The sequence below is a fragment of the Bacillus sp. SN1 genome (assembly GCF_002796895.1).
Lineage (GTDB): Bacteria > Bacillota > Bacilli > Bacillales > Bacillaceae > Bacillus > Bacillus inaquosorum.
This window is the reverse complement of the sequence record NZ_PHIE01000001.1, coordinates 511114-568784: the sequence shown is the minus strand read 5'-3', so window position 1 is coordinate 568784 and position 57671 is coordinate 511114. Positions and strand designations below refer to the sequence as shown.

The 57671-nt window shown below is 45.7% G+C and carries 24 protein-coding genes and 1 tRNA gene (1 of these 25 running past the window's edge); 2 read left to right on the top strand and 23 right to left on the bottom strand.

Going from position 1 to position 57671, the window contains the following annotated elements:
• Nucleotides 1–56: 56 nt before the first annotated feature.
• The 20 genes from CVV77_RS03025 to CVV77_RS02930 form a co-directional block, all read right to left on the bottom strand.
• Nucleotides 57–1592 carry an acyl-CoA carboxylase subunit beta gene (locus tag CVV77_RS03025; RefSeq protein ID WP_080010818.1) on the bottom strand — a complete coding sequence of 512 codons (1536 nt, stop codon included), beginning with the start codon at nt 1590–1592 and terminating at the stop codon, nt 57–59.
• A gap of 10 nt (nt 1593–1602) precedes the next feature.
• On the bottom strand, nt 1603–2385 hold the full coding sequence (locus CVV77_RS03020; protein ID WP_100274614.1) for an enoyl-CoA hydratase: 783 nt from the start codon (nt 2383–2385) through the stop codon (nt 1603–1605).
• 20 nt (nt 2386–2405) lie between these two features.
• The gene (gene ldeG, locus CVV77_RS03015) at nt 2406–3305 is read right to left on the bottom strand and encodes a hydroxymethylglutaryl-CoA lyase (RefSeq protein WP_100274613.1); all 900 of its coding nucleotides are present in this window, start codon (nt 3303–3305) and stop codon (nt 2406–2408) included.
• A 14-nt stretch (nt 3306–3319) separates the two neighbouring features.
• Nucleotides 3320–3541, bottom strand: a complete 222-nt coding sequence (locus CVV77_RS03010) for an acetyl-CoA carboxylase biotin carboxyl carrier protein subunit (RefSeq protein ID WP_100274612.1) — start codon at nt 3539–3541, stop codon at nt 3320–3322.
• Nucleotides 3542–3555: 14 nt separating this feature from the next.
• Complete coding sequence (locus tag CVV77_RS03005; RefSeq protein ID WP_100274611.1) at nt 3556–4890, bottom strand: acetyl-CoA carboxylase biotin carboxylase subunit; 1335 nt, start codon at nt 4888–4890, stop codon at nt 3556–3558.
• 9 nt (nt 4891–4899) lie between these two features.
• Nucleotides 4900–6549 (bottom strand): AMP-binding protein, encoded by a 1650-nt coding sequence (locus CVV77_RS03000; RefSeq protein ID WP_100274610.1) that lies wholly within the window; start codon nt 6547–6549, stop codon nt 4900–4902.
• A gap of 41 nt (nt 6550–6590) precedes the next feature.
• Complete coding sequence (locus CVV77_RS02995) at nt 6591–7733, bottom strand: acyl-CoA dehydrogenase family protein (RefSeq protein WP_100274609.1); 1143 nt, start codon at nt 7731–7733, stop codon at nt 6591–6593.
• 90 nt (nt 7734–7823) lie between these two features.
• Nucleotides 7824–8144 (bottom strand): DUF5367 family protein, encoded by a 321-nt coding sequence (locus tag CVV77_RS02990; protein WP_100275133.1) that lies wholly within the window; start codon nt 8142–8144, stop codon nt 7824–7826.
• 93 nt (nt 8145–8237) lie between these two features.
• Entirely contained in the window at nt 8238–8819 is a 582-nt protein-coding gene (locus CVV77_RS02985) for a TetR/AcrR family transcriptional regulator (RefSeq protein WP_100274608.1), read from the bottom strand.
• A gap of 121 nt (nt 8820–8940) precedes the next feature.
• A complete protein-coding gene (locus CVV77_RS02980; protein WP_100274607.1) occupies nt 8941–9507 on the bottom strand; it encodes a GNAT family N-acetyltransferase in 567 nt (188 codons plus the stop codon).
• 115 nt (nt 9508–9622) lie between these two features.
• Nucleotides 9623–11155 (bottom strand): glycoside hydrolase family 10-like protein, encoded by a 1533-nt coding sequence (locus CVV77_RS02975; RefSeq protein ID WP_100274606.1) that lies wholly within the window; start codon nt 11153–11155, stop codon nt 9623–9625.
• A gap of 153 nt (nt 11156–11308) precedes the next feature.
• A complete protein-coding gene (locus CVV77_RS02970) occupies nt 11309–11701 on the bottom strand; it encodes a DUF1360 domain-containing protein (protein WP_100274605.1) in 393 nt (130 codons plus the stop codon).
• A 109-nt stretch (nt 11702–11810) separates the two neighbouring features.
• Nucleotides 11811–15653: a non-ribosomal peptide synthetase gene (locus tag CVV77_RS02965; protein ID WP_100275132.1), complete on the bottom strand. Its 3843-nt coding sequence runs from the start codon at nt 15651–15653 to the stop codon at nt 11811–11813.
• A 7-nt stretch (nt 15654–15660) separates the two neighbouring features.
• Entirely contained in the window at nt 15661–26460 is a 10800-nt protein-coding gene (locus CVV77_RS02960) for a non-ribosomal peptide synthetase (RefSeq protein WP_100274604.1), read from the bottom strand.
• A gap of 24 nt (nt 26461–26484) precedes the next feature.
• Nucleotides 26485–34152 (bottom strand): non-ribosomal peptide synthetase, encoded by a 7668-nt coding sequence (locus CVV77_RS02955; RefSeq protein WP_100274603.1) that lies wholly within the window; start codon nt 34150–34152, stop codon nt 26485–26487.
• A 19-nt stretch (nt 34153–34171) separates the two neighbouring features.
• Nucleotides 34172–41851, bottom strand: coding sequence for a non-ribosomal peptide synthetase (locus CVV77_RS02950; protein WP_100274602.1), 7680 nt, complete (start codon nt 41849–41851; stop codon nt 34172–34174).
• A 24-nt stretch (nt 41852–41875) separates the two neighbouring features.
• Nucleotides 41876–49561, bottom strand: a complete 7686-nt coding sequence (locus CVV77_RS02945) for a non-ribosomal peptide synthetase (RefSeq protein WP_100274601.1) — start codon at nt 49559–49561, stop codon at nt 41876–41878.
• Nucleotides 49562–49934: 373 nt separating this feature from the next.
• On the bottom strand, nt 49935–51410 hold the full coding sequence (gene dacB / locus CVV77_RS02940) for a D-alanyl-D-alanine carboxypeptidase/D-alanyl-D-alanine endopeptidase (protein ID WP_100274600.1): 1476 nt from the start codon (nt 51408–51410) through the stop codon (nt 49935–49937).
• Nucleotides 51411–51444: 34 nt separating this feature from the next.
• The gene (gene galM / locus CVV77_RS02935; protein WP_100274599.1) at nt 51445–52422 is read right to left on the bottom strand and encodes an aldose 1-epimerase; all 978 of its coding nucleotides are present in this window, start codon (nt 52420–52422) and stop codon (nt 51445–51447) included.
• Between the two features lie 132 nt (nt 52423–52554).
• Nucleotides 52555–53946, bottom strand: coding sequence for an MATE family efflux transporter (locus CVV77_RS02930; protein WP_003241939.1), 1392 nt, complete (start codon nt 53944–53946; stop codon nt 52555–52557).
• Between the two features lie 286 nt (nt 53947–54232).
• Between CVV77_RS02930 and iseA the strand changes: the two genes are divergently transcribed.
• Complete coding sequence (gene iseA / locus CVV77_RS02925) at nt 54233–54778, top strand: DL-endopeptidase inhibitor IseA (protein ID WP_019258565.1); 546 nt, start codon at nt 54233–54235, stop codon at nt 54776–54778.
• An 88-nt stretch (nt 54779–54866) separates the two neighbouring features.
• Here the strand turns inward: iseA and CVV77_RS02920 are convergent.
• The 3 genes from CVV77_RS02920 to CVV77_RS02910 all read right to left on the bottom strand — a co-directional run bounded on the left by CVV77_RS02920 (nt 54867) and on the right by CVV77_RS02910 (nt 56082).
• Nucleotides 54867–54939: transfer RNA gene (locus CVV77_RS02920), tRNA-Arg, on the bottom strand.
• A 52-nt stretch (nt 54940–54991) separates the two neighbouring features.
• Nucleotides 54992–55537 carry a site-specific integrase gene (locus CVV77_RS02915; protein ID WP_060398741.1) on the bottom strand — a complete coding sequence of 182 codons (546 nt, stop codon included), beginning with the start codon at nt 55535–55537 and terminating at the stop codon, nt 54992–54994.
• A 314-nt stretch (nt 55538–55851) separates the two neighbouring features.
• Nucleotides 55852–56082, bottom strand: a complete 231-nt coding sequence (locus CVV77_RS02910) for an excisionase family DNA-binding protein (RefSeq protein WP_100274598.1) — start codon at nt 56080–56082, stop codon at nt 55852–55854.
• 184 nt (nt 56083–56266) lie between these two features.
• Between CVV77_RS02910 and ggt the strand changes: the two genes are divergently transcribed.
• Nucleotides 56267–57671 carry the 5' portion of a gamma-glutamyltransferase gene (gene ggt / locus CVV77_RS02905; RefSeq protein ID WP_100274597.1) on the top strand. It continues 359 nt past the right edge of the window, so 1405 of the gene's 1764 nt are visible here — the first part of the coding sequence; it begins with the start codon at nt 56267–56269; the stop codon falls past the right edge of the window.

The following is a 57671-nucleotide window of genomic DNA, read 5'->3' as shown; positions in this document are numbered from 1 at the left end:
GTAATTATTGTAAATATATAAAAGGAGCGCTTTTTTACGCTCCTGAGTCATTGCTTTTATACCGGATACACCGGATGCTTTCGATTTGTAAATGTCATTTCCTTTGTCATGTATGCCTTCAGCCGTTTGTCCAGCTCATCCCGCAGCGAATTGGCTGGGATCACGGCATCGATGATCATCTCTGAAGCCAGGCGGTATATATTAATGTCCTCTTTATATTCCTCCCGTTTGCTGCTGATAAATTGAGCCCTCTCTTCTATCGGCAGCTCGGCGATTTTTTTAGCATAGACGGCATTTACAGCTGCTTCAGGACCCATGACGGCGATTTGAGCGGTTGGGAGCGCTAAGCAGCAATCTGGTTCAAAGGCCGGCCCAGCCATTGCGTACAACCCCGCACCGTACGCTTTTCGGACAATGACAGAGAGCTTTGGTACAGTTGCCTCCGACATCGCTGAAATCATTTTTGCCCCGTGCCTGATAATACCCGCTTGTTCTACCTTTGTGCCGATCATAAAGCCGGGGATATCTGCTAAGAACAGCAATGGGATATGAAACGCGTCACATAAGGTAATAAACTTAGCCGCTTTGTCTGCGGAATCGTGGAATAAGACGCCTCCTTTTACCTTTGGCTGATTTGCAATAATACCGACAGGCTGTCCTTGGATTCGTGCGAGGCCCGTTATTAATTCTGGTGCAAATAAAGCTTTGATTTCAAAAAATGAGCCTTCATCAATGACCCGCTCAATCAGCTCATGCATATCAAAAGGTGCATTTTGGTTTTGCGGAATGACGTCGGCAAGCGGGATGTCGAAGTGTTTTGGCGGGCGTTTCTTTTGCATGGGCGCTTTTTCTTGATAATTTGCCGGAAAGTATGATAAATAAGCCCGTGCCAGACGTATGGCTTCTTCTTCAGTTTTTGCAAGAATATCTCCGCAGCCTGAGATTGAGCAATGCATACGGGCGCCTCCCATTTCTTCGAGGGACACTTTTTCGCCAATGACCATTTCTGCCATCCGCGGCGAGCCTAAATACATGGAGGCGTTACCATCTACCATGACGACAATGTCACAGAAGGCTGGAATATAAGCGCCTCCTGCCGCAGACGGGCCGAAAAGCAAGCAGATTTGCGGAATGCGTCCCGATAATTTGACTTGATTGTAAAAAATTCTTCCTGCACCGCGTCTACCTGGAAAGACATTGATTTGGTCGGTGATTCTGGCACCCGCTGAATCGACTAAATAGATGAGCGGACAGTTTAATTTTTCGGCTGTTTCTTGAATGCGAATGATTTTTTCAACGGTTTTCGCCCCCCATGACCCTGCTTTAACCGTTGAGTCATTTGCCATCACACAGACGGTTTGGCCGCTGATTTTGCCGATGGCGGTTACGACTCCGTCAGCGGGAAGCCCGTCTGACATGCATTCCGCAAAAAAAGCGTCTTCAAGCTCGATGTCATCGTCAAACAAAAGAGCAAGCCGCTCTCTGACAAAGAGCTTGCCTTTTTCTTGGTTGCTCTTATGATACTTTTCCGCCCCGCCTTTTTGTATCCGTTCGGCCCGTTCTGTTCGTTCCTTTTCATAATCCATGAGCATTGCCTCCCTTTTATATTCCCTTATATACGGCCCGTCTTTTTTCTTGAAACGCCTGAAGCCCTTCTCTCCTGTCTTTAGTCGGAATAGTATGTTTATATGCTTTTTGTTCAATCGCCAGACCAGTAGCAAGATCTGTTTCCAACCCTTTATTGATTGCGAATTTAGCCTGACGGACAGCGATCGGCCCGTTAGCAGAAATGGCTGCGGCCAGTTCTTCTGCTTTTGGCATGAGGTCACAAGAAGCCGTGACCTGCTCTACAAGACCTATCTCTTTTGCTTTGTGTGCAGTTACACGTGTGCCTGTATAAATTAATTCTTTTGCTTTTCCTCTGCCAATCAGACGCGGCAGCCTTTGGGTTCCTCCGGCGCCTGGGATAATGGCTAACCTTGTTTCTGGAAGGCCCAGCACAGCAGATTCAGCTGCGATTCGAAGGTCGCATGCTAATGCCAATTCAAGCCCGCCGCCTAATGCGCTTCCGTTTATCGCAGCTATGACCGGCTGCGGCAAGGATTCAAGTAAAGCCGCGGTTCTTTGAATGAGAGATACACTTTCCAGAACCTGATCTTCTTTCAGTTTTATCCGTTCTTTCAGATCTGCCCCCGCGCAAAACGCTTTTTCACCGGTGCCTGTGAGGATAACGCAGCGGATGTTTGAGTTGAATTCAATTTCCTGAAGAATTAATTGCAGGCTTCTAAGCATTTCCGCTGAAAGAGCATTTGCCGCCTGAGGCCTGTTTAAGGTGATCATGGCAATGTGATCATTTTGGACAGTAAAAAGAATAGATTCTCCCATTGTTTTTGTCCTCTCTTTAATTAAGATGATTTAAATACCTGTAAATTTCGGCTCGGCAGCTGTTTGCCCATTTTCTCTTCTATCCATTTGGCTGCGGATAGCAGTTTATCGAGCTTTACATTGGTTTTGATATCCATCTGTTCAAGCATGTACACGATATCCTCAGTCGCGGCGTTTCCTGACGAACCTGGAGCATATGGGCAGCCACCAAGCCCGCCTGCTGAGCCGTCGAACACCGTGATGCCCATTTGGAGTGCTGTGACCATGTTTGCCAGCGCCGTTCCTCTCGTATCATGAAAATGCAGGGCAATTTGATTTGCCGGAAATCGTGCCAAAAGAGCTTCAAGCACGGTTTCAACTTGAGCGGGATTTGCCGCTCCGATCGTATCTCCAAGCGACAGTTCAGAAATCCCGAATTCAAATAGGGCTTCAGAAAGGCGAATGACTTGTTCAATGGGGACATTTTTTTCGTACGGACAGCCGAAAACGGTTGAGAGGTAGGCTCTTGTTGTGAGGTTTGCTTTTTTTGCGTCATCGTTTACTTGTTTAAGAATTTGAAGAGTTTCAGAAGTGGATTTATTGATGTTATTTCTATTGTGCGTCTCGCTTGCAGACATAAAGACACAAGCTTCGTCAATGCCTCCTTCAAGCGCATTCTCCAGCCCCTTCTGATTCGGGACAAGTGCCGCGTACGTTACCCCTTTTACACGGTCGATGCCTTTTGCCACGTCAATAGCATCTCGAAGTGCCGGAATCCATTTTGGGTGAACGAAGGATGTGATTTCGATATACGAAAGCCCTGTCTGGGAAAGCTGGTTGATCCAAGCGATTTTATCTTCTGTTGCGATCCATTCGGGCTCGTTTTGTAAGCCGTCACGCGGGCCGACTTCTTTGATCTTCACTTTTTTAGGATATGACATGGTCTTCCTCCAGTTTATTGAATGGAATCGCTCAGTTCGAGCAGCACGTCTCCTTCATTCACGAAATCGCCTTCATTTTTTTTGACTTCTTTTACGGTTCCGCTTCTGTCTGCAACGATCGGAATTTCCATTTTCATTGATTCCAAAATGGCAACTTCCTGGCCTTTTTCAATTTGGTCGCCAGCTTTGACGTGCACTTTCCACAGGTTTCCCGCCATTTGTATCTTAACTGTCATGACAACTGCCTCCTTTATAGGTGTTGTTTCAAAAAGTCAGTCGTGACATCCCCTTCTTTAAATGCTTTTGATGAAGCAGCCTGTATGAGAAGCGGGAGATTTGTTTTGATTCCCTCTATCCGGTAGTCACGGAGCGCTGTCTCCAGTTTTTCAATTGCCTCCGCTCTGTTTTGGCCTTTGACAATCATTTTGGCGATCATCGGGTCATAAAAAGGAGTGACGGTGCTGTCTTTTGCTACTGCACACTCGTGTCTGACTCCTTTTTGGTCAGGGAGTGAAAATGCAGTGATTGTACCCGGTGACGGATAGAAGGTCTTGGGATCTTCCGCATATATTCGGACCTCTATCGCATGCCCGTTTCGTTTGATGTCTTTTTGAGAGAATGTGAGTGTATGGCCCGCAGCAATCCGCAGCTGCTGCTCAACTAAGTCCAGGCCTGTTATTTCTTCAGTCACGGGGTGTTCAACTTGCAATCTCGTATTCATTTCGAGGAAATAAAAGTTTTGGTTCGGGTCAACTAAAAATTCGATGGTGCCTGCGTTTGTATAGCTGATTGCTTTTGCTGCTTTTACGGCCGTTTGCCCGATCTTCATTCTCAATTCATCGTCTAAAAATGATGACGGCGCTTCTTCAATGACCTTTTGATGCCGCCTTTGTACAGAGCAATCGCGTTCAAACAGGTGTACTGCATGGCCGTGTTGATCGGCCAAAAGCTGAACTTCGATGTGGCGGGCATGTTCAATCACTTTCTCTATATACATCGATCCGTCACCGAAAAAATCTGCTGCGCGCTTTTTGTTCCCCTCGTACGCCTTTATTAATGCTTCCTCGTTTTGAACAAGCTGCATTCCGATGCCTCCTCCGCCCGCTGAAGCTTTCAGCATGACAGGGTAGCCGATTTGATTTGCAGCGTGGCAGGCTGCCTGAAGGTCTCCGAGGGATTCAGAAACACCGGGAACGACAGGGACACCTGCGGCCTCCATTGCTTTTCGTGCTTCAATTTTGCTGCCCATTTTTGCAATGATATCGGGTGAAGGTCCGATAAACACGATGTTTTCTTGCTTGCAGCGTTCTGCGAATCGGCTGTTTTCTGATAATAACCCGTAGCCGGGATGGATGGCGTCGGCGTTTGCTTTTTTCGCCGTCTCTATGATTCTCTCTATATTTAAATAGCTTTCACTGACTCTTGATTCCCCAATGAAATAGGACTCTGTGGCTGCCTTTGTATGGAGCGCGTCTCGGTCTGCTTCAGAAAAAACCGCAGCCGTTTTGATGCCGAGACGGCTGCACGTTCGGATAATTCTCATTGCAATTTCTCCGCGGTTGGCGATCAGTACTTTTGTAAACATGACTTCACCTCATTGACATGATGATAAGCGGTACATTTCAATCGTTTTTTCACGCAGTTTATATTTTTGAATTTTGCCTGAAGCTGTCATCGGATAGTCGTCTGTAAAAATAACATAACGCGGAATTTTGTGGCGGGCGATTTTCCCTTTGCAATAGGCTTTAAGCTCTTCAGGTGAAACGCTTTTTCCGTCTTTCAGTTTAATCCAGGCTGCGGCCTCCTCCCCGAATTTGGCGTCAGGCACACCAACGACCTGTACATCTAAAATAGCAGGATGCCGGTATAGGAATTCTTCGATTTCCCGCGGATAAATGTTCTCGCCGCCTCTAATGAGCATGTCTTTTAATCTTCCGGTGATGCGGCAGTACCCGTCTTCATCCATGACAGCAAGATCACCGGTAAATAGCCATCCGTCGGGATTGATTGCTTTTCTAGTCGCTTCTTCGTCTTTATAATAGCCTTTCATGACGTGGTAGCCGCGGGTGCATAGCTCTCCTTGCACGCCTCTTTGAACTTCTTGACATGTCCCGGGTTCTACGATTTTCACTTCTGCATGAGGCAGGGCACGGCCGGTTGTTTCGACCCTCCGGATGAAGGAATCATTTGCCCTTGTTTGCGTAATGACCGGTGAGGCTTCAGTTTGACCATAGGCGATTGTAATGTCTTTCATGCCCATCTTTTCAATGACAGCTTTCATCACTTCACTCGGACAAGGAGAACCGGCCATGATGCCTGTTCGGAGCGTCGATAAATCATATGCTTCAAAATCCGGATGATGCAGCTCTGCGATAAACATGGTCGGCACGCCGTGGAGCGCTGTGCATTTCTCTTTTTCTACCGTTTTAAGGACGGTAACCGGATCAAATTCTTGTACAGGTATCATGGCTGCCCCGACGGACACACACGCCAAAACCCCGAGCACGCATCCGAAGCAGTGAAAAAATGGAACCGGGATGCACATGCGGTCTTGAGAGGTTAATGCCATACATTCAGCGATATTGGCAGCGTTATTGATGACATTAAAATGAGTCAGCATCACTCCTTTAGGAAATCCAGTCGTTCCTGATGTGTATTGCATATTAATCACATCGTCTTTTTCAAGGCTGTTCATTCTTGCTTCCAGCTCAGCATCCGTCATTGTTTTCGCCAATATCTCTGTATCGTCCCAATGATACATGCCAGGCAAACGTTTTTCGCCAATATAAATGAGCGTTTTTAAAAAGGGATAACGTTCTGAGTTCAGCTGGCCGGGCTTTGCTTCCTGCGACTCTGGAATTAGGCTGTTCACGATATCTGTGTAAGCTGTGCCCCGGTAAGAATCCATGACAATAAGCGCCGCAGCATCCGATTGCTTCAGCAAGTAATCGAGCTCGTGTGCTTGATAATTGGTATTGACGGTAACGAGCACGGCTCCGATTTTCGCGGTGGCGAACTGAACGGCAAGCCATTCGGGGATATTCGACGCCCATATGGCTACGTGGTCTCCTTTCCCAATACCCATCCGCATAAGTCCTTTAGCGGTTTGACGGCACAGACTGTTAAATTGGGCGTACGTATAGCGGATATTTCTGTCTGGATAAACAACCGCTTCTTGATCGGGATAGGTTTCAGCGATTTGTTCCAGCAGTCTGCCGATTGTGGAATGGATGAGTTCAGCCATGCAATGTTCCTCCTTTCCAAGTAATCGAAAGCGTTTACATTTTATTTTAAAAGCTGTCTGGCGATCACGATACGCTGAATTTCAGATGTGCCTTCACCGATTTCCATTAATTTTGCGTCCCGCAGCATCCGTTCTACCCCATATTCTTTCATGTAGCCTGAACCTCCATGGATTTGAATGGCTTGATTGCAAGCCCTTGTCGCCATTTCAGATGCAAACAGCTTGGCATACGCCGCTTCTTTTGTGAACGGGCGGTTATGGTCTTTCAGCCAAGCAGCTTTTAACACCATTTGCCGGGCCAGATCAATTTCCATCGCCATGTCGGCAAGTTTAAATTGAATCGCCTGAAAGGAAGAAATCGGCTGTCCGAACTGCTTTCGTTCTTTCGCATATGCCAATGATGCTTCAAGTGCCGCTTGGGCGATGCCGACTGCAAGAGCAGCGATGGAGATCCGTCCGCCGTCCAGCGTATATAAAAACTGCTTAAACCCTTTTGTTGGATCGCCGAGTAAGTTGCCCACAGGCACTCTGACATCCTCAAGCAAAATTTCCGCTGTATTTGAACCCCGGACGCCCATTTTATCGTACGGGCTCGTAATCGTAAGTCCGGGTGTGTCAGTTGGTACGATCAATGCGGAGATGATGTTTTTTCCGTCTTTGTTTTTGCCTGTTACTGCGGTCACAATCACTGTACGTGCGTAGCTTGCATTCGTGATCCAGCATTTTTCGCCGTTGATCACATACTCGTCACCATTTGTAACCGCTTTTGTTTGAGTGCCTCCTGCATCTGATCCGGCATTTGGTTCCGTCAGGCCGAATGATCCGAGTGCTTTTCCCGAAGCCAGCGGAGTCAAATGCGCACGTTTTTGTTCTTCTGTTCCGAAGTAATAAAGAGGGCTTGCGCCGAGCGAGACCGCAGCAGCATAGCTTAATCCAGTACTGCCGCAGGCTTTGCCGATTTCTTCAACCGCTAAGGCATATGAAACCGTATCTCCTCCCGAACCGCCGTATTCTTCTGGAAATGGGATGCCCATCAGCCCGAGTTCACCCATTTTTTTAAATGTTTGGATCGGGAAATCGCCCGTTTGATCTACATGTTCAGCGTGAGGAGCAATTTCTTTTTTCGCAAAATCCTTTACCATTTCACGCACCATTTGCTGTTCTTTTGTCAGGTCAAAATTCACGTGGGTTCCTCCTTCACATCTTTGTAACATCCTATTAGGCGAGTTCTGTAATCATTCCCTGACAAAAGAAGTCTGAAAATTAAAACTGAATCATTTTTTATGTGAAAACATCAACGGGATGAGCAAATACAAGGCATAGGCGCATACCATCCATATGGCAAATGCAATGACTTGCCCTTTTGATAGTGCCGGGAAGATGATGGGATGATTCCAAAGGGAAAACGTATCAATCAATAACCCGACCGCTGATCCCCATATGCCAAGCTTGATGACAGCGTACTGTGATTGATCGAGTTTTTGATAGAGAAAGAACACAAGGCATAAAACGAGAGCGGTGCCCGCTTCCAGGAGAAGAAAGTTCAGCAAAAAAGGTTCTTCGGCCGGATCAGTTAAAACAGCGTCTCCGAACAGGACAAAAAATAGTGTAGCACCTAACCAGACCAGAAATGAAAATGTAAGGACAAGACGTAATTTTTGAGTAAACATGTTTGGTCTCCTTTTGTGTTACGTCATTTTTTCAGTCAGCTTCACCAGCATCAATTCGAGCTCCTGATAAACATCTTCTGATGGAAAATCATCGGAAACGAGAGACTGTATGGCAAGGCCGTCAATTAAAGCATTCAGCATTATTCCCCAGGCTGTTAAGGAAACGCCATCAATTGGAGATTCGCCCCACAATTGAGTGAGCTCTTTTGTCAGATATTGATTTTCCGATTGTAGCAGATGACTTAGCTGCTCTTTGATTTGTTCATTTTGAAAGCTTGATACGATCAGCGTTAAAAATAACCGATGATAATCTGCATTTTCCTTCGTTCGAAATTTTGCTGACAGCAATGCCGCTCTCATCTTTTCGATTGTCGGGAGCCGACTGTTCTTTACGTTCGCCCATGAGCTGCCGCATACGTGGCGCACCACCTCCAGCATGAGGTTTTCTTTCGTTCGGAAATGATAATAAACCGTGCCTTGGCTGACATTTGCTTGTTCCGCAACTGATTTTAACGTCAGTTTTTCTAACCCGTTTTCTGAGATGCATTTCTTGGCTGATTCAATGAGTGTTTCTTTGGAAATGACATTTGGTTTTGCCATGACGCTCCTCCTTATGAATTAGTTAGTTGAATAACTAACTTTTGAATTCACTATAATATGGAATACATGAGATTTCAATACTGCTAATGCCGAAAACTTTCTTTTTTCAAAAAAGAAAGTTTTATATGTATTCGTTCTTAATAATGCCGTATATTTCTAAATCGACAACTCCTTTTCCTGACCAATAGGAAGCTTGTCTGACTAATCCTTCTTTCATAAAATTGTTTTTTAAAAGGATTTTTTTTGAAACCTCATTTGCAGGCATGACTTCAGCTTGAATTCTATTTACATTGGCTTTCTCAAATAAAAAGGAGATCACCGTGCTGACGGATTCCGTTGCAATGCCTTTTCCCCAGTATTCTTCAGCCAAGTAGAAGCCAATCGTTACCATGTTTACTTTTTGATTAAAATCCATCGCTTCAATGATTCCCACCAACGTATTCTCTTGCTTCCTCGGAAAAATCCCCCACTTGATTCTGCTTTTTTTGTTGTAATCCCTATCAAAATGGCCAATCATTTTATGTACCGTTTTTATGTTATGTTTCGGGATGATGCCGCAGTATTCGAATACTTTGTCATTATCGTAGATTGAAAATACATCCTGTACGTGCTCCTCTTCGATTTTACTTAATATTAAATTCTCAGATTCCAATACTGGGAAATGTCCAAAAACCGCTTCCATATTCATGTGAGTCTCTCCCTCGCTTTTTTTCTTTAACAAATTCAGCGGCTTATCTTAAGTATCCTGTCTCCCAAATAACTTTTTAAAAAAAGACGACTTAGAAAGCCGTCCTACTCATTTCTTATTTTGTCTTTCGTTTGGAAGCCTTGCTTTCGTTATGAACCCGGTCTGCAGAAGTGACATAATACGTATACTTCGTGTTTGGATCTGCCGTGTCATCTAAGAAGGTTTGCTGCTCATTTGTCTTTCTCGCGGTTGCCAGCAATGTTTTGTTCTTTTCCCCTTCGGCTCTGTATATCGCATAATAGGCTGTTTCTTTCGTTTTGTGATTTGATGGGTGATCTTTCATGTGCAGAAGGTTGCCGTTTTTGTTTTCGGTCACTTTCGTAAGCTTTGGCATTTTTGGGGCTGTGCTGTCAAGCCAAGGCATCTGCGGAACCAATGCCGGCTGGCTGTAAAGCTCGGTGATGAGCCTGTCTTTGATGCCAAGCGGATTTTTGTTGAGGTCTTTGAGGCTGAAATGCATACTTCCTTTTACAAGATCAAGCTGACGGTTTAAGGTGATTTGTCTTACATACTCCTCGGGGTCGGACCATGGCGGATCAAAGTTATTATTGATTTTATAAGCTGCCTGGCCAATATATAAATGAACAGGCCTATTCTTGACTTCATTGCTCCACCAATCAGCCAGCACGTCGTAAGCTGCTGCGTTAAAGCCGATGCTCCAATAGATTTGCGGGGCAATATAATCGATGTCGCCTTCTTGAATCCAATGTCTCGTATCTGCATAAAGGTCGTCATAATTTCTGACGCCTGCCTTGGTATTCGATCCGGTCGGGTCATCTGCCGCGTTTCTCCATACGCCAAAGGGACTGATGCCGAATTTGACATATGGCTTTGCGGCTTTAATTGTTTGGTTGATTTGTTTGACAAGCTGGTTCACATTATCCCGCCGCCAGTCATCAATTTTGGAAAAATCGTCTTTTCCGTATTGCTCATACTGTGCTTGATCAGGAAATTCCTGTCCGGCTATTTTATAAGGGTAAAAATAATCATCCATATGAACGGCATCGATATCATAACGTTTTACGACTTCTTCAATGCCTTTAACGATAAAATCTCTCGCTTCAGGAATGCCCGGATGATAATAAAGCTGTTTTCCGTAAGCGGCAACCCAGTCTGGATGCTTTCTTGCGGGGTGATCCTCAGACAATTTATTGAGGTCCGTATGATTCATCGTAATACGGTAAGGATTAAACCATGCGTGAAATTCTAAATTTCGTTTATGGGTTTCTTCAATCATAAATGCTAGCGGATCATAGCCCGGGTCTTTCCCTTGGACACCGGTTAAGTATTCAGACCAAGGTCCGTAAGCGGACGGATAAAAGGCGTCTGCCGTCGGTTTAATCTGAACAATAACGGCATTCATCCCCATTTTTTGCACATCGTCCAGCAGTTTGATATATTCTTGTTTTTGCTCTTCGACTGATAAACCTTTTTTTGACGGCCAATCAATGTTTAATACGGAAGCAATCCATACGGCTCTCAGTTCCCTGTCAGGCTGCGCGTTGGCCATAAACGGAACGGATATGACAAACGTTCCGATGATCAAGCTGACAAGGAAACGGCCAATCGATTTTTGACAAACCTTCATTCTGTTTCTTCTCCCCCATTACATCACTTTCACTATTCGCTATTACGGTATTCCCGGGCTGTAAAAGGGTGCTTAATCGGATGGAAGAAATCAGGATTTATGTCTATATCACCAGATAAATGAAAAAAGTCCTGAAGCATTTTGTCTGCTGCTTTAGGACTTTTTATCATTTATCATAGTTTGCAGGCTCTTTAACACATCAATGAGTTTTACGCCGACACCGACAGCTGTTTCAAGAATCGCCTGTGCTCCTGCGATGGCTAAAATAAAGATCACTGGAACTGCAATACGAGGCAAAAAAAGATAGCCAAGCCCGATCAAGATGGCACACCAAACGCCGGCACACCAGTAGCAATTGAGCATGTATCCAAAGTTAGAAGCCGGCACGCTTTTTTCATCTACATGCCCGTTTTGATCAACGATCCTTTTCTTTTTCATAAAAGGTTTTCGGATAAATTCCGTGATTTTGTCAAATACAATCAAATGTGTCAGTCTGTAACTGGCTAGAATCAACATGATAAAAGTAAGCAAAGAAAGATGGTCCATGAGAAGCCTCCAAGAAAAAGGATGATGTTATCATTCCCAAGTGTCTTCTATCCATTCTTGATACAAAAAGAAAGACGAACAGAGAATGGCCTCTGTCCGCTAGTCCGCTTTATCGTTTGTGCAGTATTGCTTGATTTGAAGTGATCTTGTCTAAAATGTCAAGGATGATGTCAGCGTTCTTTTCAGCATATGCGCCTTCCAGCATGTCTTTGTGAGCGCCAAAACCAGTATATTCGCTGTAGTTTCCGTAGGCAGCGCCTTTCCATTTCATTAAGCCTGTATGCCCGCTGGTTTCGGTTTGGATTCCAGCTTCGATGAAATGAATGTTTGCTTTGATGTGTCCTTTATTCAGCAACTGTGCCCAATATTCCTGATAGTTTCTTTTTTTCTTCATCACCTTTTCTCTGACTGCTTCAGGCAGGTATGCTGCAGATTCGTCATTGCCGGTATCGATAGGCAAAGGCTGTTCTTTTAAATAAGCGTCCACGATAATGAAGTCACTGACTTCCAATCCTCTGCGTTCCATAGCCTGTGCCACTTCAAAAGCCAGGTTTCCGCCTGCAGAGTAGCCTAATAAAACATATGGGCCATCAGGCTGTATGTCCGTCATGCAATTGACATATTGTTCAATGCGGGTGTCATGTTCAATAAAGTGAAATCCGTATACAGCTGCTTTGTCATTCAGCAATAAAGCAAGTTCTTTGAAATAAATGCCAAAGCCTGATATCGGCGGGAAGCAAAAAAGATTTTGCGCACCGTGCTGATTCAGTTTGATCACATGCTGTTCATCTGCCGCTGTCAGCTGTTTGGAATAAAGTTTTTCGGCAAGCTGAGCAATTGTCGGATGTTCGAACAAGAAATCAATCGGTATGTCAATTTGCTGCTGGTGCTTCAGTGTGTGTATGACCTGCAGCGCTTTTAGTGAATGTCCGCCAAGAGCAAAGAAGTCATCATCAATACTGATTGTGTTGACACCGAGGACATTCTTCCAAATGTTCGCCAATTCTTCTTCAACCAAGTTTCTTGGCAATGTGATGTCCTGTCGTTTGTCATTCTTATTTTCTGGAATAGGCAGCGCGCTGCGGTCTATTTTTCCGTTTCCGGTAAGCGGCATCCGCTCCACACGCACCCAGTGCTGCGGGATCATATAGTCTGGGAGCACACGCGCCAAATCGGCGCGGATATCCTTTTCAGTTCTTTGGTCATCGCCAACGTAATGAGTGTACAGCTGCGCCTCTCCATCTTTTTCTCTCAATGTCACTGCCGCTTCCTGAACGCCTTCCATTTCTAAAAGGCGAGCTTCAATTTCGGCGGGCTCAATTCGTTTTCCGCGGATTTTAATCTGCCTGTCAATCCTGCTGATGTATTCTAAGTTTCCATCAGGCAGCCAGCGCGCCAAATCACCAGTACGATATATTCTTTCTCCAGACAAGAAAGGATGGGGAGAAAAAACAGCATTTGTCAAGTCATCTCTGTTCAAATAGCCTTTTGCGACCCCGTCGCCGCCGACACAAAGCTCGCCGGGAACACCTATCGGCAAAAGACGCCCTTTTGCATCTAAGATGAAAGCGGTGCTATTGCTGATTGGTTTTCCGATCGGAATCGGCCCTGCATAGTCTCTTTTCATCTCAAAAAAGGTTGAAAATGTCGTATTTTCCGTAGGCCCGTAAATATTGTGAAGTGCCAGATCTGGACAGGCGTGTCTGACAGCATTCATAAGGGCAGGCGAGAGGGCCTCTCCGCCGACATATAACGTATGGAGCCCGCGGAACATGTCTGCTTGAGCCTGAGCCAGCTGATTAAAAAGAGCCGTCGTTAAAAATAGCACTGTGATGTCATTTTCAAGCAAATACGTCCCAAACCGATCAGGAGACAGCATTGTCGATTTATCAATGATATGAAGGCTTGCACCATGTAAAAGCGCCCCGAACATTTCAAAGGTGACGGCGTCAAAGCTGATAGATCCAGTCAGAATAAATCGATCATCAACGGACGCAGAAGTGTAATTACTATTGCTGACAAGGGACACGACATTGCGATTCGTGATCATGACGCCTTTCGGCCGGCCTGTTGATCCTGAGGTATACATGATGTATGCAAGATCATCCGGGCTGGAGCCAATATTGATAGGGATATGGTTTTCTTCCATCAATGTCTGTGCATCTGAAGTAATACATGTTCCTGAGAACGCAGCGTTTTGCTCCAGCCCCTTTTGAATAATCAGCATTTTTGCCTGCGTTTCCTCGAGCATAAAGCTGACCCGTTCAGGCGGAAGCTCAGCATCAAGCGGGAGGTATGCTCCCCCTGCTTTTAAAACAGCAAGCACACTGATAATAAATTCAGGAGAATGAGCAGCCCATATTCCGGCTGTCTCGTTTTTCCGAAACCCATTTTGGTATAACTCTCTGGCAAGTGCATTAGACCGTTTATCAAGCTCTTCATACGAAAATGACATATTATCATACACAAGTGCGGTATGGTCTGGCGTCTCTTCTGCTTGTTCACGAAATAAATCTATGATTGTACGATTCTTTGGATACTCTGTTTTTGTATTGTTGAACTGTGTGACAATCTGCTCTTTTTCTGTTACATCAAGAAAAGAAAAATCTGCAATGGGAATATCAGGGTGCTGTGCCGCTGTGCTTAGTGCTTGTGTCAATTGCCTCTTGATACAGCTGATCCATGCAGCATCGTAAACAAACGCATTATAGCTGAACTTAATAACAAGTTCTTCCCCGGGAGCAACGACAAGGTTAAAGTTATATCCTGATTGCTCGGATACCGTAACTTGATCGATTTGCAATGGTGAATCGGGCCGATCAGCTGAATCGGCGATTTTCTGCTGTAACGGATAGTTTTCAAATACAACAATGTGATCAATCAGTTCCTGTTTTAAAGCGGTGTTTGCCTGGATATCAAATAAAGGCTGGCAGGTGAACGGCTCAGCTTCCAGCATTTCTTTCTGACAGCGTCTGAGCAGCTCTTGAAACGTTTCGTCTTGATGTGTTTTAATACGAACCGGAATGGTATTGATAAACAACCCTATCATTTGCTCCACGCCCGGAATTTCTGATGGTCTGCCTGATACAACTGCGCCAAATACAACGTCGTCTGTGCGGTTATATTGCTGCAGCATCACGCCCCAGACTGCCTGAATAAGGGTGGCAAGCGTGACGCCGTGTTGTTTGGCAGTCTCTTTCAGCTTGTCTGTCAGTGGTTTATTTAATGAAAATATCAAATCCTCACGATGATAACCTTCTTTTTTTTCTTCATCAGACACACGAGGCAGAGGTGATGGAGTGCTGTAGTTTTTTAAATAGGAATCCCAGTACTCCGCAGCTGTTTCTTTGTCTCGGTTTGTCAGCCAGGAAATATAGGTGCTGTACGGACGGACAGGGTCCAAAGAAAGTGGTTTTCCTGCATGGATAGATTGATAAATTTGCATAAATTCCTGCAGAACGATGCCGAGGCACCAGCCGTCCATTAAAATGTGATGGTGACTCCAGAGACAGACATGCTCATCTTCAGCTGTTTTGAATAGAGAAATCCGCATCAGCATGTCTTTTTGTAAATCAAAGCCTTTCTGCTTGTCCTTCTCCTTAAAGCATTCAATATACTCATTCTGGTCGTTTATTTGCAGATGGGAAATGTCTTCGCTGTACAAATGAAATTCGCGTTCTGTCATTACGACTTGCCGAGGTCCCGACAAATGCGGGACGTGCGGCAAAAATACGGTTCTGAAAATATCATGGCGGTCGATGATGGCTTGAATACTGCGCTGAAACCAGTCATAGCTTAGGCTTCCTTTGATGGTGAAGAGCGACTGCTCAACATACGCCCCCTCCTCTTTACGAAGGAAGGAATGAAACAGCATTCCCTCCTGCATATGACTCAGAGGATAAATGTTCTTGATTTTTTTGATGTTATCCATAGTGTCTGCACCTTTCTTCACGGATTCATTAGTGAAAACTGAGCATATCAGCAATCTCTTGCAGCGCGTCCTCGGTCAGTTCTTGATCATCAAAATCGCTAATCGTCTTTTCTGTTTCTCTTTTGTTCTGGCAGTGTTCGATCAGCTGTAATAAAAATTGACGGCAATACTCGCTAAGCTGTTCCATCGTTTTGCGCTGAAAGCGGGTATTGTCATAAGTCATGCTGACAGCCATTTTTCCTTCTGCGGCGATTGCGCTGATATCCAGCGACTGTTCACGATTCCATGTTGCGCTGATATCGTCCCCGGCACCCAGCGGAGAGAAAGAGAAGGCGTCCTCCTCAGGTACTTCAGCTGTGCTGCCGCTTTCAAACTGACCCAGATAATTGAAGCTGATTTCTGGCGAACCTGTGAAATCGATGTCTTTTTTGTCAGGCGGAGTCAAATATTTGATGACACCGTAGCCGAATCCTTTGTCCGGTACGCGTCTCAGTGTATCTTTTGTTGTTTTTAGTACATGAACCATGTATTCTTCCGGATCAGGAAGGTCTGAGTTCAGGTTAACCAATAACGGATAAATGGCGGTAAACCATCCAACCGTACGGCTCACATCTATTCCGTCTAATACATCCTCTCGCCCGTGGCTCTCTAATGATAGTTTGAAAGCGGATTGATTGGTCCAATGGCGCAGCGCAAGAATAACAGAAGCAAGCAGTATATCCTGAGTATCTGTGTTATATGCGCTGTTGGCATCTTTTAAGAGCGCAGCTGTTTCTTTATCGTTTAAGGTAAACGAAATCGTGGAACGTTTACTCTCGTTTGCTATGGTTCCGTCGATATGATCAAAAGGCAGTGCTTCTGTTTCATATTCTTCGGTTTCACGCCAATACTTGAACTGTTTCATAAGCTGCTGGCTTCCCGCATAGTCAGAGAGCTTTTTCGCGTAAATTTTGAATGAGCTTGTTTTAGGCGGAAGCTGGATATCTTCCCCGCCTGCAGCTTGGCGATAGCCTAAAGCCAAATCCTCAAGCAGAACTCGCCATGAGATGCCGTCAACGACGAAGTGATGAGCAGATAAAAATAAGAAATCACCGTCAGTTGTGCGGAAAAGACCGGCTTGCAGCAGCGGCCCATTCTTCAAATCCATTTTCTGCTGAATATCACGTACATGGCGTTTGATAAGAGACTCATACGATCTATTGTCTGGATTTTGTAAATCAACAATGTGAAGGCCATACAGCGCATCGTCCGAATGACTGAGCGGCCGATTATATTGACTCCACTTTCCTTTTTCATTCTGTGTAAACACCATCCGCAGCGCATCATGATGACACGTTATTGCTTTTAAAGTTTTGCGAAGTGCGTCTTCTTGTACAGAGGTGCTTCGATGCAGCATAACGGACTGATTAAAATGGTGTCTTTCTTTTATATCTTGAGAAAGAAACCATTTTTGAACAGGCGACCATTGTACGTCTCCCTCAACCGGAGCTTGACTGGAACTTGTATCTGAATCCCGGATATAAGCTGCCAATTCTTGAATGGTCGGATGGCTGAACAAATCTTTCACTGCCATCTGTTTTCCTATCCGGTGAAGCCGTGCGGAAACCTGTAACGCTTTGATCGAATCTCCTCCAAGCTCAAAGAATGAATCAGCTGTTCCGATTTTTTCTGCCCCCAGTACTTCCTTCCATATATCCGCCAGTATTTGTTCCATCTTGCTGGCAGGTGTGCGGAATGGACGTTCAGTTTCACCCTTGAATACAGGTTTTGGAAGTGCTCTGCGATCCAGTTTACCGTTTGGTGACAATGGAAGTGAGCCCAGTTTTTCAATAAACGCAGGAATCATGAACACCGGCAGCTTGTTTTGTAATTCTAAGCGTATCGTATCTGTGCTCAATTCTGGTTCGGTCACAACATAAGCACTTAATTCAGTTTGTCCTGATGCTGTTACATGAGCGAGTACGGTGGCGTCTTTTACACCGTTTATACAACGGATGACCGATTCAATTTCTTTCGTTTCTACACGATAGCCTCTGATTTTGACTTGTTCATCAATTCTTCCCAGATACTCGAGTGTTCCGTCGGCCATCCATCTGGCGGCGTCTCCTGTTCGGTACATTCGCATTTCAGGTTTGTATGGGTTCTGGATGAATGCTCTCTCTGTCAGCTCCGGAAGGTTGATATACCCTCTTGCAAGCCCCGTTCCCGCTATACAAAGTTCTCCCGCAACACCAATTGGCTGGAGCTGATGATTGCCATTTAAAATAAGCACTTGGGTCCCGTCAATCGGCTGGCCGATGCTTACGTATTTCTGCTTTTCCATATGTCTCATGACGGTAGTGGCCACACTGTTTTCTGTCGGTCCATATTCGTTGGCGAGTTCGGTGTGTGGACATATGGCCAGGCTACGGTGTATCAATTCGCGGTCAGCTGCTTCTCCCGCCAGAGTGACGATTCTAAGCGTCTTTACATCTTCCGGCTGCAATACATCCAAAAGCGCTCGATATAAAACAGGCACAATAATCATATGTGTAATCCGTTGATGAGACAGCTGATGCTTGATGGCCAGAATGTCCTTCGCTTCCTCTTCCTTAAGCAGAACTGCTTTTGCACCTGACAAAAGCGGTGTGAACATACTTGTTAAAAAGCCGTCAAATGAGAAAGAAAAGAGCTGCAGGATGGCGTCTGTCTCGTTGAAAGCATAAGCGTTTCGCCTCCACTGAAGAGTGTTGGCAATGCCTTTATGCTTGACCATCACCCCTTTTGGACGCCCCGTCGTCCCTGACGTATAAATGATATAAGCCAAATGATGGGCAGACGATACTTGCGGCAGCGGTGATTTGTCGTATGCCTCCGCGCTCTCTATCGTTAAGATCTCTCCTTCAAAATCAGCAAGTGCCCCCCAATCCGCTTCATTTATTGTAATAAGCAGTTTCGTTCCGCTGTCGCTGAGGATATAGCGTTTCCGTTCCGCCGGGTATTCCGGATCAATGGGAACGTAACAGCCTCCTGCTTTCCAAACACCAAGTACGGCCGCTATCATGCTGAACGAACGAGGCATCATGATGCTTACTGGTGTGTCCGGTTTAACACCCCGGCTGCGCAATATACGAGCGATTCCATTGGACCACTCGTCCAACTCTTGATAAGTCAGTGTTTTGTCTCCGCTGACAAGTGCAGAAGCTTTTGGTGTTCGTGCAGCTTGCTGCTCAAACAAACGGTCAATTGTTTGTTCTTCGTATTGATTCGCTTGCCCGGTGTTAAACTCATTGAGCAGCTGGTTCCGCTCTTCTTGGGTCAGGATGTCGATATGGTTGAGTGTCACCTCAGGGTTTTTAACGATGATGTTAAGTACATTAGTCAAATGCGATGCCCAGCGTTCTATAGTTGTTTTTTCAAACAGTGCTGTTGAATATTCAAAATGGAAATGAATGTTCCCGTCACTCTCTGATGCTTGTAATGTCAAATCGAATTTAGAAACGAGATGAGAAACTTGTGACGGCTTCATTTGCAAATCATGCAGATGCAATGGCTGGTGATCATTATTTTGAACGACTAACATGGCATCAAACAGCGGGTTTCTGCTCATATCCCTCGTCATCCCGAGCTTATCGACGATCTCTTCGAACGGATAATCCTGATGCTCATACGCTTCCAATGCTGTCTCGCGCACTTCCTGCAAATACTGCACAAACGGCTTCCCGCCCTCCGGGCGTGTCCGCAGCGCCAGCGTGTTCACAAACATGCCGAGTATCGGCTCAAGATCCTTGTGCGGCCGGCCGGCGATTGGCGAGCCGACGATGATATCTTCCTGTCCGCTTAAGCGGGACAATAACGCTGTGTAAGCCGCTAGAAGCACCATGTACAGTGTGCTTCCGTTTTCCCGTGCCAGCTTATGAAGGCCTGATGCGGCCTCTTGATCAAGCGTAAATGAGACCTTGTCACCCGCGAAGCTCCGCACCGGCGGGCGGGTATGATCAGCCGGGAGATCCAGGACCGGCAGCTCGCCCTCGAGCTGCTTCAGCCAGTACGCCTCCTGCGTCTGGTACGCGTCTCCTTTTTTAAATCCTTCTTGCCATACGGCGTAGTCTTTATATTGAATGTGAAGCGCCGAAAGGGTCCGGTTGTTGTACAGCTCCCCGAATTCCCGAATCAGAATATTGACGGAAACACCGTCTGAAATAATGTGATGCATATCAACCAGCAACAGGTGCCGTTCACCTGATACCTTTACGATTTGGGCACGGAACAGCGGTGCCCGGCTGAGATCAAACGGTTTAATAAAAGCGGCTGCGGTCTCCTGTTCGGTTTGCTCGCCGAGGACTGCTGTCTGTAATGTAAACGGCACCTCGTCATGGATGCGCTGCACCGGCTCGCCGCCTTCGTCCTGTTCGAAGGATGTCCGGAGCGACTCGTGGCGCTTGATCAGCTCTTTAAAAGCCCTGTCCAGCCTTTCGGGGTCCAGCTTCCCTTCCAGCTCTAACACAGCCGGCATATTGTAGCCTGTCCCTCCGTCCTCCAGCTGCTGAAGGACATAGATCCGTTTTTGGGCGGAGGAAACCGGATAGGCCTCGCGCTTTTCAGCCGGTTTCATCGCTTCATATGGACTCTCCGTTCCTTCACGGATGATCGAAGCCAATCCTTCTACCGTCGGATGGGCAAACACATCTTTCAGCGGCACCTGTACATCGAATTCTTTGGCGATCCGTGAAACAAGCGCGGTTGCTTTTAAGGAATGTCCTCCGCGATCAAAAAAGTTGTCGTGAATCCCGACAGGGCCGTTTTTCAGCACGTCCTCCCACAGCTGGGCAAGCTTCATCTCTGTCACATTTCTCGGCGCCGTGTAGGTCTCCTCATCTGCCGCTCCGCCAGGAGCTGGCAGAGCGTTTCGGTCCAGCTTTCCGCTTGGCGTAACCGGCCACCGTTCCATCTCTATCATATGAGCTGGGATCATGTATCCCGGTAAAAGTGTTTCGAGCTGCGCCCGTACTTCGTTTCTTCGGAGTCCTTCTGCATAGGCGCATAATTCCGGCTCGCCACTGTCTGTCCGTACGGTAACGGCTGCCTCCCTGATGCCTTCTATGCCTCTTAGCGCTGCTTCAATTTCTCCGAGCTCAATCCGGTAGCCTCGGATTTTCACCTGATCATCTAACCGGCCGAGGAACTCAACTTGTCCGTCAGGGAGCCAGCGCGCCAAATCCCCGGTTTTATACATGCGTTCACCCGGGTAAAACGGGTCCTCAAGAAAACGCTCCTCCGTTAAGGCCGGCCGATTCAAATAGCCTCTGGCCACACCCGCTCCGGCTATGTACAGTTCGCCGATACATCCAGCAGGCAGCATCCGCTGCTTCTGATTGAGGATATACATTCTGACATGATGAACAGATTTTCCAATTGGAACGCGTTCAAGCTTTTCATGCAGCGGACAATCAAAGAACGCAGCTTCTACAGTTGCCTCCGTTGGTCCGTAAGAATTGGTTAATGCAACATTTGGAAGTAACTCGCAAAATCGGGAGACGAGATGGGTCCCCAGCTGTTCTCCCCCGGAAAATACCCGCTTGAGTCTGTTTGTCTTAATCGGTACAGGGCGATGTTTTATATGTTCTAAAAATGCATGGAGCATAGATGGCACAAAATGCATAGCTGTGATCTCTTGTTCTTCTATGGCCTTCGCGATCACTTCAGGTTCTTTTTCCCCTCCCTGAGGAAGCAGATAAACAGAAGCACCGGCATAAGGCCACCAAAACAGCTCCCATATTGAAGCGTCAAATGAGTAAGATGTTTTATGCATAATCACATCTGATTGCTTCAGCCGATAGCGGGACTGAAGGGAATTCAAAAAATTCACCGCAGATCGATGTTCAACTTCCACACCCTTAGGCCTGCCGGTAGAGCCGGATGTATAGATGACATAGGCTAAAGATTTAGGGAGAACGTTCACATTCGGATTGGACAAACGATGTTTCAGTCCGCTATTTGCCTGATTGAGGTAGACAATCTCTCCTGCAAATGCCGGAACATGAAGGCTGGAAGACTGAAGCAGGAGAATGTCTGTACCGCTGTCCTCCAGCAGAAAGCTGATTCGCTCTTCCGGGTAATCCGGGTCAATAGGGAGATAAGCGCCGCCAGCTTTAAGAATGCCATAAATGCCAATCAGCATTTCAGGCGAACGCTTTCCTATAATGGCAACAGTCGTTTCAGATTTTACTCCTCGTCCGATCAGCTCCCAGGCGATACGGTTAGCCTGTTCGTTCAACTCTTTATAGGTCATCGCTCCATGTTCAAAGATAACGGCCGGCTGATCAGGCGTTTTTGCTGCCTGCTGTTCAAGTGTATAGTGGAGAGTTTGATTCATCGGATAGCCCGTCTCCTGAAACGGATGGCATGATTCAATGAGAGCTCTCTCTTCTTCTTTTGTTAAGAGTGGAATATCGTCCAATTCTGTTTCAGGGCTGACAGCTGTATGTTCCACAAGAGTGGTGAAAAGGCCGGCCCACCTTTGGATGGTTTCTTTCTCAAACAAAGCTGTACTGTATTCAAACTGACAGAAAAGCTCGGAATCGTGTTCTGTAACATACAGAGAAATATCAAATTTCGATATGGGATGCTGCAAATCGTTCCATCGAAGCTGTATATCTTTCATTTTCAGCTTTTGCTGTTCCATATTCTGAAGGACTAGCGTTGTGTCAAACAATGGATTTCGGCTCATTTCCTGCTGCACACCGAGTTTATCCACAAGCTCTTCAAACGGGTAATCCTGATGCTCATATGCTTCTAATGCTGTCTGTCTGACTTCTTTCAGAAACTCTTCAAATGTCATATTACCGGCCGGGCGTGTGCGGAGAGCCAATGTATTGACGAACATCCCAAGAACAGCTTCAAGGTCGGCATGGGGCCGTCCGGCGATAGGTGAACCAATTACGATATCATCCTGACCGCTTAACCGCGACAAAAAGGCTGAATACAAAGCGAGAAGCGTCATGTAAAGCGTGCTTCTGTTTTTATTGGCAAGCCGCTTTATGCGGGCCGTGATCTCTTTATCCAATTGAAAGGTTACTTTTCCGCCTGTGAATTGCTGTTCTGCCGGACGGCGTTTATCTGTCGGAAGCTCCAGTATAGGAAGGTCCCCGCTAAACTGCTTCTGCCAGTAAGTCTCCTGCTTTTGGTACGAGTCTCCCTTTTTAAATTGCTGCTGCCAGACGGCGTAATCTTTATACTGGATCCGTAATGGCTTAAGCTGCCGGTTTGCATAAAGATCAGTGAATTCTCGGATTAAGAGCTGAACAGATACGCCATCTGAAATGATATGATGCATGTCAACCAGCAATACATGCTTCTCGTCCGTCACTTTTACAAGGCCCGCTCTAAATAACGGCGCCTGGCTGAGATCAAAGGGGCGGATAAACCCCTCGATAGCGGTCTCTGTACTTAATGTAAACGGCACTTCGGTGTGAATACGCTGAACAGGCTCGCCATCTGCCCCGGATACAAAGGAAGTTCGAAGAGGCTCATGCCGGCTGATCAGTTCTTTACATACAGCAGACAGTTTAGCGACATCCAGTGCCCCTTCCAGTTCTAAGACCGCAGGCATATTGTAGGCGACACCCTCATCAAGCTGCTGAAGCACATATATCCGTTTTTGTGCCGAAGATACAGGATATGTCTTCCTTTCTTCTGCCGGCTCAATTGCTGCATACGGATTTTCCTCTGCATCTTGAATGATTAAAGCCAATCCTTCTACAGTCGGATGGGCAAAGATGTCCTTAAGCGGAACTTGTACATGAAATTCCTTTGCGATCCGTGACATCAGTACTGTTGCTTTTAGAGAGTGGCCTCCATGGTCAAAAAAGTTGTCTTGGATGCCTATATGACCATTCTTCAGCACATCTTCAAATATTTGTGAAAGCTTTGCCTCTATCAGATTACGAGGGGCAGCATATGGATTTCCGCTGATTGAAGCATCTGGCGCTGGAAGCGCTGCTTGATCTACTTTTCCGTTTGGGGTAAGAGGTATGCTGTCAACCCATATCCATTTTGCCGGAATCATGTATTCTGGCAGCTCACTAGCCATATAGCTGCGTAAATCTATTGCATTCAGCTTTTGTACACTGCAATAGTAAGCGCATAATTCATGTTCTCCGTTTTGATCTTGTCTGATGAGAATGGCAGCCTCTTTAATGTCCGGATGATTCATTAACGTGACTTCGATTTCTTGCGGCTCGATTCGATAACCTCTGATTTTCACTTGCTTGTCTGCCCGTCCTATATATTCGATGTTGCCGTCTCCAAGCCGTCTGGCCAAATCACCTGTACGGTACATGATCGCACCAGGCCTGAATGGGTCAGATGAAAATTTGTCGCGTGTCAGTTTATCGTGATTGACATATCCTCTGGCAACACTTGCGCCGGAAATATAGAGTTCACCTGGTACACCGCATGGCTGTAGCTGTTTTTGGTGATTCAAAATATATAGATCAGTACAGCCTATCGGTTTACCGATTGGCGGAAACTCAGGAATAGGGTCTCCCGGATGAATGGTGTACGTAGATACCACATGAGTTTCTGAAGGTCCGTAATGATTGTGCAGGTGTATGCCGCGTTCACGTAACACGTCTTGGAAAATGTCTGAAATAATTAATTGTTCCCCAGCTGTAATCAAGTGTTTGACGCCATAAGGAAACGAGTTCGCAAGTTGCCGCTCGCTGAAAATCATTTTGATAAAAGCCGTTGGGAGAAACACAATATTCGTCTGATGCTTGTTTATAAATGCAAACAGCTGAGGCACATCTCTTTTTATGGCTTCTGGCACGATGTGCAGGGTGCCGCCTTTCAGAAGCGCAGAAAATATTTCTTGATAACAGACGTCAAAGGCAGGTGTCGCAAATTGCAGAACATCTGCTTCAAAGTCAATCCCAGAGTGAGCAAATTCGAACTTCAGCAAGTTAGCCATGTTTCGATGTTCAAATTGAACGCCCTTTGGTTTACCTGTTGTACCTGATGTATAAATCATATACAGCAGATCGTCCGCATTGTTAACTGACTTTATGTTACTGCCGTCTTCTGTGCTTTCAATATCTTCTGCATGAGTGATAAGGTAATTGTTATCAATCGATGCGGAAAGATGAGCTTGTGAAACAACATGCGAACAGCCGCAGTCATTTAGAATATAACGGATTCTGTCAGCCGGGTAATGCGGATCAATTGGAACTATGGCGCCGCCTGCTTTCAAGATACCAAGAACCCCGGTGATCAATGCCGCAGAGCGTTCCATCATGATCGCAACAGGCTCCTGCCTCGCAACACCCTTCATTCGTAAATGCCGCGCCAATCTGTTAGCCGATTTATTCAGTTCTTTGTATGTTAACGTGCAGGCTTGATCAATTACTGCATGAGCATCTGGGGTCTTTTCCGCTTGTTTTTCAAACATCGCATGGATGGTTTCGTAAACTGGCGTTCGATCCGCGATTTCCCCAATCAGCTGCCGCTTTTCAGTATCTGTCGTGATCTCGATTTCTTCAGGCGGAAGATTCGGATTATTTAAGATTTGTGATACAGCATTTAGAAGATGCTCCTTGACAGAAAGCACAAAAGACCGATCATGCTGCTCCGCATCATAGCTCATTTTAATATGGATTTCTTCTCCTGGCGCCACCATAAGATAAAAGCTGTAGTTGGTTTCATCTGCCACAGTGAAGTTATGAATCTGAAAAAGATCAGAAGCATGTTCCTGCTTGTTCAGCATCTGAATCTCTTGCTGAACAGGATAGTTTTCAAATACGAGAATATGATCAATCAGCCCTTGTTTAACAGCTGAACGGGCTTGAATCTCATATAAAGGGTGGTAGCTGTATGCTTCAGCGGCAAGACGGTCTTTTTGCATATCTTTTATGAGCTGTATAAATGGTGTTTTTGCCCCTTGCACCCTAATCGGTATCGTGTTAATGAAAAGACCTACCATATGTTCAATGCCTTCGATTTCTGCGGGTCTTCCTGAAATGACAGAACCGAATACGGCGTCATCGTTATTATTATATTTTTGAAGCAGAATACCCCAAATGGTATGGAAAATCGTACTGAGTGTTACTTCTTCTCTTGCCGCAATCTCCGAAAGCCTGCTGCTTTCTTCCTTAGAGAATGAAAACGTAACGTGTTCCTGCCTGCTTCTCCCCTTTGTTTTTTTCTGCTTCGGGAGCATGGTTTGCTGTTCATGGCCGGAAAGATAATGTTCCCAATATGAAACTGCCTGCTCTTTGTCTTGCTCCATCAGCCATTTGATATAGCTTCCGTATGGCTGGACCGGCTCCAATGATATAGGGGTGGCATTTACATAAGATGCGTAAATATGGAGAAACTCCTTTAGCACAATGCTGAGGCACCATCCGTCCATCATGATGTGATGAAAGGTCCAAATACAAGTGTACTGGCTCTCTCCTGTTTGAATCAGAGCGATGCGCATGAGCATATCCTTTTGCAAGTGAAACCCTTGGGCGCGGTCTTTTTCTTTCAATTGTTCGATAAACTGTGCTTGCTTCTCTTCGTTTAAATGAGTAATGTCTTTTTCCTGTACGATGATGTTCCGTTCTCTCAGGACAACCTGCTGGGGAGAGGAAACATTTTGGCTGATAAAAATCGTTCTGAAAATATCGTGTCTTGCTACAAGAGCGTTGATGCTGTTTTGAAAAAACTGCGAGTTGACTTTTCCTTCTATTGTAAAAGAAGCTTGCTCAACATATGCCTGTGAATCTTTTTGCAGGAGGGAATGGAAAAGCATCCCTTCCTGCATGTAAGACAGCGGATAAATATCCTGAATTGAATTCGCTTTTGTCATGTTCATGTCTCCCTGTCCGATTTTCTACAATTCTTCCACCAAGCTGGATATGCTGTCCAAATCCTCTGCCGTTAATGATTGACTGCTGAAATCGCTCAGTGTCTTTTCTGCTTTCTGTTTACCGGCGCAATGTTTCATAATGTCCCGCAAAAAGTGTTCAATCCTGTTGATAAGCTGCTCCATTGTGTTTCGATGAAAGCGGGCTGGCGGATAACTAAGATTGAAATGAAGCTTTTTGTCTGCTGCCATAGCACTCATCTCGATGATTTGCTCACGCTTCCATGTATGAGTGATATCCTTTCCGCTCCCAAGACTTGATGGGCGGAAGCTGTCCTGTCTTTCGATGTCGTTGAACTGGCCCAAATAGTTAAAGCTGATATCAGGTGTTTTTGAAAACGCAATGCTTTTGTTTTCAGGGTGTGTAAGGTATTTCAGCATACCGTAACCTACCCCTTTGTTTGGTATCCGGCCCAGTGTATCTTTAACGGTTTTTACTGCGGTTCCGAGCTCATCCCTATGATTTTCAAAGCTTATGAGGGCCGGGTACATGGATGTAAACCAGCCGACCGTCCGGCTGATATCCAACTCTGGCAGAATGTGTTCTCTCCCGTGTCCTTCCATAGCGATACGGAGCTTGCTTCCGCCTGTCCATTCACAAATCGCCAAGGATGCTGCGGTTAACAGAATATCTTGTGTATCTGTACCATAGGCGTGATTGACGTTTTGCAGCAAAACGGCAGTGTCTGCTTCAGAGAGTGAAAAGCGTATCGAATCCCTCCTGCTGCAGTCGGTGTTCTCATGAAGCGGCATTTCATATGGCAGTTCCGCAGCTTGCTGTTCTTCCACACTTCGCCAATACACCTCTTCACGAATCAGCCTGCTGCTTTGGGCATATTCCTGTATCCGTCTTGCGTATTCCTGATAGGAATCAGTTTTAGGCGGAAGCTGGATCACTTGGCCTGAAGATGCTTGTTGGTACCCTGCTGACAAATCCTCCAGCAAAATCCGCCATGCCACACCGTCAACGACAAGATGATGGATCGCAAGGAACAAGTAATCTCCTGTCAGTGTTTTAAACCACGCGGCATGTAACAATGGTCCTTCCTGCAAATTGATGCTTTGCTGAAGATCTGCAACTTCTTGTTTGATTTGCGTTTCCCAACCGCTTTCGGACTGTGAAAGATCAGATATTCTTAAACTGTACAGCTGTGATTCCTGAATGCCTTGGTTGATTTGAATCCATCGCCCGTCATCGTTACGATAAACCATCCGAAGCGCATCATGATGCTCCGCCAGTTTTTTTAAGGCTGCTCTAAGGGCGTCTTCAGACAAACGGTCAGAATGGAAAAGCATGACAGACTGATTAAAATGGTGTCGTTCTTCAATATCTTGTGAAAGAAACCATTGCTGAACAGGCGTCCAAGGAACGTCTCCTTGAATGGGACCTTGTTCTATGATTCTCTCTGTCTTACGGATAAATGGTGATAAGTCTTTTATCTTTGGATGCCGGAATAAATCACTTACCTGCAAGCTTAGCCCATGGCGCCCAAGGCGTGCAGAAACTTGAAGCGCTTTGATTGAATCTCCGCCCAATTCAAAAAACGAATCCTCTATTCCGATCCTCTGGATGCCGAGAACCTCCTGCCAGATCAATGCCAGCTGTGCTTCAAGGTCATCGCGTGGCGGGACGTACGTTTGTTTAGATGCGAAATCTGGTTCAGGAAGTGCTTTCCGGTTCAATTTGCCGTTTGATGTGAGCGGAAGAGTCTCCATTTCAATGATGTACGCCGGGATCATATAATTTGGCAGTGAACGCGCAAGAAGAGAACGCACTTGTTCAGCATTCGTTCCTGCATTTACGCTGATGTAGCCAAACAGCTCTTTGCTCCCCGTCTGGCCTGTACGTGCCAACACAGCGGCTTCTTTGACTCCGTCTATTTGGCGAAGTGCTGATTCGATCTCACCCAGCTCCACCCGATAGCCTCTGACTTTTACTTGATCATCTATACGGCCAACGTACTCAATTGTGCCATCGGGAAGCCAGCGCGCCAGATCACCTGTGCGGTACAGTCGATCGCCAGGCGCAAATGGATTTGGGACAAACTTCTCTTTCGTTAAATCAGGACGGCCCAAATATCCTCTGGCGACGCCATCTCCGCCGACACAAAGTTCGCCAACAGCTCCGATCGGCTGCAGCATTCCCCATTTATTTAAGATATAAGCGGTGGAATTACCAATCGGCCGCCCGATCGGAATGGAAAGTTCATATGTTTTTTGAATGTGGAAGCATGTCGAAAAAGTTGTATTTTCGGTTGGTCCATATCCGTTCCATATCGATACTTCCGGGCAGACATTTCGGATTCGATTGACGTGGCTTGCGGACAAGGCTTCCCCGCCTATAATCAGATGATTCAGCTGTGAAAAGGTTGTCTCATTTTGCTCTGTCAAATGATTGAATAGAGAAGATGTCAACCACATCGTTGTGATCCCATGATGTTCTATGTATCTCTGAAGCTGATAGGAATCGAGAAATACTTCTTTATCGGACAGGTGCAAAGCTGCCCCATTTAGCAGCGGTCCAAATATTTCAAATGTCACAACATCAAAACCGATTGATGATGTCATGAGAAGACGGTCTGCAGGTGTAAATGTAATATAATTGCTGTTTTTAACAAGACGAATTACACTTCGCTGCTCAATCATGACACCCTTTGGTTTACCGGTTGATCCAGAGGTATAAATGATATATGCAAGTGAATGTGGCCCTGCTGACGATTCAATGTTCTTTGTTTCTCCTTGCTTTTGAATGTCTTCGATTATGAATTGTTCACATGCAATGTCTAATTGCCGTTTTTCTGCTTTTTCAGATCGAAGGAGTAATGTTGCCCCGCTGTCTGACAGCATATAAGCTATTCGTTCAACAGGCAGATCAGGTGCGATTGGCAGGTAGGCTCCCCCGGCTTTCAGAATGCCCAGCATTCCCGCTATGAGTTCTGGCGTTCGTCCTGTCAACAAGGCTACAACATGATCAGGCCCTACCCCTTTTCTCTGTAGAACTGAAGCAATTTGATTTGCCCGGCTGTTCAGATCCGCGTAAGTTAATTCTTGTGTATCGCTGACAATTGCAATGGCATTAGGTGTTTGTTCAGCCTGCATTTCAAAGAGCCTGCTGATGGTTTCATTTCTTGGATAATCTATTTTTGTATGATTGAGCTCATGGATAAGGTAATGGGTCTCATCCTCATTTAGTATATTTATTGTTCCGAGAGCGGCTTTGTTGTCTTGGGTGATGGAGAGTAACATATTGATGAAGTATTGAAGCCACTTTTCTATCGTTTTTTTCTTATATAAGTCCGTACTAAATTCCATTTGGAACGTCAGCAAACCGCAGGGCTGTTCGTGAGCATACAGAGTTAAATCAAATTTGGACGTTTGATGCCCGTTGTTTGCTGCAGGTTTGAGATGCAGTTCTTCAAGCTGAATCGATTCCTGATCCATATTTTGAAGAACAAACATCACGTCAAACAGCGGATTCCGGCTCATATCCCGCGTCAATTCAAGCTTGTCGACGAGCTCTTCGAACGGATAATCCTGATGCTCGTAGGCTCCCAATGCTGTGTCGCGCACTTCCTGCAAATGCTGTACAAACGGTTTCCCGCCCTCCGGGCGTGTCCGAAGCGCCAGCGTGTTCACAAACATGCCGAGTATCGGCTCAAGATCCTTGTGCGGCCGGCCAGCGATTGGCGAGCCGACGATGATATCTTCCTGTCCGCTTAAGCGTGACAAGAACGCTGTGTAGGCCGCAAGGAGCACCATGTACAGTGTGCTTCCGTTCTCCCGTGCCAGCTTGTGAAGCCCTGATGCGGCCTCTTGATCAAGCGTAAATGAGACCTTGTCACCCGCGAAGCTCCGTACCGGCGGGCGGGTATGATCAGCCGGGAGATCCAGCACCGGCAGCTCGCCCTCGAGGTGCTTCAGCCAGTACGCCTCCTGCGTCTGGTACGCGTCTCCTTTTTTAAATCCTTCTTGCCATACGGCGTAGTCTTTATATTGAATGTGAAGCGCCGGAAGGGTCCGGTTATTGTAAAGCTCCCCGAATTCCCGTATCAGAATGTTGACGGAAACACCGTCTGAAATAATGTGATGCATATCAACCAGCAACAGGTGCCGCTCATCTGATACCTTTACGATTTGGGCACGGAACAGCGGCGCTTGGCTGAGATCAAACGGCTGAATAAACGCGGCTACGGCTTCCTGTTCGGTTTGTTCGCCGAGGACTGCTGTCTGTAATGTAAACGGCACCTCGTCATGGATGCGCTGCATCGGCTCGCCGCCTTCGTCCTGTTCGAAGGATGTCCGGAGCGACTCGTGGCGCTTGATTAGCTCTTTAAAAGCCCTGTCCAGCCTTTCGGGGTCCAGCTTCCCTTCCAGCTCTAACACAGCCGGCATATTGTAGCCTGTCCCTCCGTCCTCCAACTGCTGAAGGACATAGATCCTTTTTTGGGCGGAGGAAACCGGATAGGCCTCACGCTGTTCCGCCGGTTTCATCGCTTCATATGGACTGTCCGTTCCTTCACGGATAACGGAAGCCAGTCCTTCAACAGTCGGATGGGCAAACACATCTTTCAGCGGCACCTGTACATCGAATTCTTTGGCGATCCGCGAGACAAGCGCCGTTGCTTTTAAGGAATGTCCTCCGCGATCAAAAAAGTTGTCGTGAATCCCGACAGGACCATTTTTCAGCACGTCCTCCCACAGCTGGGCAAGCTTCATCTCTGTCACATTTCTCGGCGCCGTGTAGGTCTCCGCATCTGCAGCTCCGCCAGGAGCTGGCAGGGCGTTTCGGTCCAGCTTTCCGCTTGGCGTAACCGGCCACCGTTCCATCTCTATCATATGAGCTGGGATCATGTAGCTCGGCAGCAGTCTTTCAAGCTGCGTCCGCACTTCGTTTCTTCTTAGTCCTTCTGTATAGGCGCATAATTCCGGCTCGCCACTGTCTGTCCGTACGGTAACGGCTGCCTCCCTGATGCCTTCTATGCCTCTTAGCGCTGCTTCAATTTCTCCGGGCTCAATCCGGTAGCCGCGGATTTTCACCTGATCATCTAACCGGCCGAGGAACTCAACTTGTCCGTCAGGGAGCCAGCGCGCCACATCCCCGGTTTTATACATGCGTTCACCCGGGTAAAACGGGTCCTCAAGAAAACGCTCCTCCGTTAAGGCCGGCCGATTCAAATAGCCTCTGGCCACACCCGCTCCAGCTATGTACAGTTCGCCGGCGACACCGCAAGGCTGTACGGCTAAATGCGCATCTAAAACATACAAACGCGCACCCGGTACGGGCTTCCCGATCGGAATCCGCAAGCGATCCCTGTCCCGCTCTGGGTCCAACACGTAAAATGCCGCGTCAACCGTCGCTTCTGTCGGCCCGTAGCCATGAATCAGCGATACCTGCGGCAATAAAGAAGCAAAACGGGCTGCCGTATGGGGCGCAAGCGGTTCACCTCCGGCGAATACACGCTTCAGGCTTGTCCCGTCACTCAGCCTTTCGATTTCCGCTTGATCGAGAAAGCTGTTCAGCATAGCCGGAATAAAATGGGCCGTTGTAATACTTTCCTGATGAATGGCTTGTACGATCAATGCCGGGTCTTTTTCCCAGCCGGGCGGAAGCAGGTAAGCCGAAGCGCCAGAAAGGGACCACCAAAACAGCTGCCACACAGACGCATCAAAGGAAAAAGAGGTTTTCACCATAACAATGTCATCTTCCTGAAGCGGAAACTGACGCTGCATGCCAGTCAGAAAGGAAACAGCCTGGAGGTGCTCGACGGCCACTCCTTTTGGCTTCCCGGTGGAGCCCGATGTATAGATGACATAGGCGAGAGAACAGCCGTCAGCAGGAGTAAACACATCGTTTTCTGCTTTTTCGCTCGCAAGAGATGCCATGTCCACTTCAAGCATCTCTCCGGAAAAACTCGGTGCGGAACATCCCGGCTGTGCCAGCAAGAGCGCGGCCCCGCTGTCTTTCAGCATGTAGCTCAGCCGTTCCTTTGGATATGCAGGATCAAGCGGCAAATACGCTCCGCCTGCCTTCAAGACAGCAAGTACAGCGATCAGCATTTCAGGTGACCGTTCAGACAGGACACCGACGATGCTTTCCTTCGTGACGCCTCGTGCCGCAAGGTGCACGGCCAGACGGCTGGCATACATGTCAAGCTCAGCGTACGTCAGCGAACCGCCGGAAAAGCAAATGGCCGGCCGTTCCGGTGTGACAGCCGCCTGTCGTTCAAACAGACCGTGCAGGGTTGGGGCTTCAGGCGAAACAGATACTGCCCCGTTGTTTTGAGAAACGATTTTCCGTGTTTTGTTCTCATCTAGCAATGTCATCTTTGACACGGGAAGAGATGGATCAGAGATGACGTCAGAGACCATGTGCTGTAAATAATCTTTTATCTCGGACATCATGTTTGGTTGATAGGCGCCGGTATGAAAATGAATCCGAACGTACAACGTACGGCCTGGGATCACTTTGACACTGCAGCTATAATTGGTCACCTCTTCCATCTCAAAATCCTTCACGGAGAAATCAAATGATCCAGCCTGATTCAGCCCTTCAATCTCTTGCTGGGTAGGTGTATTTTCAAAGACGATAATATGATCGATAAGCTCTTGTTTGAGAGCACTCTGCGCCTGAATGTCATATAAAGGGAAGTAACTATATGCTTCTGCTTCAGTCATGTCTTTTTGCATCCTGCTGACTAGGTCAGAAAAAGAAAGAGAATCACTTTGGACTCGAATAGGAATGGTATTGATAAAAAGTCCGACCATGTTTTCCACATCTCTTAGCTCAGAAGGTCTGCCTGATATAACGGATCCGAACACAGCATCGCCGCAGCGATTGAACTTTTGGAGCATAATCCCCCATAAAGCTTGGAAAACAGTGTTTAGTGTCGCTCCAGAAGCTGCTGCGATTTTCTGTAATTCGGAGGTTTCTTTTTCAGAAATGGTGAACGTGATCTGCTCTAATGTCCCATCCGGTATTTGATCTGTTCTTTTCGGCAGAGGCGTAGCTTTTTCGAAATGCTGAAGCCTCTTTTTCCAATACTCAACTGCTTCTTCTCGGTCTTGCTGCATCAGCCATTTAATATACGTCCCGTACGGCTGAACGGGATGCAAATCCGGAAGCTGACCTTTACCCAGCGCTTGATAAATGTGAAGAAAATCTTTAATGACGATGCCTAAACACCAGCCATCCATTAAAATATGATGATGGCTCCAGATACAGACATAACGATCAGGCGCCCATTTTAAAATAGATATTCTCATCAGTACATCTGTTTGGAGATCGAATCCCCTGGATTTATCCTGCTCTTTGAATGCCTCGGTACAATGTTCTTTATCTCTTTCGTTGAGATGAGAAATATCTTCAAAATGAACATGGCAATGACGATGCTTGAGTACGACTTGACGGGGTTTGGCTACATTTTTATAGATGAACGCCGTTCGGAAGATTTCGTATCTTTCAAAAACAGCATCCATACTTTTCTGGAAACGCTCCAAGTCAAGCTGTCCATGGATCGTAAAAGAAGCCTGTTCAAAATAAGCTCTTGACTGTTCATCATACAGTGAATGAAAAAGCATCCCTTCCTGCATAAAAGACAAAGGGTATATATCCTGTATTTCGGGTTGCTGCGGCATCAGTGTGAATCTCCTCTCCCTATAGTTTGTTGACGGCACCCATAATCTCACTCAATTCATCAAGTGTTAAATCTTCATCGGTGAAATCAGATGCGCTCCATTCTCGGTTTTCTTTGCCCGTACAATGCTCAATGATATTTTCCAGAGTCTGTTTAAAATGCCCGGCAAATGTTTGGATTGTTTTTTTCTCAAATTGAAGCCTGTTATAGATCATGTGCATGTTCAGGCATCCCGAAGAAACGGCGCCGCTGATATCCAGTGCATGAGGACGCTCCCAGTTCGGGCTGATCTCATTCCCTGGCTTGATGTCAGAAACCTCAAAGGCTTTTGATTGAATATCCTGATCAAACTGGCCTAAATAATTAAAGCTGATGTCCGGGCTGCCTTTCTCAGAGCCCCATTTTTTGTTGGTATATTTCAGCACACCGTAGCCTGCGCCCTTATGCGGTATACGGTGCAGCATATCTTTTGTCTGTTTAATGAGGTGGCCCAGCCGCTCATCTTTGTTCTTATGATCAGAATGGCTCATATCAAGCCATACAGGATAAATCGAGGTGAACCAGCCGACTGTTCTGCTAATGTCAATATCCTCAAGGTATGATTCCCTTCCATGGCCCTCCATGCTGATTTTAAATTGGTCATAGCCCGTCCATTGCTGCAAAGCAAGGCCTAAAGCTGTCAGAAGGATATCATTCATCTCCGTGCTGTATGCTTTATTTGCAGCCGTTAACAATAATTCTGTATGATGGCGGGACAGATTAAAATCAATCACTTCTGTATCTTTGAATGTGTTAGGCGCAGCGTCATTGTCTTTAGGAATAGGCTGGATGTGACGGTTCTCACGCTCATCCCAATACGCTGCTTCGCGCTGCATCTGGCGGCTCTTAGAGTAGTCAGCTATACTTTGTGAATACGTTAAATATGAATCTGTTTTTTGCGGCAGTTTAATAGTTTCTCCTGAGACTGCCTGTTTGTAAGCTGTTGAAAAATCCTCGAACAAAATGCGCCACGAAACCGCATCAACAACTAAGTGATGAATCGTCAGAAACAAATGGTCACCATTCTCGGTCCTGAACAATCCAGCGTGAAGCAAGGGGCCGGTTTCCAAACGCATATGCTCCTGCATCTGGCTGGCTGCTTCCTTAATCCTGTTATGCACTTTTGTTAAGTTATCCTTTACATCAAACAGTTCAAGAGCATATAGCTCCTTATCTGGAAGATCTATCCCTCTGTTTATCTGTACAGGCCTGCCATCTTCATACCGACATACGATTCTAAGTGCGTCATGATGAATCACCAGGCTTTTTAGCACCTTTTTAAGCGCTATCTCGTCAAATCGTTCAGTCCGGTAGAGCATAACGGACTGATTAAAATGATGGATTTCCAGAGATTGCGAAAAAAACCATTGCTGGATAGGTGTCCAAGTGATCTCGCCTTCGACCGGACCTTGGTCAATGACGTGTAAGGCTTTTCGAACACGAGCGGACAGTTCGCCAAGAGTCTGATGTTCAAACATCTCACGTACTGTCGTTTCAAAGCCGCGCTGCTTCAGTCTGGCACAAACTTGCAGTGCTTTAATAGAATCTCCGCCAAGCTCAAAGAAATTGGCACTCACGCCCAGCTCATCCACATCAAGAAGTTCTTCCCAAATTTCAGCCATCACCTTTTCAATCTCATTTCTAGGGCTGATATCATCAGCAATATAATCGTGTTTATCAGGTTCCGGCAGGGCTTTCTGATCAAGTTTTCCATTAACAGTCAGCGGGATGCTGTCAATCTGTATCAAACGGGCGGGCAGCATAAAATCAGGCAGCTTGGTTTTTAGAGAAGTCCGGATTTCTGATGTATTCGCGGCCTGTTGATCTTTTGTCACGATGTATGCATATACAGCTGCTTGCCCTTGCTCATCTGTTCTTGTGAAGACAGCCGTCTCTTTAACAATTGGAAGCTGAAGAAGCGCCGCCTGGATTTCGCCTAACTCAATACGGTGCCCTCTGACTTTAACCTGATCATCAATGCGGCCTAAGTATTCCAGCTCGCCATTTGACAGGCGTTTAGCAAGATCTCCTGTTCGGTATAATCTATCCCCCGGAAGATAAGGATTAGGCACAAAACGGTCAGCGGTCAGCTCATCTCTGTTGAGATATCCCCGTGCCACACCTTCACCGCCTATATACATCTCCCCTGGAACTCCGATCGGCTGCAGATTCATATGAGCATCCATCACATAAGCCTGCAGAGTTGAAAGCGGCCGTCCGATATTGCTTTTATTTTTTGCAATGTCTGCTGCGGACAATTTTTTGAATGTTACATGTACCGTCGTTTCTGTAATACCATACATATTGATCAGATCAGTATCAGGATATTTTTTATTCCAGCTTTGAAGCATGCCGGGCTGTAAAGCTTCGCCGCCAAAAATCACGTATCGGATGTTTAATCGATCCGTATGGTTTTGATCTTCATGCATCAGGCCGTAAAAAGCTGTCGGGGTCTGATTGAGTACAGTGACGCGTTCTTTTTTTAACAATAATCGGAATGCATGGGGGTCACGGGCTGTTTCTTTAGAGACCACGACTAGTGTACTTCCGTTTAATAACGCACCGAACATTTCCCATACAGAGAAATCAAAGCAATATGAATGAAATAACGTCCAGACGTCTTCATGGCCAAATACAAAAGGCAGGTTTTGATGCTTTAAGAGACTGATCACATTGCGGTGCTCGACAATAACGCCCTTTGGCTGGCCAGTCGTTCCGGATGTGTATATCACGTATGCCGGCTGATCTGCTAGGGTTTGAATTTTTAAATCAGCCGGAATTGAATCATTTTCAACTTCATTGATATACAAAATATGCCCGTTGTAGTCTGCAGGTTTGTTTTGGCCGTGCTCTGTCAGCAACATTTCTGCCCCGCTGTCATTGAGCATAAAGCTGATACGTTCCTGAGGATATTCAGGATCAATCGGCAAGTAGGCCCCTCCAGCTTTTAAAATCGATAAAATGCCAATGATCATATCAGGTGACCGATCGAGCATCAGACCGACGATATCGCCAGTTCTGACCCCTTGTTTGATCAGCATAGCAGCTGTCCGCTCAGCTTTTTCATTCAGGTTTCGATAAGTAAGCTGAGAGTGACCGTACACCACTGCGAGATGCTCCGGATGTTCAGCGGCTTTTTTTTCAAATAAGCTTACAATGTTTTCATTTCTCGGATAAGCGGCATACTGTCCCATTTTTTCAAGGAGCAAATTGCGCTCTGCAGCAGGAAGCAATTGCATGTCCGAAATTCTCATCTTGGTATCAGCCGTTACACTTTTCACCAGTTCAATAAAATGAGATGCCCATCGCGCAATGGTCTCTTCTTCAAAAAGAGCGGTGCTGTATTCAAACCGGCAGTGAATCCCGCTCGAATGCTCCTCAGCGTGTAATGTCAAATCGAATTTAGATATATCGTGTTTTGGAGTGACAGACGAAATTGATAGACCAGGCACTTCGAACTGGAAATCCTCACTGCTTTGAAGCACGAGCATTGCATCGAACAGCGGGTTGCGATTTACCTCTCGCTGTGTGTCGAGCTTATCTGCCAGCTCCTCAAAAGGATAATCCTGATGTTCATAAGCCGTCAGTGCCAGGTGGCGAATGTCCTGCAAATACGAGCTGAACGTTTTGTGGCCCTCGGGCTGGCTGCGCATCGCTAACGTATTGACGAACATTCCGATGACGCGCTCCAGATCGGCGTGCGGTCTTCCGGCAGCAGGCGTGCCGACGACAATATCCTCTTGCCCGCTTAGCTTGGATAGCAAAATAGAATAGACAGCCAGAAGAATCATATACAACGTTGTTCCCGTTTCAACCATTAAACGGTGCAGTTCATCTGCCGTGTCTTTATCAATGTTTACTTCGATTGTTCCGCCGCTGAAATCAGGGAGACGCGGTCTTGTTTTATCAAGCGGTAATTCTAATACTGGAAGACTCCCGCCAAGCTGATCGAGCCAGTAGGCCTCCTGTTTTTTGTATAGCTCTTTCGGGTACTTTTCTTGCTGCCAAACAGCAAAATCCTTATAATGCAGGTTTAAAGCTGGCAACTCTTTTTCGCAATACAAGTCAGTAAATTCTTGGACAAGAGTGCTCATCGAGACACCGTCGGCAATAATATGGTGCATATCGAGCAGCAAAAAGCCGCGATTATTGCCCATTGTAATGACACATGCTCTAAAAAGCGGACCGGACGATAGATCAAACGGTTTGATAAAAGATTCGATTGCGGACTCAAGCATTTGTTCTGATTCCATTTCAAGCTCTTTCAGATCAAAAGCAATCTCCGGATAAATGATCTGCACGGGCTCTCCTCTGTCAAGCACAAAAACAGTCCGCAATGCTTCATGCCGATTCACAAGTTCTATGAGAACGCTTCTCAACCGCTGGCGATCCAGATTTCCGCGTAATTCAAGTACAGCGGGCATGTTATAGCCTGTGCTGTCATCTGCCAGCTGATGAAGAGCATATAATCGTTTTTGTGAGAAAGACAGCGGATAGACTTCTCTTTGATCCGCAGGTTCAATCTGTGTAAAAGCATGTTCTTTTAAGCTCGTCAATTTGACTGCCATGCTTTCAACCGTCGGATAAGAAAACACCTCACTGAGCGGCAGCTCGACATTAAGCTTTTTATGTATTCTTGATACCAGTGCGGCCGCTTTTAAGGACTGTCCGCCTAATTGAAAGAAATCATCACGAATGCTGATTTGCTGTTTATTTAGCACATCTCCCCAAATATGTGCGAGATCAGCCTCGATTAAAGTTCGGGGCGGCATATATGTGAGGCTCACATTGTTTTCTGGTTCAGGAAGTGCTGACCGGTCAAGCTTCCCGCTGGATGTTAATGGCATCCGGCTGATATTGGTAATACTTGCGGGAATCATATAGGGCGGCAATGTCCCGGCTAGATGCCGATACAAATTCGGGAGATTGTTTCCTTTTTCCGGAACGATATAAGCGACGAGCTCCTTTTCCTCAGCAGAAACATCACGGGCCAGTACCGCTGCTTCCTTCACTCCTGGCGCCTGTCGAAGAACCGTTTCAATTTCTTTCAGTTCAATGCGGTAACCCCTAATTTTCACTTGATCATCAAAACGTCCTATATATTCAATCGTTCCATCCGGCAAAAAGCGGCCTGCATCACCTGTTCGGTATAAACGCTCCCCTTCAAGGAACGGGTGATCGGAGAATGCTTTGTCTGTAAGCTCCGGCTGTTTGTAGTATCCTTTTGCAAGACCCTCGCCGGAAATACACAGTTCGCCCGCCGCGCCGATCGGCTGCATTTGATTTTCGTGTAAAACAAATACTTTCGTGTTTGCAATCGGGTGTCCGATCGTTATCCTCCCTTTTTCATTCAGTTGCCGCAATATTGTTGTTGCCACACTATTTTCTGTGGGCCCGTATTCATTTACCAATTCTGCAGAAGGACAAATCTTTTCGCTCATCTCAAGCAGGTCAGGCGTGACCGCTTCACCAGCGAATGTCACAATACGAAGACTTTTTGCATCCTCAGCAGTCATCACTTCCAATAACACCCGGTACAGAGAAGGAACAATGATCATGTGACTGACCTTATAACGGGCTATTTTTCGTTTAAGGGCTAGCACATCCTTCGCTTCGTCATCTGTTGTCAGCAGTACGCACGCACCGGATAAAAGCGGGGTAAATAAGCTCGTCACACAGCCGTCAAACACATATGAAAACAAATGGAGGGATATATCCTGTTCGGTCATGCCATACTCTTCCCGTCTCCATTGCAATGTATTGGCAATGCCTTGATGATTAACTAGAACACCTTTAGGGCGCCCTGTCGTTCCCGACGTATAGATCAAATAGGCGAGATCACCAAGCGGCACATCTGGAGCTGCTGTTTGGTAGCTTTCTGTACGTTCTATCGGTATCATATTTCCTTCATAGTGCGGCGGGATGAATGACATAAGGTTTTCTTCTATCAGCAATTGAGCTGCTTGACTGTCCTTCAGCAGGAAAGAAAGACGTTCTTCTGGGAAATTTGGATCAAGCGGCATATAAGCGCCGCCTGCTTTCCAAATCCCAAGTAGAGCTGCAGGCATTTCCATTGACCGGTTCATCATCACAGCCACGATATCTCCAGATCCAACGCCTTTTTCTATCAGGGCGTGCGCAATCTGATTAGCTCTTATATTTAATTGGCGATAGGTCCAGCAATCGTCTCCCATTTTTAATGCAGCCGCTTCAGGTGTTTTGCGGGCTTGTTCCTCGAACAATTGGGATATCGTTTTGTTCACATAAGGACGCTCAGTTTCGTTAAACAATTGGATAACCTGTTGCTCCTCCGGCGGGACGATATTGATGTCACTGACAGCAATATCGGGATGTGCCAAAATGCAATCTAGTGCTTGTTTTAGATGCCCCTGAATCCTCAGCATCTCCTCCCGTTCATAAACGGCTGCGTTGTAGCTGAATTTGATATAAAATGATTCTCCCGGAACAATAACGATATTAAAGTCGTAATTGGTTTGTTCGGACATTGAAATGTCACCAAGCTTCAGTGCGCTTTCGTCATTTTCACTCTCGATGCTTAATGCCTGATGAAGCTGTACAGGATAATTTTCAAAGACAAAAATATGATCGATCAAGCCTTGCTTCAATGGACTATGGTTTTGAATCTCATAAAGCGGATAATACCCATGCTGTTCAGATGCTAAAATATCCTCCTGCACGGCTTTAGCCAGCGAAGAAAACGTCATACCCTCCGCAGATCGAATTCGCACTGGGATAGTATTAATAAACAAGCCGACCATTGATTCAATCCCGTCAATCGCTGACGGGCGTCCTGAAATAACGGAGCCAAAAACTGCATCATCAGCAGCAGTATATCGATGGAGAAGCACGCCCCACATACTCATAAACAACGTGTTTAATGTCACTCCCCAATTTTGGGCGGCCTCAGTCAGTTTCTCAACCATTTCCGGTGCTAAAGAAAAGCTGATCTGGTCGGCTTTATAATCCCCGTCCGCCGGGCGGGGATTTATCCGGGGGATAGATGCAGTATTGCCGTACTCCTTCAAATATCCGCTCCAGTAAGCAGCAGTCTCTTCTTGATCTTGTTCTCCGAGCCATTCAATATAGCGGCTGTACGGTACCGTGCTGCCAAGCCGTACAGGTGAGTTATTTTTGAGCGAATCATACATGCTGAAAAACTCTTTAAGAATAATGCCCAGACACCAGCCATCCATGATGATATGATGATGTGTCCAGACACATGTATATCGGCTGTTGCCTCTATCAAAAAGGGCAAGACGCATTAACGGATCTTTTTGCAAATTAAATCCTTTTTCCCGATCCTTGGTCATAAAAGCATCGATCAGAGCCTGCTGTTCATGATCGGCCAGGTGAGAAAAATCTTCTCTATACACTGTCAATTCCCGGTTTGACAGGACTACCTGCTGCGGACCTGTAAGATCTTGGACTTCTTTAATAAAAATCGTTCTGAAAATATCATACCGGGAAACAAGAAGGTTTAAGCTCTTTTGAAACGAGTCGATGCATAGATTCCCTGTGATCGTAAAAGAGGTCTGTTCGACATAGGCTTTTGAGCTGACATCCACCAGTGAATGAAACAGCATTCCTTCCTGCATGTGCGATAACGGATAAATATCTTGAATCTGTGCCGATTGTGCCATCAATTCCACACACCTTTTCAAAAGTTAAAGATCTTTCACGAGATCTTCGATGCTAGATAATGCAGACAACGTTAATTCCTTATTGCTGAAATCACTCAGCGTTTTTTCGCGTACTTTTTTCTGAGAACAATGCTCAATCATCTCGATAAGATGCCTGTGAAAACGATCCATAAAACACTCAATTGAGTGTTGGCTGAACACTTGGGTGTATACCGCTTTTACTTGAAGCCTTCCGTCCGTAATGAGGGCATTGATGTCCAGCTCATATTCTCGAGCTCTCTCACCCGCTATTTCGTAACGAGGCCGGTAATATGATAATTGAAACGTTTCAGCTTCCTTCTCTTCGCTGAATTGGCCGAGATAATTAAAGCTGACCTCAGGCTCTTTATACTGCAGTTCTCCTATGTGTGTTAACAATCCGTAACCAGTTCCTTTGTTCGGTACCCTTCTCAGCATATCTTTTGTCGTCTTAATTCGGTATGCGAGCTGATCCTCGAAAGGCTCGGGAATACTCATGTCCAGCAGAATAGGATAAATGGAAGTAAACCATCCAACTGTCCGTGAAATATCAATGTTTGGCACATGCCCTTCTCTACCGTGTCCCTCAGTGCTGATCACGATTTGGTCATGCCCTGTCCATTCAGAAAGCGCCATTCCTAACGCCGTAAGCAAAAGTTCGTTGGCATCAGTGCCATAGGCTTGCTGGGTTTCAAACAGCAATTTTTCAGTCCAGTCCCCGGATAGTACAAACGCTGCTGTATCGCTGTTCATTTGCAGTCTTCCTGGCACATTTTCCGTGTCCTTAGGCAGAAAAGCAGTGTGAGCATCCAAAATTGATTGCCAATATGATTTTTCTGCAAGTAATTGTTTGCTTGCAGCAATTTGAGCAAGACCATTGGCGTAGGACAAATAAGAATCCGTTTTTGGCGGTAATTGGATCTCTTGTTTTTCTAAAGCTTGCTGGTATGCTGCAGCTAAATCCTCAATCAGTATTCTCCAAGAAACGCCATCTATCACAAGATGATGAAGCGCAATCAGCAAATGGTCCCCTTCTGCCGTTTTAAACAAACCTGCTTGCAGCAGAGGCCCTTTTTGTACATTCATTTTGCTTTGAATGCCGATTTCCTCAGCGGCTAGTTTTTCATCAAGATGAGTCCTTTCCAGTGATTCTTTTGTCCAGTCTGCTATGTGAATGCCGAACAGTTCATGATCCTTGTGATTCATTCCGCGATTATACTGAACGACATGGCCATTTTGATTTCGTTGAAAAACCATGCGAATTGCATCGTGATGCTCGGTTATTTTACGCAGCGCCCGACGAAGCGCATTAGTATTGAATCCTTTTTCACTGAAAAGTATGACGGACTGGTTGTAATGGTAGTGAAAAGCATGAACCTGTCCGAAAAATCTTCGCTGAATCGGGGCGAGATCAGCTTCACCTTCCGCAGGTCCCTGATCAGCTTGAGATGCCAATGGTGTGATATGTCCGTTTAGCTCCTGAATCGTTGGATAACTGAATAAGTCACGTATTGTCATGCTCCAGCCTTCAGCGGCCAGCCGTGCTGCCACTTGTAATGCTTTTATTGAGTCTCCGCCAAGCTCAAAAAAGGAATCGTGAATGCCGACTCGAGCAATGGACAGGACATCTTCCCATATTTCCGCTATCGTTTTTTGTATGTCGTTAACTGGTGCCGTATATGGACGTGTGAACACATCATTTGGTGCCGGCAAGGCGTTTTTGTCCAGCTTTCCGTTTAGGGTCAGCGGCAGTTTTTCTATAGGAATCAGATGCGCAGGAATCATATATGCCGGCAGCTCCTTTGTTAAAGCAGCACGAAGAGTATTCGTATTGACATCTGAAGGCACAATATATGCTGCTAAACCAGCATGTCCATTCTTATCATGCTGAACGGCAACAGCAACTTCTCTGACAAGCCCGGTTTGAAGCAGAACACTTTCAATTTCTTCTGTTTCAATTCTGTATCCATTTATCTTCACCTGATAATCCATTCGGCCAAGAAGCTTGATCGTTCCGTTTGGAAGCCAGCAGGCTCGATCACCGGTTCTGTACAGCCTTTCTCCGGAGACAAATGGATTTTCTATAAATTTCATTTGCGTTAAGTCAGGTTTATTATGATAGCCTTTCGCAACACCTGCTCCGCTGATGCATAGCTCGCCGGCAACGCCAATCGGCTGAATTTGATTAGTCTGGCTGAGTACGTACATGTGTACATTCGGTAGCGGGCTGCCAATTGGGACGTTATCTCCCGTGTACTCTTCTCCCATCCTTGTTTCATAGCAGCTGGAATCGATCGTCGCTTCTGTGACGCCATAACTATTGATGATGCGCATGCTTTGGCCAAAGCGTTCTGTCAATGTTTTGAAATCTTGAGCTTTCACCATGTCGGAACCAAGAATTAATATGTCTAAGTCAGGAAGCTTGAGCTTGTTACGGTATACATACTCCATAATTGGGATAATGAGAGCCGGCGTTGACTCCATTATCGTGATTCGCCGAGAGTTCATGATTCCATATAATTCAGCAGGTTCCAGCCGCTTTTCATCTGGGCAAACGATTAGAGTCCCACCGTTGGTCAATGTTCTCGCTAAATCTCCTGAAAAGACATCAAATGAAAAGCTCGCCATTTGGAGCAGTCTGACAGGCTTCCGATCCAGTTCATAAATTTGCCGCCAAGCAAGAGCTGCATGAGTAAAGTTCCGATAGGTGACAATAACGCCTTTAGGCGCGCCCGTAGTTCCTGACGTATAAATGATATATGCTACATCCTCAGGAGCAGGAGATAAGTCAAGGTTGCAGCTGTTTTCTTCAAAAGAGCTCTCATCATCAAGGCAGATGTGAGGTATATCACATTCAGAAGAGTTTGAAATCAAATGCTTCAACTCCTGCTGCAAAAGAAGAATGTCTGCTTCGCTATCACGGAGAAGGTATTCAATTCTAGCTTTTGGATAATGTGAATCGATTGGGATATACACTCCGCCAGCTTTCATCACTGCTAGGATTCCAACAATTGCATCAATGGACCGCTTGGCTAAAACAGCCACAGTTGGCTTCGTCCCTTTTCTTTTTTGCAACGTCCGTGCCAGACGATTGGCTCTTTCGTTTAGAAGCCGATAACTAATCTGTGTTTCGTCATCAATAACAGCTATATGTTCTGGTGTTTCTTCAGCTCTCGCTTCAAATATGCGATGAAAAGGAACATCTTTTTGGGAAAATTCAACTTGAGTTTTGTTGAATTCAAAGACTATATTTTGTTTTTCTTGATCACTAAGTATGTTTATTTGTGAAAGGTTTGTTTCAGGATTAGAAAGTGCCGCATGCAGAAATTCGATAAAATGAGCTGCCCAGCGTTCAATCGTAGCTTTCAGGAATACTTCCGTACTAAATTCCAATTCGCAGCAAATGGCTCCATCTGTTTCCGTTGCTATTAGTGTAATATCGAATAAAGAAATGTGATGTGCGAAATTGGCGGGCCGGACTTTTACCTCTTCCAGATCCATGTCCTGCTTTTCCATATTTTGAAGGATAAACATCGCATCAAAAACTGGATTCCTGCTCATATCCCGTGTCAATTCAAGCTTGTCGACAAGCTCTTCGAACGGGTAATCCTGATGCTCATACGCTCCCAATGCTGTCTCGCGCACTTCCTGCAAATACTCCACAAACGGCTTCCCGCCCTCCGGGCGTGTCCGCAGCGCCAGCGTGTTCACAAACATGCCGAGTATCGGCTCAAGATCCTTGTGCGGCCGGCCGGCGATTGGCGAGCCGACGATGATATCTTCCTGTCCACTTAAGCGTGACAAGAACGCTGTGTAGGCCGCTAGGAGCACCATGTACAGTGTGCTTCCGTTTTCCCGTGCCAGCTTGTGAAGGCCTGATGCGGCCTCTTGATCAAGCGTAAATGAGACCTTGTCACCCGCGAAGCTCCGCACCGGCGGGCGGGTATGATCAGCCGGGAGATCCAGCACCGGCAGCTCGCCCTCGAGCTGCTTCAGCCAGTACGCCTCCTGCGTCTGGTACGCGTCTCCTTTTTTAAATCCTTCTTGCCATACGGCGTAGTCTTTATATTGAATGTGAAGGACCGGAAGGGTCCGGTTGTTGTACAGCTCCCCGAATTCCCGAATCAGAATATTGACGGAAACACCGTCTGAAATAATGTGATGCATATCAACCAGCAACAGGTGCCGCTCATCTGATACCTTTACGATTTGGGCACGGAACAACGGCGCTTGGCTGAGATCAAACGGCTGAATAAACGCGGCTGCGGTCTCCTGTTCGGTTTGTTCGCCGAGGACTGCTGTCTGTAATGTAAACGGCACCTCGTCATGGATGCGCTGCACCGGCTCGCCGCTTTCGTCCTGTTCGAAGGATGTCCGAAGCGACTCGTGGCGCTTGATTAGCTCTTTAAAAGCCCTGTCCAGCCTTTCGGGGTCCAGCTTCCCTTCCAGCTCTAACACAGCCGGCATATTGTAGCCTGTCCCTCCGTCCTCCAGCTGCTGAAGGACATAGATCCGTTTTTGGGCGGAGGAAACCGGATAGGCCTCACGCTGTTCCGCCTGTTTCATCGCTTCATATGGACTGTCCGTTCCTTCACGGATAACGGAAGCCAGTCCTTCAACAGTCGGATGGGCAAACACATCTTTCAGCGGCACCTGTACATCGAATTCTTTGGCGATCCGTGAGACAAGCGCCGTTGCTTTTAAGGAATGTCCTCCGCGGTCAAAAAAGTTGTCGTGAATCCCGACAGGACCGTTTTTCAGCACGTCCTCCCACAGCTGGGCAAGCTTCATCTCTGTCACATTTCTCGGCGCCGTGTAGGTCTCCGCATCTGCAGCTCCGCCAGGAGCTGGCAGGGCGTTTCGGTCCAGCTTTCCGCTTGGCGTAACCGGCCACCGTTCCATCTCTATCATATGAGCTGGGATCATGTAGCTCGGCAGCATTCTTTCAAGCTGCGTCCGCACTTCGTTTCTTCTTAGTCCTTCTGTATAGGCGCATAATTCCGGCTCGCCGCTGTCTGTCCGAACGGTAACGGCTGCCTCTCTGACGCCTTCAATGCTTCTAAGCGCTGCTTCAATTTCTCCAGGCTCGATACGGTAGCCGCGGATTTTCACCTGATCATCTAACCGGCCGAGGAACTCAATGTGTCCTTCAGGGATCCAGCGCGCCAAATCCCCAGTTTTATACATGCGTTCACCCGAGTAAAACGGGTCCTCAAGAAAACGCTCCTCCGTTAAGGCCGGCCGATTCAAATAGCCTCTGGCCACACCCGCTCCGGCAATGTACAGTTCGCCGGCGACACCGCAAGGCTGTACGGCTAAATGCGCATCTAAAACATACAAACGCGCACCCGGTACGGGTTTTCCGATCGGAATCCGCAAGCGATCCCTGTCCCGCTCTGGGTCCAACACGTAAAATGCCGCGTCTACCGTCGCTTCTGTCGGCCCGTAGCCATGAATCAGCGATACCTGCGGCAATAAAGAAGCAAAACGGGCTGCCACATGGGGCGCAAGTGGTTCACCTCCGGCGAATACACGCTTCAGGCTTGTCCCATCACCGAGCGCTTTCATTTCCGCTTGATCGAGAAAGCTGTTCAGCATAGCCGGAATAAAATGGGCCGTTGTAATACTTTCCTGATGAATGGCTTGTACGATCAATGCCGGGTCTTTTTCCCAGCCGGGCGGAAGCAGGTAAGCCGAAGCGCCAGAAAGGGACCACCAAAACAGCTGCCACACAGACGCATCAAAGGAAAAAGAGGTTTTCACCATAACAATGTCATCTTCCTGAAGCGGAAACTGACGCTGCATGCCAGTCAGAAAGGAAACAGCCTGGCGGTGCTCGACGGCCACTCCTTTTGGCTTCCCGGTGGAGCCCGATGTATAGATGACATAGGCGAGAGAACAGCCGTCAGCAGGAGTAAACACATCGTTTTCTGCTTTTTCGCTCGCAAGAGATGCCATGTCCACTTCAAGCGTCTCCCCGGAAAAGTTCGGCGCGGAACATCCCGGCTGTGCCAGCAAGAGCGCGGCCCCGCTGTCTTTCAGCATATAGCTCAGCCGCTCCTTTGGATATGCTGGATCAAGCGGCAAATACGCTCCGCCTGCCTTCAATACAGCAAGTACAGCGATCAGCATTTCAGGTGACCGTTCAGACAGGACACCGACGATGCTTTCCTTCGTGACGCCTCGTGCCGCGAGGCGCGCGGCCAGACGGCCGGCATACATGTCAAGCTCAGCGTACGTCAGCGAACCGCCGGAAAAGCGGATGGCCGGCCGTTCCGGTGTGACAGCCGCCTGTCGTTCAAACAGTCCGTGCAGGGTCGGGACTTCAGGCGAAACAGCTTCCGTCTTATTAAACTCATACAACAATTTTTGTTTCTCTCTTATATTAGTCATATCTAATTCTTTTATGAAACTGTGCGGATGTTGAAGGGCGTTTTCCAGTAACGTAAGCAGATGGTTCTGTATTCGCTTAATATCCTCAAGAGAAAACAAGGTATTTTGATAGTCGAAATTTAATTGAATAGTTCCGGTGTCTGTCCGTTCCTGTATTTGAACAGAAAGCTCGTTCGCGGTGTATCCGCTGAAATAAAGCGCCGTTTCATAGTCAAAACCGTCTGCATTGTGCCATTGGAGCGGTTGATACTGCATAGATATACCGATAAGGTTGTGTAAATCCTTCTGTTCTTTTCTTAATTCATTTACCAGCAAATTATAAGGAAACCGTTGGTGACGCATAACGGAAAGCTGTTCCCTGCCTACTCTGCGGACAAAGGATAGAAAGTCCGTGTCAGGATCAGCTGTTATTCTGATGGGAAGAGAACTGACGAACATGCCGAGCATTTCTTTTTCAGCCTTTGACCCTCTGTTGCCATAGTAGGTGCCGATGGCAAGGTCTTTTTTAGAAGTGATCCGGCTGATGCATATGTAAAATGAAGCCATAAATAAGGAAATGATATTGATCTTTTGTTCTTCGCAAAAGATTCGAATCGTTTGCCCTAGATGAGGTGAAAGGGTGATGGTATCTCTGGATGCGGATGTGCTCTGTTTTTGTAAAGACGTCTGGCCGGCTAACGAGTGGTATTCCGGCGGATTCTGAAAGGTTTGAGTCCAAAATAAACGGTCCTTTGCAAAACGTGAAGACTGTAAATATTGACTCTCTTTTTCGATGTAGCTCAAGTAAGAAGGTTCCGGCTGATCGGGTAAAGGATCTTGCTTTTTCATTTTTTGATAAAGATCTATAATTTGATTTCCCATCACGTTTAAGGAGATGCCGTCCATTATAATATGATGGAATTTAGCAAACAGCCAAACCTCATGATTGTGGATTCTAAGGAGATAAAATTGATAAAGAGGCGAGTTGAATAGTTTAAATGGGATTCTCGCTTGTTCTTGTATCCATTGCTCTATTTCTATCATTTCAACATTTGAAAAATCTATTATTTCCAGTGAAGTATATTTATATTCAGTAAGGTACAATCGCGGCTCAAGCTCTTCTCCTTCTAGCAGCTGAAACCTGATGGCGTCGTTGCGGGAGATGGAATGATTCAGCGCGCCCTCTAGAACATCAAGATCAATATTGCCTCTGAATTTCACACAGGCCGTAAGATTGCAAATGCTGGTACCTGGCTCCAGCAGTTCGGTAAACCACACTCTCCTTTGGGCATGGGTTAAAGAATAAGTATGTTGGCTCAACGGATTCCCTCCAGTTCTCATAATAAGAGGATAAGAAAAAAGTAGAAAAATGACAATAAAAGAAATTATATGACTATATAATCCATATATGCACTATATTAACGGATATTTTTTAAAGTACAATAAAAAACATTAAATTTTTATAACATTTTTTTGAATATAGTATTATTTCTTTAGTTTTGGTTTCTTTATTCATCAAATTTTTGAACATAAAGTGATAAAAGTATCATTCTGATTCGGGTCTTACACACTAATTTTTCGATTGTGCTAATTTGCTGTTGCGCGTAAGCTTTCTATTTGTTGGCAGATGCGACCGGAATATTATTGAAGACATAAAAAAACCTGTCTTCCTTAGAAAACAGGTCTGACGCTATTATTGATTTGCCAAGATGACAGCGATTTGATCCTCGATATCTTTTCCATCCTCGTCATCAATCAATCCGTTCAAAAGAATAGAAAAAACAAGGGGTTTTCCGCTCTTGGTTTCTGCGTACCCGGATAAAGAGCTAACTGTGCTTAACGATCCGGTTTTTGCCCTTACCTTTCCTTGTGCAGGAGTGTCTTTCATCCGGTTTCTCAGTGTTCCGCCTATCATCCTGTCACTATTGCCCGCAACTGGCAGAGAATTTAGATAAGCTGAGAACCATTTCTCATCTTGAATGTCATATAACAGCTGTGAGATTTGATCTGAGGATACAGCATTAATATGTGAGACACCTGATCCGTCTCTTAAGACAAGTGAATTGGGATCAACACCAAATTCCGGAAGCGCATTGTTTAATACTTCAAGTCCCTTTTCCCAGCTTCCTTCTTCTTTTTTCACTTTCCCCATCTCTTTTACGAGCACTTCGGCATGTCCGTTATTGCTTAATTTCATAAACGGCACAAATAGTTTTGACAGAGGCATTGAGCGATGAGAGATTAACACGTCTGAAGAACTGGGCGCAGCGCCCGTCTTGACGTGCCCTTTTACAGTAATTCCTTGTTTTTTTAGTGCCTGCTTAAATAAATCCAAAGCGTATCCAGCCGGCTCCCAGACAGCAATCCATTCCTTTGTCTTGCTTGCCTCAACCGATACGCTCCCTTCAATTGTGATCGTGTTTGTTCCATGCTCTCTTTCGATCGTGAGGTCTTTCTTTTGGCCGGCCGCAGTCGTTTCGGCATCGTTCTTAATCGTTACATAATCTGTCTTCGGAGATACAGCAACGGCAGGCTTTTCCCCCTCTTTTTTACCCGGGGTGACCTCTACAATCACAGTTCCTGCATCATAATCTTCATTCGGAGACGCTGTTAAAGCGGAGATTTGCGCGCCGTAATATGTGTATTCATCACTCCACGGCATATCAGGCGATAATCGGATGTCATCATACCACGTATCATCACCGATCAGATTGCCTTTGATCTCTTTCACGCCGGATTGTTTCAATTTCTCAGCCATTTCTTCAAAATCAGATGGTAAAAGTGTCGGATCTCCTTTCCCTATCAAATAAAGGTTTCCATTCAGCTTTTTCCCTTTACATTTGCCGTCCGTCCGGACCTCGGTTGTAAAGGAATAGTCCTCGCCGAGAACAGAAAGTGATGCGGCCGCTGTCAAAAGTTTTAAAGAAGAGGCGGGCCTCATTCGGATCTCTCCTGAATGCTCATATAGAACAGCGCCTGTTTCCGCAGAACGAACGGTGATGCCGGCCATTGCGCCTTCGAGTGCAGGATGATCAGCTAAAATCTTATCGATCTGCCCGGCAAGTGCACCTTGTTTTTCAGCCGCTTGCGCAGCCTGATGCATATAAGGTACCGAAGCAACGACGAAAAGCAGCAAAACAGCAACATAAAGCTTTATGCTTTTTTTCATTTTTTTACCCCGCCTCTCTGCGCCTCATCATTGGCTATTGATGATTCAGTTCAATGGTGATACTGCTTTTGGCTGTCGTTTCTTCTCCCGGCTCCAGCACTTTTACACCAGTGAGTGATGGAGACACATCAAGATTCACAGCGTTTGTCACCCATGTGTAAGGTTCAGGGCATAAATATCCCTGCTTTCCGTCCGCGTTGTATACAACCCAATGTTTAAATTGTTCATCTGCCTTATAAATAATGCTTATATGTGCATGCTGATGATAAATGACTGCCTGATTTTCTCCGCCTCTTTTCTGATAAGAAGATAAAAAGACATCATCCAGCTGCTGGCTGCGTAAATCCATCCCTTCATGCAAGGCTTCTTTATTCGGTACATCCATCAGTTTCCCGGTCGGCAGCAGGCGCTCATCCAACTCCCATTGCTGATCTGCTGTCAGGGAGAATAACGAGCTTTCTTCTGGAAATACAAATGTAGTATGATAGCCGATTCCCCAAGGAAACGCTTCCTTTCCTTTGTTCATGACCGTCGCATGTTTAAATAGAGTATTCCCCTTTAGCGTGTATGTCATCCGAACAACGGCATGATGCGGAAATTGCTTATACACATGGGGAAGCTCTGAAAGGTCAATTTCAGTTTCAACGATCACTTCTTCATCAGTTTGCTTCATGGTCACTACGTTCCATTTTTCCTGATAAAGAAACCCATGAAGATGGTTGTGTTTATCTTTTTCATTGATATCAAAATGATATGTTCTGCCCCGGAAACTGAATGTCCCGTCACTAATCCGGTTAGGCGGAAACAGGATCGGAATGCCATACAATGTTGGTGTATCATGAAAGCTTTCTGCTGTTTCCGGTTCACGCAAAAGCTGCAGCTGTGTCGTTTTGTCCACAAGAGAAATGACGTTGCTCCCCCACTCAGGAACGACAATCATTTCTATATGTTCGTTGCCTGCTTTGATGGCAGGTGTTCCTAAATACGTAATCTTCTCAATATCGTTTGCCATGTGTACTCAACCTCTCCTTGATTCATTGCTTGTATAAGAATTCAATGTAATGTGCCATATTTCCTCCATTTATGTTTTCTCTTTATCAAACAAAAAACACCGTTCAAATGTTGAACGGTGTGATTCGGGATGCTATTGGATGAGACGTGTAATCTGTTTCTTTTTCCAAACGAATTGATAATACCCATAAATCAACAGCAAACTGACGGCAAACGCAGCCGGATAGCCAACCCAGACGCCGAGTATTTCAAGATTTGTGTAGTGGGAAAGTACGAACGCGACAGGCACCTCTACTCCCCAGATGGCAAAAATACTGATAACGGTCGGCCATAAAACCGTTCCGCTTGCCCGCATCGTCGCAGAAATAATTTGGGCATTTCCAAAGAGTAAGTAACTCCACAATGTAATCATCAAGAGACGGTGCGCAATGTAAAGCGTCTCTTGTTCGGTTAAAAATAATCCTAAAATCTGATGTGAAAAAACATAGATCAGAATGATCAGCACACCGCCAATGATATAATTCAGCCAAATCCCGACACGAATTACCTGTTTTAGGCGGCCAAACTCGTTCGCTCCGATCGATTGCGCGGCGAATATAGACACCGCAATACCAAGGCTGACGGCCGGCATCTGCACATAGCTGGCTACCTGGTTGACCACGCCGTATGCAGCTGTCGCATTAGAGCCATAATGGTTGACGAATGAAATAACCGCTATCTCTGATAATGAGACGAGAATCATATTGATGCTTGATGGAATCCCGAGGCGCAGCAGGAGAGCCAGAAGTTCTTTATCCATTTTCAAATAACGGCGCACTGTTTTATCAAATTGCAGCGGATGGTTTCGTTTTCGCAAATACACCATTAACACAATAAAAGTCGCAATCGTGGAAATGACGGTTGCATATGCGGAACCGTATATGCCCAGTTTCGGAAAACCGAACATGCCAAGGATCAAGACAGGCAAAAGCGCTATGTTAATGACCGTGCTCACAATCAGCGTATAAAACGGTGTCTTAGAATCCCCTGTTCCGCGCAAAAATGTTGTATAAGCGAAATATAAAAACATAAACGGCATCGCGTAAAATAAAATACGTGCATAGCTGGCACTGACATGAATTACATTTTCAGGCGTGCCCATTAAACGAAGAATATCCAAGGTGAAAATACTGCCGATGACGGCTAACACAACCCCTAATAAAAACGTAAACGTGAGCGTCGTCCCGACAACAGCCTTTAACCGCTCCTCATTTTTCGCCCCGTAGGCTTGTCCGATCAGGATCGAGCTTCCTGAACCGATCCCAATTGTAAATGAGATTAAAAGAAAAAATAACGGGAAAAAGGATGATACAGCTGCAACCGCATCAACACCAAGCCATCTGCCTACAGCCATCATCCCGACTAGCTGGCCGACTGATTGCAGCACATTGCTTAGCAGAAGCGGAACTAAAAAGAGTGACATAGACCGCCAGACAGATGGATTGCTTTTCTTCTGAGTTACAAGTTGTTCTTGTGATGTTTCCATATTGAAAGCTCCTTTATTTGAATTCGTTTGTAAACATGACCCTATTCTTTTGACAAAAACAGGATATGTAACATGTTATTATTCATCACTGTACATATGAAACCCTTCCCGATTCTTCTAATTTTACACATCTTTTTAGCTTATGAAGAATAAACTAGCAAGTAACAGCCTATTTCCTTGTGAGTAAAAGAATAAAAAATAATTTATGCAAAAGTATTGTAATCTATCCGTAATTATTGTAACATTTGTAACATAAGAGAAAGAGATTTTGAAGGAGTGAACCACAATGAAAAAATGTTTTCTATTTCTAACAACGATTGCACTTATTCTGTCATTAAGCACAAATGCATTTGCGAAAAATACTTCAGGTGATTTATCACAAAAACAAGCACTGCAGCTGGCGTTATCAGCAAGAGAGCATTTTTGGAACACAATGAGCGGCCACAATCCAAAAGCGAAAAAAGCAGTTTGCCCATCAGGTACATTTGAGTATCAAAATCTTCAATACGTGTACATGTGCAGTGACCTAGGCACTAAAGCAAAAGCAGTGAATTACTTAACTCCTATTTTCACAAAAACAGCAATCGAAAAAGGCTTTAAAGACTATCACTTCACTGTTTCAAAAGGAAAACTAGCCGTGCCAATCGGCGACGGTGACAACCTTTTAAATTGGAAAAAATCAACTGCTAAACTGATCTCTAAAAAAGGCGGCACAGTCACATACCAATTTACCGTTCCTACTTTAGACGGATCACCTGCAGCGAAACGGAAAGTGACATTTGTAAAAGAAAATAAAAAATGGAAAGTCAATCAATTTGACGCAGTTATATAAGAAAAAACGCCCTGCATAAGCGGGCGTTTTTTTATTTGGCATAAAGAAAGACAACAGGCCAAAAGCCCATTGTCATTTTGTTATATAACGCTCTAGGAGAGATTCGAACTCCCGACCTGCAGTTTAGGAAACTGCTGCACTATCCGCTGTGCTACTAGAGCTTTTGGTATTTATATAGTAGCTCTGATGATGAATATTTTCAAGCGGTTTGTATTAAAGCCCTCCAAAAACCTTATACGCGGCCCTTGTCGTATCTTCATCAATACCGATATACCGCATTGTAATCGAGGGTGATGAATGATTCAGTATTCTCTGCAGCTCGGCAATGTCTTTTGTCCGCTGATAAAAATGATAGCCGAATGTTTTCCGCAGCGTATGGGTCCCTATCTCCTCGAGTCCGCACGCCGCGGCGGCCTCTCTTAAAATCCTGTAGGCCTGAATGCGGGAAATCGGTTTCCTGGTCCGTACAGATTTAAAAAGATATTCGTTTTCTTTCATGTCTTTCGTATACTCGTATATTTCGTGTTTCAGCGATTCTAAAATCAGAATCTTCCTTTTCTTTTTCGTTTTGCTTTCAGTCGCCCATAAATGATCTTTATTTTTAACGTCCTTCACTTGCAGCGGCAGAATATCAGAAATGCGGAGCGCGCTGTTTATGCCAAAAATAAACAGAAAATAATCCCGCTTGTTTTTGTTTAGCAAATACTGTTTTACATCTTGAATTTTTTCTAAACTGCGAATCGGCTGTACAATATGCATCCAAAAACTCCTTAAAAACCATTATGTAACGTTTTGAGGTCTATGTTACTATTATAGCTGAAAAACGTTGAAAGTCAAAGTACGGCGGCGTTTATGTAACATAATATACATAGTGTTACATAGGCGGTTGAAAAAGCTTTCCAGAACCTCCTCCCTCTTAAATGAGTTTTAAAGCTTCTTATAAAGCTTTTAACCTATTTGATACATATTCCCCTATCTATCATCAAAAAGCCTCTTAGAAAAAAATCTGACGCTTTGGTTTTTCGCTGTTTTTAAAAAGATATACAAAAAAAGACACAATTTGAAATTGTGTCCTAGTCCTCATCTTTTACATCGATATCTTCCGGGATTGGTTCATTTAAGATTTCCTGCACGAGTGCTTTGTAATTCTCCAGCTGTTCGAGATGCGTTTTGAACTGCCCCTTAAAAATTAAAAATTGCTCACCGTCATGAACGGCTCTGATTTTTCCTCCCTGTACCAAACTTTTAATATAATCCTCTGAAAGATTTGTATATTCTGCTGTTTCTTTAATCGTTAAATACATATAGCAGTCCTTTCTTAATCCGTATGCTGATTCTAATATAGCACATGGCTCATAACAATATAATCAATTTCACACAGAAAAGCGGGTGAATGTTCTATATAATATACCATTTGTCACTTGTGAAAACGCTGTAATTTTTTTACGCTAAGATTGTAACATAACAGCTTCATATAGGAGGGAGAACATGAAAAGAACGTGGAACGTCTGTTTAACAGCTCTGCTTAGTGTTCTGTTAGTCGCTGGAAGTGTCCCTTTTCACGCGGAAGCGAAAAAGCCGCCCAAAAGCTATGACGAGTACAAACAAGTAGATGTTGGGAAAGACGGCATGGTTGCTAGCGCACATCCTCTCGCTTCGGAAATCGGTGCTGATGTACTGAAAAAAGGAGGAAATGCCATTGACGCGGCAGTTGCCATTCAATTTGCGCTCAATGTAACAGAGCCGATGATGTCAGGCATTGGCGGCGGCGGTTTTATGATGGTGTATGACGGAAAAACAAAGGATACAACGATCATTGACAGTCGTGAACGCGCTCCAGCAGGTGCAACTCCTGATATGTTTCTCGATGAAGACGGCAAAGCGATTCCTTTCTCTGAACGTGTGACAAAAGGTACTGCCGTCGGTGTTCCAGGTACGCTGAAAGGGCTGGAAGAAGCTCTGGATAAATGGGGAACCCGTTCAATGAAGCAATTAATCACCCCTTCTATTAAACTCGCTGAAAAAGGCTTTCCGATTGATTCGGTGTTGGCAGATGCGATTTCTGATTATCAGGAAAAGCTGTCACGGACTGCCGCAAAAGATGTATTTTTGCCAAATGGCGAGCCGCTTAAAGAAGGCGATACACTGGTTCAAAAGGATTTGGCAAAAACGTTTAAGCTCATTCGCTCAAAAGGCACTGACGCTTTTTATGAAGGAAAATTCGCCAAAGCGCTTTCTGACACTGTACAGGATTTCGGCGGATCAATGACGAAAAAAGATTTAGAAAATTACGACATTACAATTGATGAACCGATTTGGGGAGACTATCAAGGCTATCAAATCGCCACTACTCCTCCTCCAAGCTCTGGCGGTATTTTCTTATTGCAAATGCTGGAAATACTTGATGATTTTAACCTTTCACAATACGATGTCCGCTCATGGGAAAAATATCAACTGCTTGCTGAAACGATGCATTTGTCTTATGCCGACCGTGCGTCTTATGCAGGTGATCCCGAATTTGTAAACGTTCCTCTCAAAGGCCTGCTTCATCCCGATTATATTAAAGAACGCCAGCAATTAATTAACTTAGATCAAGTCAATAAAAAGCCGAAAGCCGGTGATCCTTGGAAATACCAAGAAGGATCGGCAAACTATAAGCAAGTCGAACAGCCGAAAGACAAAGTAGAAGGCCAAACAACCCACTTTACAGTTGCCGACCGCTGGGGAAATGTTGTTTCCTATACGACGACAATTGAACAGCTATTCGGAACGGGTATTATGGTCCCTGATTACGGCGTCATTTTAAACAATGAACTAACAGATTTTGATGCGGTTCCAGGCGGAGCCAACGAAGTACAGCCAAACAAACGGCCTTTAAGCAGCATGACCCCGA

Excerpts from the sequence above, each read along its gene's own strand:
- CVV77_RS02930 (WP_003241939.1), bottom strand. The coding sequence starts at position 53,946 with ATGGAAACATCACAAGAACAACTTGTAACTCAGAAGAAAAGCAATCCA.
- galM (WP_100274599.1), bottom strand. The coding sequence starts at position 52,422 with ATGGCAAACGATATTGAGAAGATTACGTATTTAGGAACACCTGCCATC.
- CVV77_RS02950 (WP_100274602.1), bottom strand. The coding sequence starts at position 41,851 with ATGGCACAATCGGCACAGATTCAAGATATTTATCCGTTATCGCACATG.
- CVV77_RS02985 (WP_100274608.1), bottom strand. The coding sequence starts at position 8,819 with ATGGCAAAACCAAATGTCATTTCCAAAGAAACACTCATTGAATCAGCC.
- CVV77_RS03010 (WP_100274612.1), bottom strand. The coding sequence starts at position 3,541 with ATGACAGTTAAGATACAAATGGCGGGAAACCTGTGGAAAGTGCACGTC.
- CVV77_RS02980 (WP_100274607.1), bottom strand. The coding sequence starts at position 9,507 with ATGAATATGGAAGCGGTTTTTGGACATTTCCCAGTATTGGAATCTGAG.
- CVV77_RS02910 (WP_100274598.1), bottom strand. The coding sequence starts at position 56,082 with ATGTATTTAACGATTAAAGAAACAGCAGAATATACAAATCTTTCAGAG.
- CVV77_RS02960 (WP_100274604.1), bottom strand. The coding sequence starts at position 26,460 with ATGACAAAAGCGAATTCAATTCAGGATATTTATCCGCTGTCTTACATG.
- CVV77_RS02915 (WP_060398741.1), bottom strand. The coding sequence starts at position 55,537 with ATGCATATTGTACAGCCGATTCGCAGTTTAGAAAAAATTCAAGATGTA.
- dacB (WP_100274600.1), bottom strand. The coding sequence starts at position 51,410 with ATGAAAAAAAGCATAAAGCTTTATGTTGCTGTTTTGCTGCTTTTCGTC.
- CVV77_RS02955 (WP_100274603.1), bottom strand. The coding sequence starts at position 34,152 with ATGCCGCAGCAACCCGAAATACAGGATATATACCCTTTGTCTTTTATG.
- CVV77_RS03000 (WP_100274610.1), bottom strand. The coding sequence starts at position 6,549 with ATGGCTGAACTCATCCATTCCACAATCGGCAGACTGCTGGAACAAATC.
- CVV77_RS03005 (WP_100274611.1), bottom strand. The coding sequence starts at position 4,890 with ATGTTTACAAAAGTACTGATCGCCAACCGCGGAGAAATTGCAATGAGA.
- CVV77_RS02970 (WP_100274605.1), bottom strand. The coding sequence starts at position 11,701 with ATGGACCATCTTTCTTTGCTTACTTTTATCATGTTGATTCTAGCCAGT.
- CVV77_RS03025 (WP_080010818.1), bottom strand. The coding sequence starts at position 1,592 with ATGCTCATGGATTATGAAAAGGAACGAACAGAACGGGCCGAACGGATA.
- ldeG (WP_100274613.1), bottom strand. The coding sequence starts at position 3,305 with ATGTCATATCCTAAAAAAGTGAAGATCAAAGAAGTCGGCCCGCGTGAC.
- CVV77_RS03020 (WP_100274614.1), bottom strand. The coding sequence starts at position 2,385 with ATGGGAGAATCTATTCTTTTTACTGTCCAAAATGATCACATTGCCATG.
- CVV77_RS02975 (WP_100274606.1), bottom strand. The coding sequence starts at position 11,155 with ATGAAGGTTTGTCAAAAATCGATTGGCCGTTTCCTTGTCAGCTTGATC.
- iseA (WP_019258565.1), top strand. The coding sequence starts at position 54,233 with ATGAAAAAATGTTTTCTATTTCTAACAACGATTGCACTTATTCTGTCA.